The 56,780-nt window shown below is 64.1% G+C and carries 58 protein-coding genes (2 of these 58 cut by a window edge); 22 read left to right on the top strand and 36 right to left on the bottom strand.

All coding sequences use genetic code 11. From position 1 onward, the window contains the following. Positions 1-1,048, bottom strand: the 5' portion of a protein-coding gene (locus KVY23_RS03750) for an NAD(P)-binding domain-containing protein (protein ID WP_230555354.1). 302 nt of this gene lie to the left of the window's left edge; 1,048 of the gene's 1,350 nt are visible here — the first part of the coding sequence; it begins with the start codon at positions 1,046-1,048; its stop codon lies off the left edge, out of view. A 95-nt stretch (positions 1,049-1,143) separates the two neighbouring features. Between KVY23_RS03750 and KVY23_RS03745 the strand changes: the two genes are divergently transcribed. Further along, entirely contained in the window at positions 1,144-1,998 is an 855-nt protein-coding gene (locus tag KVY23_RS03745; RefSeq protein WP_230555353.1) for a metalloregulator ArsR/SmtB family transcription factor, read from the top strand. Between the two features lie 19 nt (positions 1,999-2,017). On the opposite strand, the gene KVY23_RS03740 is transcribed toward KVY23_RS03745, so the two are convergent. The 14 genes from KVY23_RS03740 to KVY23_RS03675 form a co-directional block, all read right to left on the bottom strand. Further along, positions 2,018-3,073 carry an ArsO family NAD(P)H-dependent flavin-containing monooxygenase gene (locus KVY23_RS03740; RefSeq protein WP_230555352.1) on the bottom strand — a complete coding sequence of 352 codons (1,056 nt, stop codon included), beginning with the start codon at positions 3,071-3,073 and terminating at the stop codon, positions 2,018-2,020. Positions 3,074-3,089: 16 nt separating this feature from the next. Continuing rightward, positions 3,090-3,500: a low molecular weight phosphatase family protein gene (locus tag KVY23_RS03735; protein ID WP_230555351.1), complete on the bottom strand. Its 411-nt coding sequence runs from the start codon at positions 3,498-3,500 to the stop codon at positions 3,090-3,092. Next, positions 3,497-3,919 carry an arsenate reductase ArsC gene (locus KVY23_RS03730; RefSeq protein ID WP_075838187.1) on the bottom strand — a complete coding sequence of 141 codons (423 nt, stop codon included), beginning with the start codon at positions 3,917-3,919 and terminating at the stop codon, positions 3,497-3,499. The genes KVY23_RS03735 and KVY23_RS03730 overlap by 4 nt, the downstream gene beginning before the upstream one ends. Before the next feature lie 27 nt (positions 3,920-3,946). Further along, positions 3,947-4,645: an arsenate reductase ArsC gene (locus KVY23_RS03725; RefSeq protein WP_230555350.1), complete on the bottom strand. Its 699-nt coding sequence runs from the start codon at positions 4,643-4,645 to the stop codon at positions 3,947-3,949. Next, complete coding sequence (gene arsB, locus KVY23_RS03720; protein WP_230555349.1) at positions 4,645-5,745, bottom strand: ACR3 family arsenite efflux transporter; 1,101 nt, start codon at positions 5,743-5,745, stop codon at positions 4,645-4,647. The genes KVY23_RS03725 and arsB overlap by 1 nt, the downstream gene beginning before the upstream one ends. Next, positions 5,742-6,149, bottom strand: a complete 408-nt coding sequence (locus KVY23_RS03715; RefSeq protein ID WP_230555348.1) for a helix-turn-helix transcriptional regulator — start codon at positions 6,147-6,149, stop codon at positions 5,742-5,744. The genes arsB and KVY23_RS03715 overlap by 4 nt, the downstream gene beginning before the upstream one ends. Positions 6,150-6,194: 45 nt before the next feature. Continuing rightward, positions 6,195-6,938: a response regulator transcription factor gene (locus KVY23_RS03710; RefSeq protein ID WP_230555347.1), complete on the bottom strand. Its 744-nt coding sequence runs from the start codon at positions 6,936-6,938 to the stop codon at positions 6,195-6,197. A gap of 89 nt (positions 6,939-7,027) precedes the next feature. Next, positions 7,028-7,804, bottom strand: coding sequence for a phosphate ABC transporter ATP-binding protein PstB (pstB, locus tag KVY23_RS03705; RefSeq protein WP_075838184.1), 777 nt, complete (start codon positions 7,802-7,804; stop codon positions 7,028-7,030). Between the two features lie 18 nt (positions 7,805-7,822). Continuing rightward, positions 7,823-8,722 (bottom strand): phosphate ABC transporter permease PstA, encoded by a 900-nt coding sequence (gene pstA, locus KVY23_RS03700; RefSeq protein ID WP_230555346.1) that lies wholly within the window; start codon positions 8,720-8,722, stop codon positions 7,823-7,825. Beyond that, positions 8,719-9,693, bottom strand: coding sequence for a phosphate ABC transporter permease subunit PstC (gene pstC, locus KVY23_RS03695; RefSeq protein WP_230555345.1), 975 nt, complete (start codon positions 9,691-9,693; stop codon positions 8,719-8,721). The genes pstA and pstC overlap by 4 nt, the downstream gene beginning before the upstream one ends. Before the next feature lie 100 nt (positions 9,694-9,793). Further along, complete coding sequence (gene pstS, locus KVY23_RS03690) at positions 9,794-10,915, bottom strand: phosphate ABC transporter substrate-binding protein PstS (RefSeq protein WP_230555344.1); 1,122 nt, start codon at positions 10,913-10,915, stop codon at positions 9,794-9,796. A 205-nt stretch (positions 10,916-11,120) separates the two neighbouring features. Then, the gene (locus tag KVY23_RS03685; protein ID WP_230555343.1) at positions 11,121-11,480 is read right to left on the bottom strand and encodes a hypothetical protein; all 360 of its coding nucleotides are present in this window, start codon (positions 11,478-11,480) and stop codon (positions 11,121-11,123) included. A gap of 128 nt (positions 11,481-11,608) precedes the next feature. Continuing rightward, positions 11,609-11,731: an ANTAR domain-containing protein gene (locus tag KVY23_RS03680; protein WP_269418567.1), complete on the bottom strand. Its 123-nt coding sequence runs from the start codon at positions 11,729-11,731 to the stop codon at positions 11,609-11,611. Positions 11,732-11,817: 86 nt separating this feature from the next. Then, positions 11,818-13,206 (bottom strand): serine/threonine-protein kinase, encoded by a 1,389-nt coding sequence (locus tag KVY23_RS03675; RefSeq protein ID WP_230555341.1) that lies wholly within the window; start codon positions 13,204-13,206, stop codon positions 11,818-11,820. A gap of 201 nt (positions 13,207-13,407) precedes the next feature. Here KVY23_RS03675 and KVY23_RS03670 point away from each other — a divergent pair, with 201 nt between their 5' ends. Both KVY23_RS03670 and KVY23_RS03665 read left to right on the top strand, forming a co-directional pair. Then, positions 13,408-14,700: an EAL domain-containing protein gene (locus KVY23_RS03670; protein WP_230555340.1), complete on the top strand. Its 1,293-nt coding sequence runs from the start codon at positions 13,408-13,410 to the stop codon at positions 14,698-14,700. A gap of 30 nt (positions 14,701-14,730) precedes the next feature. After that, a complete protein-coding gene (locus tag KVY23_RS03665; RefSeq protein ID WP_230555339.1) occupies positions 14,731-15,165 on the top strand; it encodes a hypothetical protein in 435 nt (144 codons plus the stop codon). 18 nt (positions 15,166-15,183) lie between these two features. On the opposite strand, the gene KVY23_RS03660 is transcribed toward KVY23_RS03665, so the two are convergent. The 3 genes from KVY23_RS03660 to KVY23_RS03650 all read right to left on the bottom strand — a co-directional run bounded on the left by KVY23_RS03660 (position 15,184) and on the right by KVY23_RS03650 (position 17,797). Continuing rightward, a complete protein-coding gene (locus KVY23_RS03660; RefSeq protein WP_230555338.1) occupies positions 15,184-15,489 on the bottom strand; it encodes a hypothetical protein in 306 nt (101 codons plus the stop codon). A 109-nt stretch (positions 15,490-15,598) separates the two neighbouring features. Beyond that, entirely contained in the window at positions 15,599-16,723 is a 1,125-nt protein-coding gene (locus KVY23_RS03655) for a hypothetical protein (protein WP_230555337.1), read from the bottom strand. Between the two features lie 81 nt (positions 16,724-16,804). Further along, entirely contained in the window at positions 16,805-17,797 is a 993-nt protein-coding gene (locus tag KVY23_RS03650) for an iron-containing redox enzyme family protein (RefSeq protein WP_230555336.1), read from the bottom strand. Positions 17,798-18,178: 381 nt separating this feature from the next. Here KVY23_RS03650 and KVY23_RS03645 point away from each other — a divergent pair, with 381 nt between their 5' ends. Continuing rightward, positions 18,179-18,856 carry a HemK2/MTQ2 family protein methyltransferase gene (locus tag KVY23_RS03645; RefSeq protein ID WP_230555335.1) on the top strand — a complete coding sequence of 226 codons (678 nt, stop codon included), beginning with the start codon at positions 18,179-18,181 and terminating at the stop codon, positions 18,854-18,856. 4 nt (positions 18,857-18,860) lie between these two features. Here the strand turns inward: KVY23_RS03645 and glsA are convergent, their stop codons facing one another. The 3 genes from glsA to KVY23_RS03630 all read right to left on the bottom strand — a co-directional run bounded on the left by glsA (position 18,861) and on the right by KVY23_RS03630 (position 21,482). After that, positions 18,861-20,051, bottom strand: a complete 1,191-nt coding sequence (gene glsA / locus KVY23_RS03640; protein ID WP_230555334.1) for a glutaminase A — start codon at positions 20,049-20,051, stop codon at positions 18,861-18,863. Further along, on the bottom strand, positions 20,048-20,302 hold the full coding sequence (locus KVY23_RS03635; RefSeq protein WP_230555333.1) for a hypothetical protein: 255 nt from the start codon (positions 20,300-20,302) through the stop codon (positions 20,048-20,050). The genes glsA and KVY23_RS03635 overlap by 4 nt, the downstream gene beginning before the upstream one ends. Positions 20,303-20,459: 157 nt before the next feature. After that, the gene (locus KVY23_RS03630; protein ID WP_230555332.1) at positions 20,460-21,482 is read right to left on the bottom strand and encodes an Rv1355c family protein; all 1,023 of its coding nucleotides are present in this window, start codon (positions 21,480-21,482) and stop codon (positions 20,460-20,462) included. Positions 21,483-21,730: 248 nt separating this feature from the next. Between KVY23_RS03630 and KVY23_RS03625 the strand changes: the two genes are divergently transcribed. Then, the gene (locus KVY23_RS03625; protein ID WP_230555331.1) at positions 21,731-22,540 is read left to right on the top strand and encodes a hypothetical protein; all 810 of its coding nucleotides are present in this window, start codon (positions 21,731-21,733) and stop codon (positions 22,538-22,540) included. Between the two features lie 10 nt (positions 22,541-22,550). On the opposite strand, the gene KVY23_RS03620 is transcribed toward KVY23_RS03625, so the two are convergent. Beyond that, positions 22,551-23,759 (bottom strand): GGDEF domain-containing protein, encoded by a 1,209-nt coding sequence (locus KVY23_RS03620; protein WP_230555330.1) that lies wholly within the window; start codon positions 23,757-23,759, stop codon positions 22,551-22,553. A gap of 183 nt (positions 23,760-23,942) precedes the next feature. Here KVY23_RS03620 and KVY23_RS03615 point away from each other — a divergent pair, with 183 nt between their 5' ends. The 7 genes from KVY23_RS03615 (at position 23,943) to KVY23_RS03585 (ending at position 31,981) form a co-directional block, all read left to right on the top strand. Next, entirely contained in the window at positions 23,943-24,707 is a 765-nt protein-coding gene (locus tag KVY23_RS03615) for an IclR family transcriptional regulator (RefSeq protein ID WP_230555329.1), read from the top strand. 46 nt (positions 24,708-24,753) lie between these two features. Further along, entirely contained in the window at positions 24,754-25,929 is a 1,176-nt protein-coding gene (locus tag KVY23_RS03610) for a 4-hydroxybenzoate 3-monooxygenase (RefSeq protein WP_230555328.1), read from the top strand. 115 nt (positions 25,930-26,044) lie between these two features. Then, entirely contained in the window at positions 26,045-26,953 is a 909-nt protein-coding gene (locus KVY23_RS03605; RefSeq protein ID WP_230555327.1) for a diiron oxygenase, read from the top strand. 63 nt (positions 26,954-27,016) lie between these two features. Then, positions 27,017-28,501: an FAD-dependent oxidoreductase gene (locus tag KVY23_RS03600; protein WP_230555326.1), complete on the top strand. Its 1,485-nt coding sequence runs from the start codon at positions 27,017-27,019 to the stop codon at positions 28,499-28,501. A 295-nt stretch (positions 28,502-28,796) separates the two neighbouring features. Continuing rightward, complete coding sequence (gene idi / locus KVY23_RS03595) at positions 28,797-29,399, top strand: isopentenyl-diphosphate Delta-isomerase (protein WP_230555325.1); 603 nt, start codon at positions 28,797-28,799, stop codon at positions 29,397-29,399. Between the two features lie 136 nt (positions 29,400-29,535). Beyond that, the gene (locus tag KVY23_RS03590; RefSeq protein WP_230555502.1) at positions 29,536-30,183 is read left to right on the top strand and encodes a ScbR family autoregulator-binding transcription factor; all 648 of its coding nucleotides are present in this window, start codon (positions 29,536-29,538) and stop codon (positions 30,181-30,183) included. A gap of 10 nt (positions 30,184-30,193) precedes the next feature. Further along, the gene (locus KVY23_RS03585; RefSeq protein WP_230555324.1) at positions 30,194-31,981 is read left to right on the top strand and encodes an acyl-CoA dehydrogenase; all 1,788 of its coding nucleotides are present in this window, start codon (positions 30,194-30,196) and stop codon (positions 31,979-31,981) included. A 4-nt stretch (positions 31,982-31,985) separates the two neighbouring features. Here the strand turns inward: KVY23_RS03585 and glgX are convergent, their stop codons facing one another. The 4 genes from glgX to KVY23_RS03565 all read right to left on the bottom strand — a co-directional run bounded on the left by glgX (position 31,986) and on the right by KVY23_RS03565 (position 36,613). Continuing rightward, positions 31,986-34,055 (bottom strand): glycogen debranching protein GlgX, encoded by a 2,070-nt coding sequence (gene glgX, locus KVY23_RS03580; RefSeq protein ID WP_230555323.1) that lies wholly within the window; start codon positions 34,053-34,055, stop codon positions 31,986-31,988. 85 nt (positions 34,056-34,140) lie between these two features. Continuing rightward, the gene (locus tag KVY23_RS03575; protein WP_206509592.1) at positions 34,141-34,620 is read right to left on the bottom strand and encodes a GNAT family N-acetyltransferase; all 480 of its coding nucleotides are present in this window, start codon (positions 34,618-34,620) and stop codon (positions 34,141-34,143) included. A 152-nt stretch (positions 34,621-34,772) separates the two neighbouring features. Then, positions 34,773-35,735: a DICT sensory domain-containing protein gene (locus KVY23_RS03570; RefSeq protein WP_230555322.1), complete on the bottom strand. Its 963-nt coding sequence runs from the start codon at positions 35,733-35,735 to the stop codon at positions 34,773-34,775. 305 nt (positions 35,736-36,040) lie between these two features. Further along, positions 36,041-36,613, bottom strand: a complete 573-nt coding sequence (locus KVY23_RS03565; protein ID WP_230555321.1) for a giguanylate cyclase — start codon at positions 36,611-36,613, stop codon at positions 36,041-36,043. A 170-nt stretch (positions 36,614-36,783) separates the two neighbouring features. Between KVY23_RS03565 and KVY23_RS03560 the strand changes: the two genes are divergently transcribed. Beyond that, positions 36,784-37,836, top strand: a complete 1,053-nt coding sequence (locus KVY23_RS03560) for a Gfo/Idh/MocA family protein (protein ID WP_230555320.1) — start codon at positions 36,784-36,786, stop codon at positions 37,834-37,836. Between the two features lie 82 nt (positions 37,837-37,918). Here KVY23_RS03560 and KVY23_RS03555 read toward each other — a convergent pair whose 3' ends face one another. From KVY23_RS03555 to KVY23_RS03530, 6 genes are all read right to left on the bottom strand, one after another. Then, on the bottom strand, positions 37,919-38,074 hold the full coding sequence (locus tag KVY23_RS03555) for a DUF6131 family protein (protein ID WP_230555501.1): 156 nt from the start codon (positions 38,072-38,074) through the stop codon (positions 37,919-37,921). Positions 38,075-38,307: 233 nt separating this feature from the next. Next, positions 38,308-38,856 carry a Dps family protein gene (locus tag KVY23_RS03550; protein ID WP_206509595.1) on the bottom strand — a complete coding sequence of 183 codons (549 nt, stop codon included), beginning with the start codon at positions 38,854-38,856 and terminating at the stop codon, positions 38,308-38,310. A gap of 52 nt (positions 38,857-38,908) precedes the next feature. Next, positions 38,909-39,910 (bottom strand): TerC family protein, encoded by a 1,002-nt coding sequence (locus KVY23_RS03545; protein ID WP_075839685.1) that lies wholly within the window; start codon positions 39,908-39,910, stop codon positions 38,909-38,911. Positions 39,911-40,079: 169 nt separating this feature from the next. Further along, entirely contained in the window at positions 40,080-41,276 is a 1,197-nt protein-coding gene (locus KVY23_RS03540) for a CdaR family transcriptional regulator (RefSeq protein ID WP_230555319.1), read from the bottom strand. Between the two features lie 115 nt (positions 41,277-41,391). Beyond that, positions 41,392-41,871 carry an Lrp/AsnC family transcriptional regulator gene (locus KVY23_RS03535; protein WP_075839686.1) on the bottom strand — a complete coding sequence of 160 codons (480 nt, stop codon included), beginning with the start codon at positions 41,869-41,871 and terminating at the stop codon, positions 41,392-41,394. Positions 41,872-41,901: 30 nt separating this feature from the next. Beyond that, positions 41,902-43,032, bottom strand: coding sequence for an FAD-binding oxidoreductase (locus KVY23_RS03530; RefSeq protein WP_230555318.1), 1,131 nt, complete (start codon positions 43,030-43,032; stop codon positions 41,902-41,904). Positions 43,033-43,084: 52 nt separating this feature from the next. On the opposite strand from KVY23_RS03530, the gene KVY23_RS03525 reads away from it, so the two are divergent. The 3 genes from KVY23_RS03525 to KVY23_RS03515 all read left to right on the top strand — a co-directional run bounded on the left by KVY23_RS03525 (position 43,085) and on the right by KVY23_RS03515 (position 45,786). Then, on the top strand, positions 43,085-43,882 hold the full coding sequence (locus tag KVY23_RS03525; protein ID WP_230555317.1) for a tyrosine-protein phosphatase: 798 nt from the start codon (positions 43,085-43,087) through the stop codon (positions 43,880-43,882). A gap of 17 nt (positions 43,883-43,899) precedes the next feature. Further along, positions 43,900-44,424 (top strand): peroxiredoxin, encoded by a 525-nt coding sequence (locus KVY23_RS03520; protein ID WP_230555316.1) that lies wholly within the window; start codon positions 43,900-43,902, stop codon positions 44,422-44,424. A gap of 240 nt (positions 44,425-44,664) precedes the next feature. Next, positions 44,665-45,786, top strand: coding sequence for a methyltransferase (locus tag KVY23_RS03515; protein WP_230555315.1), 1,122 nt, complete (start codon positions 44,665-44,667; stop codon positions 45,784-45,786). A gap of 3 nt (positions 45,787-45,789) precedes the next feature. On the opposite strand, the gene KVY23_RS03510 is transcribed toward KVY23_RS03515, so the two are convergent. Next, complete coding sequence (locus tag KVY23_RS03510; RefSeq protein ID WP_230555314.1) at positions 45,790-46,212, bottom strand: hypothetical protein; 423 nt, start codon at positions 46,210-46,212, stop codon at positions 45,790-45,792. A gap of 201 nt (positions 46,213-46,413) precedes the next feature. Between KVY23_RS03510 and KVY23_RS03505 the strand changes: the two genes are divergently transcribed. Then, the gene (locus KVY23_RS03505; RefSeq protein WP_230555313.1) at positions 46,414-47,262 is read left to right on the top strand and encodes a Bax inhibitor-1/YccA family protein; all 849 of its coding nucleotides are present in this window, start codon (positions 46,414-46,416) and stop codon (positions 47,260-47,262) included. A 145-nt stretch (positions 47,263-47,407) separates the two neighbouring features. Here the strand turns inward: KVY23_RS03505 and KVY23_RS03500 are convergent, their stop codons facing one another. Next, positions 47,408-48,628 (bottom strand): acetyl-CoA C-acetyltransferase, encoded by a 1,221-nt coding sequence (locus KVY23_RS03500; protein ID WP_230555312.1) that lies wholly within the window; start codon positions 48,626-48,628, stop codon positions 47,408-47,410. 93 nt (positions 48,629-48,721) lie between these two features. Further along, positions 48,722-49,690 (bottom strand): SGNH/GDSL hydrolase family protein, encoded by a 969-nt coding sequence (locus KVY23_RS03495; RefSeq protein ID WP_230555311.1) that lies wholly within the window; start codon positions 49,688-49,690, stop codon positions 48,722-48,724. 123 nt (positions 49,691-49,813) lie between these two features. Between KVY23_RS03495 and KVY23_RS03490 the strand changes: the two genes are divergently transcribed. After that, positions 49,814-51,199 carry a cystathionine beta-synthase gene (locus KVY23_RS03490; protein WP_230555310.1) on the top strand — a complete coding sequence of 462 codons (1,386 nt, stop codon included), beginning with the start codon at positions 49,814-49,816 and terminating at the stop codon, positions 51,197-51,199. Between the two features lie 61 nt (positions 51,200-51,260). Here the strand turns inward: KVY23_RS03490 and KVY23_RS03485 are convergent, their stop codons facing one another. Continuing rightward, complete coding sequence (locus KVY23_RS03485) at positions 51,261-52,448, bottom strand: acyl-CoA dehydrogenase family protein (RefSeq protein ID WP_206509601.1); 1,188 nt, start codon at positions 52,446-52,448, stop codon at positions 51,261-51,263. Between the two features lie 96 nt (positions 52,449-52,544). On the opposite strand from KVY23_RS03485, the gene KVY23_RS03480 reads away from it, so the two are divergent. The 4 genes in view from KVY23_RS03480 to KVY23_RS03465 are tightly spaced (at most 36 nt apart) and all read left to right on the top strand, a layout consistent with a single transcriptional unit that may run on beyond the window. After that, complete coding sequence (locus tag KVY23_RS03480) at positions 52,545-53,708, top strand: cystathionine gamma-synthase (RefSeq protein ID WP_230555309.1); 1,164 nt, start codon at positions 52,545-52,547, stop codon at positions 53,706-53,708. 4 nt (positions 53,709-53,712) lie between these two features. Continuing rightward, positions 53,713-54,489 (top strand): glutamate racemase, encoded by a 777-nt coding sequence (locus KVY23_RS03475; protein ID WP_230555500.1) that lies wholly within the window; start codon positions 53,713-53,715, stop codon positions 54,487-54,489. Between the two features lie 36 nt (positions 54,490-54,525). Then, on the top strand, positions 54,526-56,133 hold the full coding sequence (locus KVY23_RS03470) for an ABC transporter substrate-binding protein (RefSeq protein ID WP_230555308.1): 1,608 nt from the start codon (positions 54,526-54,528) through the stop codon (positions 56,131-56,133). Then, a protein-coding gene (locus KVY23_RS03465) for an ABC transporter permease (RefSeq protein ID WP_230555499.1) crosses the window boundary here: on the top strand, positions 56,088-56,780 show its 5' portion. It continues 384 nt past the right edge of the window; the window shows 693 of its 1,077 coding nt (coding positions 1-693); its start codon is at positions 56,088-56,090; its stop codon lies off the right edge, out of view. Before KVY23_RS03470 ends, KVY23_RS03465 begins: the two co-directional genes overlap by 46 nt.

Below are 56,780 nucleotides of genomic sequence, written 5' to 3'. Positions count from 1 at the left end.
CGCCGTGCGGGTAGACGGTGCCGCAGGAGTGCATGTTCGGGTCGATCAAGGTGGCCAGGAACCTCGGAGCTTCGAGCGTGGGATCGAGGTCGAGGCGGACCTCGGAAAGCCAGGACAGGTCCGGCCGAAAGCCGGTCAGCGCGACGACGCGGTCGACACCGGAGATTCGGGCGCCGGTGTCCCCGACGAGCACGAGCTGGTCGCCGTGGGCGAGGACCTCCTCGGTGCGGAACCCGGAGACGACCTCGAGGTAGCCGTCGTCGACGGCCTTCTTGGCCCGCATTCCGAGCGCGCCGCGTGCTGCCAGCTCGTCGGATTCCCCGCCGCCGAAGACCGAATCGGTCACGCCTCGTCGGACGGCCCAGGTCAGCTTGGTGCCGGGGTGTTGGGCGGCGAGTTCGGCGAAAGTGATGATCGCGGTGAGAGCGGAGTGACCACTACCGGCGATCACGATGTGGCGTCCGATGAATGCGGATCGAACGTCCTCGTCCGAGAGATCGGGGACCCGGTAGTCGATCTGCTGTGCGGCGGCGCGTTCACCGATGGCCGGTAGGCCTTCGCTGCCCAGGGGATTGGGGCTTCCCCAGGTTCCCGACGCGTCGATGACGGCGCGGGCCAGGATGCGTTCCTCGCTGCCGTCGCTGTGGCGGACGTGGACCGAGAGGGGTTCGGTGTCGCGTCCGGCGTCGACGACGCGATCACGACCGCGTCGAGCGACGCCGACGACCTCGGAGTCGAATCGCACTGAATCGCCGAGTGCGGCAGCCAGTGGCGCGAGATAGCTCTCGACCCATTCGCGACCGGTTGCGTAGCTGTCGCCATCAGGGGCCGTCCACCCGCTCGGCGCGAGCAGTTTTGCCGCGGCGGGGTCAACGACCTCGGACCACGGGGAGAACAAGCGCACGTGATTCCACTGCGCAACTGCCGATCCTGCGCTCGCTCCGCGTTCGAGAACGATGTTCGCGGAACCGGTTTCGGTGAGGTGCGCGGACGCGGCGAGACCGATGGGTCCTGCGCCGACCACAACTACGGGGTATTCGGAGTTCATGTCGAACCCTTTCATCGATGATGATCAATATTTGTGAACTGTATCGATATCCATCGATGTTCGCAAGCATCGACGCGTATCGATATACTTCGTGCATGACCGCATCCGGGTACCGCACCGACATCTCCGCGATAGGTGGGCCCCTCGCGGCGGGTGACGCCGAGACGTTCGCGCAGTGGTTCTCGTGCCTTGCCGAACCGATGCGGGTGAGAATTCTGCACCTGGTTGCCGATTCGGGATCCGGAATCGCTGTCGGCAAGCTCGCCGACGCACTCGAGATCGGTCAGCCCACGGTGTCGCACCACATTCGCAAACTGGCCGATATCGGATTCGTGACGTTGGGAAAGAAGGGTACGACGACGGTCGTGTCGGTGAACCCAACGTGTTGCACCGGGCTTCCGCATGCCGCGGATGCCGTCATGGGGGTACTGACGCCTCGGCCCTGTTGTCCCGTCGACCTCCCGGCCGACGTGATCGTGCGAGAAATGGCCGAGTCGGACTGGGACGATGTGCGGCGCATCCACGCTGAAGGCATCGCCACCGGTAATGCAACATTCGAGACCGCGGTCCCCTCCGCACAAGCACTGGCCGAGGAGTGGATGGAAGGACATCGCTGGGTTGCCGAAGCGGACGGCGTGGTCGCCGGGTGGGCGGCATTGTCGATCGTGTCCACGCGCGCCTGCTACCGAGGCGTCGCCGAGAACTCGGTGTACGTCGGTGACGGGTACCGAGGCCGGGGGATCGGTAAGGCGCTGATGCACCGGCAAGTGACCGAAGCCGATACAGCCGGGCTGTGGATGCTCCAGGCGTCGGTCTTCCCCGAGAACCGCGTCAGTATCGCGCTGCATCATGCTTCGGGATTTCGCACCGTCGGTGTGCGAGAGCGCATAGCGGAGCTGCACGGCGTGTGGCGCGATACCGTCTTGCTCGAGCGACGACGCGCAGAGTGAACCGAGCGGGACAGAATGCTCAATTCAGAGCCTCGATCAGGGCAGCGACAGCTGCCCGTGCAGTGCGACCGACACCGATGATTGTCGCCGAACCCGGGCCGGTCCAGTCGCCGTAGCCCAAGAACTGCAACGTCGGTTCGCCCGTCGGGTGTGTGCCGTTCAGTTCGATTGCCGAGTGATCATCGGACCGAAGATGCAGCGGGCGTAGATGCCGCAGGGCCGGCCGAAACCCGGTGCACCACAGCAACGCGTCCAGGTTCTCGGTGCTGCGGCCGTCGGTCACGCCGCTCGGCACTACGGCGTCGAACATCGATCGACTGTGTAGAACACCGCGCTCACGCGCCTCCTTCACGGGCGGGACCATGACGATGTCGCCCAGTCCGGCGACTCCTCCGGAATCGTCACCACCCGCGTCGAGCACACGCGCACGGTCACTCGCAACATCGAAGAGGACCCTGCCGTCGACGTCGTCGGGCAGAAAACGCGGTTCACGGGTGGTGAACCACAGTGTTTCGGCGACAGTGGAGACTTCGGCGAGAATCTGCGCGGCCGAGTTGCCTCCACCGACGATCCCGACTCGCTGTCCCTCGAATCGCTCGGGAGTGCGGTAGTGCGCGGCGTGGAGTTGCCTTCCGGCGAAGGTGCGCATTCCGGGGTAGCTCGGCCAGAATGGTCGTGACCACGTGCCGGTCGCGTTGATCACGGCCGCAGCGGAGAACGTGCCGGCATCGGTGTCGACGCGATATCCGCTGATTCCGCGGTGTACCAGTTGCACTCGGACGGGCCGCCGTACCGGCAGATCGTACTTCGACTCGTAGCTGGTGAGGTAGTCCACGACGTGCGAGGCCGGTGGAAATCCGCTCGGCCACGGCGGCATCGGCCATCCAGGCAGCCGTGAGTACTCCGCGGGGGAGAACAGGTGTAGCGAAGGCCAGTAGTCCTGCCAGGAACCTCCGGGACCGTCCTGGTCGTCGAGGATTACGAAGTCGAGTCCGGAGCGGCGCAAGTAATATCCGGCCGCAAGACCTGCCTGGCCACCACCGATGACCACCACGTCGGTCGACGTGGTGGTCATCGGTGTTTCAGCGGAACTAGCGATCACGCAGGCGCTTGACGAGATCGTCGACGCGGGAGGCGATGTCGTCGCGCACCAACCGCATACGTTCGATTCCTTCGATTCCTCGTTCCGACGGTTCGTCGGTGTCCCAGTTTTCGAACATCGGCCCGTCCACCGTGCCCACCTGGGCTTCGCTGCCGAGGGTGACGACGTAGTCCATGCGAGCGAGCAGTGCCGGGTCGATCGGTTTCGGCTGCTCGCCGGTCAGGTCCACGCCGACCTCGAGCAACGATTGCGCCGACAGCGGGTTCACCGTGCTGCCGGGCTTCGTGCCGGCCGAGTGCACCTCGACGTCGGTTCCGGCCGCCTTGCGCATCAGCCCGGCGGCCATCTGAGACTTGCCACCGTTCTTCACACACACGAACAGCACGCTAGGAGTGCTCACAGCGAAGAACCGGTTTGCACCGGAACGAGTTCGGCGATCAGGTCTTCGACGAGAACTTTGATCCGATCGCGGATGGGGCGCACAGCTTCGACGCCTTTGCCGGCCGGGTCCGGCAGTGCCCAGTCGCGGTAGCTCACTCCGGGAAATACCGGGCACGCATCTCCGCAACCCATGGTGATGACAACGTCCGAGGTCTCGACGGCGTCAGGGGTCAGGATTTTCGGTGACTGTGCCGAAATGTCGATGCCGAGTTCGGCCATGGCTTCGACGGCAGCAGAGTTGATGCTGTCCGCCGGTGCGCTACCAGCGGAGCGGACCTCGACGGTGTCACCTGCCAGATGGCTGAGGAAACCAGCAGCCATCTGCGATCGACCGGCGTTGTGGACACAGACGAACAAAACGGTGGGAGTGCGAGTCACGGCAGCCTTTCCAAGGGAGTTCGGGTTTCAGGTGGATACTGTTGTAGGGGTTTCGAGTTCGGCGAGTAGATCGCGGACTCGTTCGTCGATGGCGTCGCGGATTCGACGAACAGTTTCGATCGGTTCGCCTTGGGGATCGTCGACGGTCCAGTCGATGTAGCGCTTGCCTGGATAGATTGCGCAAGCGTCACCGCAGCCCATCGACACCACGACGTCGGCGGCGGCGACGACGTCGTCGGTGAGCGGCTTGGGGAATTCACTGCCGAGATCGACGCCGACCTCGGACATGACCGCGACAACTGCTGGATTGATCTCGTTGCCCGGCGACGACCCCGCGGACCGCACGTGGACACGACCGTTGCCATGATGATTGAGCAGGGCTGCAGCCATCTGTGATCGGCCGGCGTTGTGGACGCAGATGAAGAGCACCTCGGGAACGTCCTTGGCGAGCGTTCCCTCGGCCTGCGCAAGTGCGGTCAGTCGGTCGGCAGCGAAATGCTCTGCCAGGGCCGACAGGTGCACCTGGATCTTCGCGGTGCGCCGCAGGGCGGCATAGGACTCGAAGACATACCGCTCGACGGTCTGAGGCGAAAACACGCCCTCGTATTTCTTGGACAGCTGCGCTGCCGACCGTGCCAGTGCAGCGCGGGGCATGAGCAACTCGGGTTGGCGGCGATCGCGATCGCGGGTGGGGCTGTCGCTGTCGTGATTCGTGGTGTCGGACATCAGGACTCCTTTGTCGCTGTGTTCACGGAAGAGCTGGAGGCGAATCGTTTGCGGAGGGCGAGTGAGACGTAGACGAGGCCCACGAGTACGGGCACCTCGATCAGCGGTCCGACAACCCCGGCCAGGGCCTGCCCGGAACTGGCGCCGTAGGTGGCGATGGCGACGGCGATGGCGAGCTCGAAGTTGTTTCCTGCTGCAGTGAACGCAAGAGTGGTGGTGCGCTCGTAGCCCAGGCCGATCGCTGCTCCGAGCGCGTAGCCGCCACCCCACATGACTGCGAAGTAGACCAGCAACGGGAGGGCGATACGGACCACGTCGAGCGGTTGCGAGGTGATCTGATCACCCTGCAGGGCGAAGAGAATGACAATGGTGAACAGCAGACCGTAGAGCGCCCAGGGGCCGATCTTCGGAATGAAGGTCTCTTCGTACCATTCGCGGCCCTTGGCACGTTCACCGAAGTAGCGCGAGGCGAACCCGGCTACCAGCGGGATTCCGAGGAAGATGAGCACCGATTTGGCTATCTGCCAGGGCGATGCATCGATCGATGACTGCTCGAGCCCAAGCCAACCGGGCAGTACCGACAGATAGAACCAGCCGAGGATGGCGAACATGAAGACCTGGAAGACGGAGTTGATCGCCACCAGCACTGCGGCCGCTTCTCGATCGCCACAGGCGAGATCGTTCCAGATGATGACCATGGCGATGCATCGTGCGAGTCCGACGATGATCAGGCCTGTGCGGTATTCGGGTAGATCCGGCAGGAACAGCCATGCGAGCGCAAACATCAGCGCCGGGCCGAGGATCCAATTCAGAACCAATGATCCGATCAGCAGACGCTTGTCGCCGGTGACGGAATCGAGGCGGTCGTAGCGGACCTTGGCCAGGACCGGATACATCATGATGAGCAAACCGATGGCGATGGGCAGCGAGACCCCGTCGATCGAGATGGTCGAGAGGGCGTCGTCCATGCCCGGTATCAGTCGGCCCAAGCCAAGGCCGACGACCATTGCGACGCCGATCCAGACGGGCAGGAATCGGTCCAGCGTGGAGAGCTTGCCGACGACGGCGGGTTCGGGGGAGGTGTCCACGGTGCCACTCATTTCGATACCTCGGCAAGCCTCGATACCTCAGCGACAGGGCCCACCTGATCGACGGCGAGTGGTTCGGAGTCCACGAGAACCGCCGATAGCTGGTGAAGTGCAGAAGGAACAACGCGGTAGTAGACCCAGGTTCCGCGGCGCTCGCAGTCGAGGATCCCGGCGTTCCGCAGCACCTTCAGGTGGTGGGAGATGGTCGGCTGCGATAGGTCGAAGGTGTCGGAGATATCGCAGACACAGGCTTCGCCGCTTTCGTGGCTCGCAACCAGCGACAACAGGCGTAGGCGGACCGGATCGCCGAGAGCTTTGAACATGCGGGAAAGGTCGCCTGCCCAGTCCTCGGTGAGCGGTTCACGCGAGAGAGGGGAGCAACATGAGTTGGAAGTTGTGTCCTCGTGGATCGACATTCGTCTATATTGACAGGCGTCGAATCAAACCGCAACCGTCGGGAATCACGGCTGGATCGGGACCTCCGGCTGATACAACGATGGGGCCAAGCCGTAGCCCAGGCCTCGAATGGTGCGGATTATCTGTCCGTGCTGGGGATCGGTGCCCAGTTTTTCCCGCAACCGCTTCACGTGCACGGCAACGGTATTCGTTTCTGTGCTGTGGCCCCATACGGCCTGACTTATCATCTCTTGACCGACGATTCGTCCGTTTTGTTCGAGTAGATACGCCAGCAGCTCGAACTCACGGTGACTCAGAGCCAGTTCGCGGCCGTGCAGCCAGACCGCGTGAGCGAGGCGGTCTACTCGCAGGGGGCCGGCCGCGAGAACGAAATCAGGTGCATCGGCGGGCGAACTCAGGCCCGCGAACGCGGCGATCGTGGCAATGTCGTACGGGCGCTTGACCACCGCGGTTGCTCCCGCCGCGAGGGCCCGCCGTTCATTCGTCGAATCGGACGCGAAAGCTCCGACCAGAATCGGAATGGTGGACCTGGCCCGGATCGCTGCTACAACGATTTCGGAAGATACGGCAGCCGTTTTGGCCGCGAGAACGACGAGAGTGGGCAGTTCTGCGCCGACGGCCAGCAGCGCTGCTGCGCCATCGTGATACCAATGCACATCTATGCCTCGTGCTGCTGCGTCATCGATGAGTGGCTTCGCGACGGCGGGTTCGTGCTCGGTGAGCAACAGCGTGTGCAGAGCGACGTGAGGACCGGGGTTCGGTAGTTCGTCCGAACTCCCGATCCTCACGCATCTTCCTTTCGAAACCGACCGCACAGAATTGACCTTGCTCTCGTCTCGAGATCCCTGCCTTGTGCGCGGATCAGATCCAACGAGGACTACCCGAAGCGACCGGAAATGTAATCCTCGGTGGACTTCTCGTCAGGATTGGAGAAGATCTTCTCGGTGTCGCCGACCTCGATGAGACGGCCCGGCTGGCCGACGCCCTTGAGGTTGAAGAACGCCGTCTGATCACTCACACGTGCAGCCTGCTGCATGTTGTGCGTGACGATAACGATCGTGTAATCCTTCTTGAGCTCGCCGATCAGGTCCTCGATGGCGAGGGTGGAGATCGGATCGAGAGCAGAGCACGGCTCGTCCATCAACAGCACGTCCGGGGAGATAGCGATTGCGCGGGCGATGCACAGACGCTGCTGCTGGCCGCCCGAGAGGCCGCCGCCGGGCTTGTCGAGGCGGTCCTTGACCTCGTTCCACAAGTTTGCTCCGCGCAGTGAGCGCTCGGCTACCTCGTCGAGCTTCTTGCCTCCCCGCACTCCCGACAGCTTCAACCCAGCAACCACGTTGTCCTTGATGGACATGGTGGGGAACGGGTTGGGGCGCTGGAAGACCATGCCGATGGTGCGTCGAACGCTGACCGGGTCGACGTTGGAGGCGTAGATATCCGCCCCGTCGAGAAGGACGGATCCTTCGACCCGCGCACCGGGGGTGACTTCGTGCATTCGGTTCAGGGTGCGAAGCACCGTGGACTTACCGCAACCGGAAGGACCGATCAGGGCAGTCACGCTGCGCGGGGGAACCGACAGGGTTACCGAGTCGACGGCATGAAAGGAACCGTAATAGATGTCGAGATCTTTGATGTCGAGGCGCTTTGCCATGGTGTCTCCTGGGACGTTCTAGCCTTGTTTGGCAGAGAGGAACCGGCTCGCGAGCGTCGCGAGGAGGCTGAGGAATGCAACCAGCAGAATCAGTGTCAACGCGGCGCCCCAGACACGTAGCTGCCCGGCATCCGTTGGGTTGATCAACTCGGTGAAAATCAGCAGTGGCAACGATGCCATGTTTCCTTCGAAGGCATCGAAGTTGATCGACCGGCTGTAGCCGACCAGGATGAGGACGGGGGCTGTCTCACCGATCACACGGGCCACCGAGAGCAGAATGCCGCTGATGATTCCAGGTAGCGCAGTAGGAATGACAACCTTGGCGATCGTCCTCCATTTGGAAATGCCGAGCGCGTAGGACGCCTCACGAAGCTCGTCCGGCACCAGCTTGAGCATCTCTTCGGTAGAACGCACCACCACGGGCAGCATCAGTAGCACGAGCGCAAGCGAAACGGCGAAAGCGCTCTGTTCGAAACCGAAGGTGGTGATCCACAGGCTGAACACGAACAGGGCTGCGACGATGGAGGGCACACCGGCCAGCACATCGACCATGAAGGTGGTCAACTTGGCAAAGCGGCCTTGTCCGTACTCCACCAGGTAGATGCCCGCCATCAGTCCCATCGGGATGGAAATCACGGCGGCGAACAATGCCTGAATGATGGTGCCGTACAGGGCGTGGTAGATACCACCGGCGAACTGCTCGGGCAGCACTCCGGAGAGGGATTGCGTCCACCAACCCGTTGAAACGATTGCCTCGGCGCCGCGCGAGAGCACGGTGTACAGAAGCCAGATGAGCGGAATGAGTGCAATCACGAACGCGCTGGTGAAGATGACCGTCGCGATCGAATTCTGGACCTTCCGGTTTCCGCTGACTTTCTGAAAGGTGGGGGCTTTGACTGGTGCATCTATGGTGCTCATCCGTTGACCTTTCCACCGGCAATCGAGCGAGCGATGGCGTTGACCACGAAGGTCAGTGCGAACAGTACGAAACCGGCTGCAATGTAGGCGCCGGTGGAGAGTGGGACGCTGAATTCGGAAGCAGCAGATGCGATCTTGGAAGCGAAGGTGTATCCGCCGTCGAAGAGGGACCAGCTACCGGCGGTCGCTGCCGCGCGCAGAATGATGAGGATGGCCACGGTCTCGCCGAGCGCGCGACCGAGTCCGAGCATCGATGCAGCGATGATGCCACTGCGTCCGAAGGGCAGCACAGTCATCCGCACGACTTCCCAGCGCGTCGCACCGAGAGCCAATGCCGCTTCGATCTGCGCCTTGGGGGTCTGACGGAGCACCTCGCGGCTGACCGAGGTGATAATCGGCAGAATCATCACTGCCAGAACGATTCCCGCGGTGAAAATCGTGCCGCCACCGGCGAACGAAACGTTTCCGTCGCTGAACAGGAAGAACCAGCCCAGGTTGCTGTTGAGGAACCGAGCTACCGGTTCGAGCTGCGGGGCGAGAACGAAGATGCCCCACAGCCCGAACACGATAGAGGGAACCGCGGCGAGCAGGTCGACGATGGAACCGAAGGTCCTCGACAACCTGGGTGGTGCGTACTGGGTCAGGTACACCGCGATGCCCACCGAGACGGGCACCGCGAGCGCCAGCGCGAACAACGAGCTGAGCACGGTGACCATGAACAAATCGCGAATACCGAACGCAAGATTGTCGACGTCGGTAGTCGAGAACTCGGTGCTGGTAAAGAAGTTGACCGTATTGGCCTGCAAGGACGGGATGGCCCGCACGAGAAGGAAAAAGGCGATCAATGCGATGAAGATCACGATGGTCGCGCCGGAGGCGACGGCGATCGCCTTGAAGATCGCATCACCGCGTTGGCGGGACTGACCGCCTATGGCGCGGACCTCGTGAGCTTCATCGTTGGTGTCATTCATGTTCGTCATCTTCCCGCCCGAACCCGGGTTCGGCGACTCCGAGGTCGCCGAATCCGAGTCGCGAGTGACTTCCGGTCTCACAGCCATGTTTCTCTACCGATCAGGAGATGGCGTTAACAGCTTCGGACAGCTTTGCCTGGAAAGCCTCAGGCAGCGGAATGTATCCGTTCTCGTCGAGTCCATCCTGGCCTGCGCCGATGGTGGACTGGAGGAATGCCTTGACGGCAGTTCCGACCTCGGGATCCGGGTACTCCGAGCACACGATCTCGTACGCTGCGAGAACGATCGGGTAGGCGCCCGGCTCCGAGGGGGTGTAGAACGACGTGGTGTCGAGGACCAAATCGTTGCCCTCGCCCTTGATCACGGCACCGTCGATGGTCTTGCCTGCGGTTTCGACCGTGATCTCGACGGGGTCCGGCCCGGCCGAGGTGATGATGCTGGCGATGTCGAGGCCCTGAGCCTCTGCGAACGACCACTCGTTGTACGTGATCGCGCCTTCGGTGCTGGCGACGGCGGCGCTGGTTCCTTCGTTGCCGCGTGCGCCCTCGCCGGTTCCACCGACGAAGGACTTGCCTGCCCCGGTGGTCCAAGCGCCCTCGGATGCAGCCTCGAGGTACTGCTGGAAGTTGTCGGTGGTGCCCGACTCGTCACTTCGGAAGATGACGTTGATGGGCTCGTCAGGCAGCGTCACACCGTCGTTGAGTGCGGCGATGGCGGGGTCGTTCCACCGGGTCACCGTGCCGTTGAAGATGTTGGCGGCGGTGGGGCCGTCGAGGGCGAGCTCGTCGACGCCCTGGACGTTGTAGGTGATTGCCAACGGGCCGAAGACGGCGGGGAGGTTCCACGCGTCTGCACCCTCGCAGCGCTCTGCAGCACGTGCGTACTCGTCTTTTGCCTCGCTGAGCGGGGAGTCGGAGCCGCCGATATCGGTCTGGCCACCGATGAACTCGCTGACGCCGGCACCCGAACCGTTGGAGGTGTAGTTCAGCGTCTGGCCCTCGCAGGCCTGCTCGAACGCGTTGACGAAGCGCACCATCGCGTTGGCCTGTGCGCTGGAACCACTCGCCTTGAGCGCATCCACGCCGCCACAATCGACGTTCGAGGTGTCTTCGGCGCCCACGTTGCCGGTTTCTGCTGAGTTGTCGTCACTGCCGCAGGCGGACAGCAGGAGTGCACTGGCGGCCACAAGGCTCACGGCTGCACCTGATCGCTTGAGCTTCACGTAGCTCCTTCTGGAGAATTGGGGCGACCCGCACGAATGTTGCCGGCCGCCGATCTGCATGCATCGGTCTGCTCGCAAAGCGGGCTGTTTCCCCGCTCCGCGAAGAAACCTAGAGGGAGTCCGTGAACGGATCGGCGTACGAAGATGAACGGATCATGAACGATGTCGCCGCAGGGGGTAACCGAAAACCCACGAAGCTTCGCTGTCAACCAGCGAGAACCCCAGCCGAGGCGGTGAGGTACACGAGCATGAGCACGAACAGCGCCCATCCGGCACCCTGCCAGATCGGCCACACGCCGCCGGATCGCCACACTCGGTAGGTCTTGAGGAACGCGCCCAGCCCGCCCAGAAGTAATATAGTCGGCGGTCCGACCAGAAAGATGATCCGTTCAGGGTTTCGGCAGACGAAGAAATCTGCGTCAGCGCACTGCTCGGCATTGGTGTTCGCCCACAGTAGGGCGCCGACGACGACCACTGCCGCGGCTGCGATCACCGCCCCGACGTACTTGGTCGCTGCTCGTAGACTCTGCGGATCGTTCCACCGCTTCTCGACGTCGTTGCTCACGTCCGGCTGCCCTCCCTCGATGTTTCGTCATGTGTCGGGTTTGCATGAAGGGGTAGCCCGAAACGGGTCTGGCAAACTTCGCGGTCACCTGCTGGGAGGTTAGGTTTCTCGGACTCCGTCTGCGTCGGTCAATCGGACCGGTTGGCGATGGTGCGGGCGAGCTCAGCAGCCGTGATGTTCCAATCCTGGGACAGCTTTCTGATCATGTCGAAGGCTCGGATGGCCGATACGTCGTACCGTTCCATGACGATTCCCCTGGCCTGCCACCGAGATTCCTCCGTCCTCGGGGTTTCCCCTGGTCACCCTGATCTCCTCCGTTGCGGGCGGTTCCGATCGATCAGCGACCGTTGCCGTTGCCGTTGCTACCCGGATTCCCGTTGTTGCCCGGATTCCCGTTGTTGCCCGGATTCCCGCTGTTGCCCGGATTCCCGTTGTTGCCGTTGTTGCCGTTGTTGCCGTTGGCGTTGCCCGTCTCCGGGGCGGGCGCGATGGGTTCGATATAGGCGGGTTGCGAGGGGGCCGGCGCCGGTTCGTCATACGTCGGCGCGGGTTCTGCTGGAGCCTGTGTCGCTGCTGGAGCCTGGATCGTCGCCGCTACGGGAGGGACGAATACCGCCGAGGTCGACGGTGCGGCGGGCTCGGAGATAGGGGTTCCCGATGTCGATGGGCCCCACAGGGTGACGGCAGCTGCGATCGCCGCCGCGCCAGACAGTAGGGCGACGATCGCCCACGCCGCGACAGGTATGCGAGCACGCCGCGACGGGCTCTGCGGTGCTGCGGTAGGAACCACCGCCGTCAGGGCAGGTGTGGTGGGCGGGCCCTGCACCGATGCGACCGAGGTAGGAAAATCGGACTCGGCGAGTGAGCGCAGCGCGATCGCGACCTGATCCGCGGCGGGGCGGTCCTGCGGGCTTCGCGCCGTCATCCCGCTCAGCAGCGACACCCAGTCCGATCCCAGATCTGGCGGTACCGACGGGTCGTGATGCAACCTGGCTACCGCGGCGGCGATGGCGCTGCCTTCGAATACCATTCTTCCGCTCAGACATTCGATAAGGACCAGTCCGAGCGAGTACACGTCTGCCGGAGGCCCTGTCGCAGTCCCGGTCGCCTGTTCCGGGCTCAGGTAGTGCGCGGTCCCGACGGCGGTGCCGTGCTCGGTCAGCGGATCTGCGTCGAGAACGCGGGCGATCCCGAAATCGGTGAGCTTGGTGGAACGACCCCGACCATCCGGCGTGCCGGTGAGCAGAATGTTCGCGGGCTTGATGTCGCGGTGGACTACTCCGACCGAATGGATGTAGGCGAGCGCTTCGGCGAGCTCGACTCCGATGCGGGCGACCACCGAGGGGGAGAGTGCAGCTCCTGATCGGAACGTGTTCAGTGTTGGGCCGTCGACCAATTCCATCACGAGATAGGGCGCAATCATGCCTTCGGCGTTCGGGGCCGTTCCGGCTGGGGCGTCGAGCGCCGTGCCGGCGTCGAACAGAGTGACCAGACCCGGATGCGTCAGGGACGCCAACGTTCGCATCTCCGACTCGATACGGCGAGTATCGGTCACGATCGGTTCGGTTGGACGAAAGATCTTGACAGCGACCGCGCGGCCGAGCAAGACGTCCTCGGCGCGATACACATCCGCCATACCGCCCCGCCCGAGGACGGCTCCCAGCGCGTACCGATCGGCGAACAGGCGGCGGCGGTCGGTCGTCGGAGAACCCGTCCTGTCCGCCATGATTGCCTGCTCCAGTCCGTATCGCCGGTCATCTCGGCCCGACTCTATAACCCTCGGGTGTCGATCGTTACCTCCGTGCGTTCGGTGAACAACCGCGCGGCAGGGCAGAATGCTCAGTCGGGTGGGGCCGATTGCAGTACCGAGTCACGATTGCAGCGCCGAGTCACGGTTGCAGTTCTGAGCCACGGAAGGGGAGTCGACGTGTACCCACTCACGCCTCATCCCGACTTGTCGCCGATGTCGATTGCCATCGCGTCGGCCTACCAGCCGATCGTTGCGCTCGATACTCGCCGGGTCGTGGGCTTCGAAGCGCTGACCCGCGCGCCTGCCGGAAGTCCCTGGGAACGTCCTCAGGACATGTTCGCCGCGGCCTACCGACGCCGTGAGACGGCCGAGTTCGACTGGAAATGCAGGCTGACCGCGGTCCGAGGCGCACTCGCCGTGAACTTTCCCGTGGAACTGGCCCTGTTCGTCAATGCCGAACCGTCGGCCCTGAACACGGCGCCGCCGCCCGGATCTGGTGCGTTGCTCACCGATGCCCTGCGGCTGTCGGTCGTCGTCGAGATCACCGAGCGCAATCTCATGCGAGATCCCGCAGGTCTGCTGCGCGCCGTCGAACACGCCCGACATCAAGGGTGGCGCATAGCCGTCGACGACGTCGGTTCGGACTCGTCTTCCCTCGCGCTGCTCGCCCTGCTGCGGCCCGACGTCATCAAACTCGACATGCGCCTGGTGCAGCAACAATCCACGGCCCAGACTGCCTCGATCCTCGCCGCCGTCACCTCGGAATCCGAACGCACCGGCGCGATCGTCCTCGCCGAAGGCATCGAAACCGAAGCCCACGAACGGTGGGCACAGGACGTGGGCGCGGCGTGGGGGCAGGGCTGGTTGTACGGAGAGCCGGGTCCGTTGCCCGTCTTCGGACCCAAGCGGGAGCCGGCTCGGCAGTCGCACGTGCGGCCGGCTGTCACCGTCCGAGCGCCGGCCGCAGTCACCCCCTACGGACTCACCCACAGCGTCGGTGCACCCAGACGCGCCGATGGCAGGCTGCTCGAAACCATGGAGGACGACTTGCTCCGCCGGGCTGCGTGGATGGCGTCGACCGCTTTGGTGTTGGTCACTATGCCGGTATCGATCGAGTTGACCGACACCCGACGCCGGTTGATGGCACAGCTAGGGTCGCGGTGCGCCTTGACTGCGGTGTTCTCACCGCACCCGGACGGCGCCGCGTACATCGGTACCGGTCATCACGCGGACGAACACCGGGCTGCAGACGGCGGACATTGCGTCCTCGTCGACCCGAACGAACCGCTGGCGTTGGAGCGATCGGTGATCGTCGTCGACCCCGGTTTCACCGGGGCGCTCATCTCGGTGGACCGCGGACGACGACCGGACGGGACTCACCTGTTCGACTATCGACTCTCCTTCGATCGCGAACTGGTTCTCGACGCGGCGACGGTGTTGCTGCGCCGCATTCCGGCCCGGGCGGTTTGAGCGAAAGCGTCCGCGGCCATACAAGCTGACATGACCGAATCCGATCGGCCCGGCCCGGAGCATCTCAGGCCCGGACACGTCGATGACGACACCATCGCTGCCGTGGGGAAACTGTCCGAGGCGCTCGAGTGTGTCGAGCGCGCGCGGGGGCATCTGTACGACATGCATCAACTGATCGGACACGCCGACCGTCTGCTCGGTGAGGCCGCCGACAAGCTCCGGGCCAGCGGCCACGGGGAACACTCGAGACGACTCGAGGACGAGTTGGTGGGTCGCAACGTCATCACCGGTCGCTGGACATTCCAGATCGTCGAGGAGTTCGATGACAACTACTGGTCTGTTTTTCGCGCGGAGGAAAAGCGTGTCCGAGACGCTCTCCAAGACGGAAAGCGGCACGTGTTCGAGTCCGAGATGAAGGAGCGCCGTCGTACTCACGGCAAACCGGGGCACAGTTCACGGCCGTGAACGCTCTAGCCGCCGATCTCAGTGGCCGCTGGGGTCGGTGAGGTTCTTTCCTTCCGCCGCCATCACGCGCTTGTGCTCGAGCAGGACGACCGTCAGGCCGATGGCGAAAAGAACGATACACACGGGGGCGCCGATCCACACCCACCCCGCGAAGCCGTATCCCGCCGCCGTCAGCGTCAAGGCCAGCGCGACAAAGGCCGCGCCGATGAAGACGTATCCCGGCCAGTTCCGTGAGTCGGTGAGGGCCTCGCCCGCGTGGCTCCTGGCCGTCCTGTCGTCGTCCTGCGGATGTTCGTTCTCGTTGCGTGTATCCGGTGACATCATTTTCGACCTTTCCAACCCTCGTATGGTTCGTCGACCTCTAATTCTGGCTGTATTCCACCCCTGGAGGGGTCCAAACCGGCCAATGGCCTTGCGTGCTGAACCCGCGCACCTAGGACAAGTCGGCTGCGCGACGACGCATCAGCTCACGGTGGCCGTAGGTTGCGTTCAGGATCTCGTCGCGATCCGCGACAGAGGAGCCCACAGCTCCGGCGACGATGCCGAGCGAGGCCGCCAGCCAGGAAAGCGCCAGATAGTCCCCGAGCGATGCCCGCCGGCCGATCTGTTCGGACAGAAAGTCGGGAGGGATGATAACGGCAGACGAAGCCAATACCACGGCGAACAGCACCGCGTACATGCAGAGCACTCCGGTCAGAACAGTCCCGACCGTGGCTGCGTTGTACATCGATCGATCGGTCATCGAAGCCCGGAACGTGCGGTGCTCCCACAGTCCGTGCGGAAATATGAGCCAGATCGTCATGGCAACCACGGCCAGCGCGCCGATCACCGTCAGGCGCGCCAGGGTCATCGATGACGCCATTTGCCAGATGCTGGCGTAGAAGACACCGAAGGCCGATGCCGCGCTCGCCGCGGCCAACGCGCCCGACAGTGTCGGCACGAGGCGCCACGGCCGATTGCAGCGAATCATGCCCGAGATCAGACGCAGGCGACCGAAGGCGCCGGACGCCAGCAACACCCGATCGTCGCTCCCGTCGGCTTCACCATCTTCGTGGTTGGGCGAGCTCGGCTGCCACCGTGTCTCGAACTGCGTCAACGGCGGCCGCGAGTCCGAGTCGGTGCCGAGCAGCTCGTGCAACACCGTGATTGCGGACCTGATTGCGCGACGCCGCACGGCGATGGTGCCCAAGGACGGGACGTACAGCGCGCCCGTCGAATTGTCGTGCAATTCGGCGACAACCGGCCGTGATCGTAGCCGGCGAGGTACCTCCGACACGCACAGCACGATGTCGTAGGACTCGGTCGCCTGCACGGACTCGAGCCATTGACCGAGCTGAGCGGCTCCTGTCGGGGTGGGAGGCAAAGTGACCGAAGCGCGAGCGACCTCGAGCCCTATGGCGGTGCCGTCGACGCGTACGTGATCGGGGAGGGCATCGATGATCGCCGAGGCGATGGTCGAAGCGAAACCTTCGTCACTGACGACGCCCACACGCAGTATCCGTTGGGAATGCCCTGTGTTTGCCTCGTCGGGTCGTGGGTGCTCTTCGTTGTACGACATGTGCCTCGCGTACCCGTCTGCGCCGACGGACACACCGACCTCGAGAAGGGGTTCTGCCGGCAGTGTGCGGGAGGTTGATCCTCAGTTGGACAGAAGTGAGCTCTCGTCCGCGTTCCATGCCGACAGGATGTGATCACCCAGCGCGCCCTCGATGAGGTCGAAGGCACGCATTCCGAAGACGACGTCCGCTTCGAGGTCGGGCTCGCCGCGCACCAGATCTCCGACGACGTCGTGGCGCAGAATCTGCTCGTGCACGGCGTCGGCCTCGACGTGTTCGCGGTAGAACGCGACACACGGCTCCGGCGCGCCGAGCCGTTGCAGCGCCGCGACGAATCTGCGCGAACCGGGTGAGGAGGTGATCTCGGTTGCCGCGAAATGGCCTACCGTCGCTCCGCGTGAACCACGGTGCAGCCCGAACAGCGACATGAGATTGACCGAGGCCAGCGACTGCGCCGGAACCTGGTCCACGTAGCCGAGGTAAGACGAGTCCAGTCCTGCCGAGTCCATCAAGTCGGCCCACAGTTGCTGGTGCACCCGTTCACCGCGGCCACCGCCGTACTCGTCGAACTCGACGGTCACGAACGAGGCCTTGGCCTGACCTTGCAGCCGGGGGATGGCCCAGGCGTGCGGATCCGCTTCTTTGAGGTGGTAGATCGATCGATGCGTGAAGTACTCCCGCATCTGATCCCACGTGCCACTGTCCTGCAAGAACCACGACGGACCGGTTCCTGTAGTCGGCTCGATCGACAGGGCGTCCATTTCGGCCACCACGTCGCCTCCGGTTTCGATGTTGTCGCGGAGATAGTCCATGAAGGCCGTCTCGAGCATCCGGCGCAGGCGCAGAACATCGGGATCCCACTCCACCTCGTCGTCGACTCCCTCGAACCCCCGATAGTGCAGCTCATAGCACATCGTCAACGCCAGGTGCAGATCGCGCGACATCGGATCGGGCGTGTGCACAGAGGTGGGTAGCGCTCCGGTGTCACCGCTCGACAGCGCTCTGCTCACGCTTTCGGACAGGATCCCGCAGGGCGCCGGGAGGGGCGGCGCGGAGCGCAGAGAAGCAACAGTCATGTTGTATGACTACCCGAGCCTGAGGGGATCAATCCTCCTTGCCTGCACACTGGTGTGTCGTGAGTCATGCGCGGAAGGTGCGGTGTGTTCTCCCGCTTCTGGTTTCGTGCTCTGTTGCAGTGGGTATCGGACCGTGCGGCGCGGACTTGCTGCGAATCTAGCCTCGGACAACAGTTTCGACGTCATCCACAACCACAACCACAGTCTGCACTATCTGCAGGTCGCCTCGGTCATATCGCGGGTGGGACCGCGTCGCCACCTCAGCGCCGCAGACGGTCTAGTTCGGCAGGGATAAACGACGTTCACGGTTGCTCGCCACCCGTGGTGGGTTTATATCGCCCCCGCCCGGGGCAACCTCAGCTATCGACTACGGAGGATGCTGTGACCACTGCTGGTGAACGTACATACCCGTCCATCTTCGTCGACGATGGAGTATACGCACCGCAGGAGGATTCGTTCTTGCTGTGCAACGAGATTGCGCGGCGCAGCGCGTTCTCGGGGGCGCGAGTACTCGATATGTGCACCGGTAGCGGAATCGCGGCGATCGAAGCGGCGCGAAACGGTGCGCGAGAAGTGTTCGCATACGATATCTCCGAGCGCGCCGTGGCCTGCGCGGGTGCCAACGCAGCCACCAATGGTGTGGATGTCGATGTCCGTGTGGGAACGTTGCGCGACGCGGTCGACGAAGGCCCGTTCGACGTGATCGTTTCCAATCCGCCCTACGTTCCGTCTCCGCACGACCCGTCCGGGGCGGGTTTGCATCGCGCCTGGGACGCAGGCGACCGTGGCCGCATAGTGTTGGACCTGCTGTGCAGTAGCGCATTTCGGCTTCTCTCACGCGGGGGTGTGCTGCTGATGGTGCAGTCGGAATTCTCGGACACGGAAGAGTCGCTCCGGCAGCTACGCCTGAGCGGTCTGCGAGCCGGTGTGGTGCGAAGGCAGACCGTAGAGTTCGGGCCTGTCATGTACCAGCGCGCGTCGTGGCTCGAAGCGATGGGAAAGCTCGAAATCGATTGTCGACAAGAAGAATTGGTAGTCATCGAGGGATACTTTCCCTAGTTCGCTACAAGAGTGCATTCGGGTCGATCACGTCGACTTCGTAGCCGTCTTCGCGAAGCCGGAACAGGCTCTCGTTCAGCAGTCCGCGCGCGGCTTCGTCCACTTCGCGTACATGCCGGAAGTCCACTTCGATCATTCGTCGACCGGGGAAGCCTTCGGTGAACCGAGCGACTACGGTTTCTGCACCGGCGAAACGGAGGTCGCCCTGCAATTCCACTCGGTACGACTCTTCGCGATCGTGCATCGCCCTTATCGCGGATTGGCCGGTGGAGGACACGTGCATCATGTGCAGTTCCAGATCCCGCGACAGACGCTCGAACACAGCGACACCGCGCACGCTGTTGCCGTGTGCGTTCAATCGTGGTGACACAACGGCCACCCCTACCTGACCGGGAAGAACGCCGATGATCGCGCCCGCCACCCCGCTCTTGGCCGGAATTCCCACTGTGAAGATCCAACTGCCGGAACCGTCGTACATTCCGCAAGTGGCCATCGTGGCGAGTACGCGCCGATCGGTGGCGGCGTCGAGCAGTCGCTCTCCGGTGGTGGGAGAGATTCCGCCGTTGGCCATCACCGACGCGATGGTCGCGAGATCGCGGCAACTGACCGAGATGGAGCATTGTCCGGCGTAGCCCTCGACGACATCTGCGGGTTCGGCGCCGAGTACCCCGACCGCCTTCAATAGGTGCGCTATACCGGTATTGCGATCGTCGGCAGCGAGCTCGGCTTCGTGAACTGCCCTGTCCACCGACAGTTCACGCCCCGCCAGCGCACTGTGCAGTGCGCGAATGCGTTCGACACGATGCTCGACCGAATCCGCCTTCACCATCGCGTGCACGGCGAGCGCGCCTGCGTTGATCAGTGCATTGCGCGGGCGCCCCGTCTCCGGCTCCAACGAGATCTCGTTGAACGAGTCACCGGAGGGCTCTGTGTCGACCACGCGCAGCATCGCTTCGATGCCGTTGTCGTCGAGGGCAAGTGCGTAGGTGAGCGTCTTGGAGATGGACTGGATGGAGAACAGATCGTCGACGTCGCCGGCGGTGTAGATCGACCCGCCGACACTCGACAGAGCAACACCGAAGAAATCGGGATCGGCTTTGGCGAGCTCGCTGTTGCCCTCGGGAATGGTCCCGCCGTCGAGATCGCGGCACTCGAGCAGGATTCGTTCCAGATACTCGGGTATCGGTGACTTCACGATGTGGGACTACCCCCGACGCGGATCGTGCGTAGGAATCGAGCTGCGACCACGAGAAGTGCCACCGTCAGAGTCACCGTGACCGCGTCGCGAACGGAAAGGGCAATCGCTGCGGTGGCAAACAGCGCGATTGCGCCGAGCACATCGAGCAGCAACCGAACCAGCGGCTCATCCAAAAGAATCGGCATTCCGGCCGGCAACGTGTGTGAGCGAAGACTTGCCGCGTGGTCGACGGCCCCGGTGGTGGTCATCGTTGTCCGCGCCGGGGGTGCACGGTGCAGCTCGAATTCATGATCGAAAGAACTCCTCAGGTCGTTGCTACCGCGAATACCCCTGTTTCGCCGTGATCAACCTGAAACGCGTTTGTTTTTCGACGCCCGAGCTGTGAGGTCCGTCATGCGCGATGGTCTAGTCCGGTGGGTGCACTTCGGCGATCTCGGCGACATAGGCGTCGAGGTTCACACGCACTCGCCCCGACCTCGGCGGAGACCCGATTCCGAAAGCGCGTACGACCGCCGCGACGGACGCCCCGCCCAGCGCGACATCGCTGCCGAGTTGAGGCCACGTCGAGAGGGTCGTGCCGATTTCCGGTAGCGAAGCCAGCATGCGGACGGTCAGTTTTCGCGGGTCCAGTATGCGTGCGGCCAGCGGCGCTTTTTCCGCATTGGTGAGCCCTACCAGGGCGGACGCGTCGACGTCACCGAGCAGTCCGTGTAGCAACGGCCGGTCCGGTTCGAGATCGAATCGCTCCACGTCGAGAATTCCGCCATCGCTCGTTTCCATCACCACCGGGATTCCGCGTCGACGAGCATGCTCACGCAGAACGAGCTTCGCATCGAGTGAATCGCATTCGTCGACCACGATGTCGAGGCCGTCCATGAACGAATCCACTGTGGTCTCGGTCAACCCTTGTGGAAACGTCAGGACGGACAAGTAGGGATCCACCTCGGCGATGCGGCGCGCTGCGACGACCGACTTGTTGACACCGAGATCGAACACCGTGGCCGGGACACGGTTGAGGTTGGACAGGTCGAGTTCGTCGAAATCCGCCAGGCGGAGCTCGCCGCACAGGCCTTCGATCGCGAGTGTGTGAGCAACGGCATGTCCGACACTGAGTCCGACAACTCCGACAGTCAGGTCGGCCATACGTGCCTGCTCGTCGGCGGTGATCTTGTTTCGATTGCGGTCCAGCCGCAGGCGGCGGTAGCCGAGCGGGCCGAGCACACGCACGAGAGCTCCTCGCCACGGGTAGTGGATCCAGCGAGGATCCTCGTCCAACACATCCGCTTGCGGCATCGGCAGCAGCTCACGCAATGAATCAAGTTGGGTTGCCGTGGTATCCAGAATCCGAGTGCCGGCGACCGCGGCCAGGTCGTCGATCCTGGCCTTGTCGACACTGCTGACTGCATTCAACACCTGATGCTCGGCCACGCCGCCCTCGTTCCCGTGAGTTCATCGATCACCGGTGCGGTTTCCGGCGACTACTTACTGCGCTGCGGTCAAAGTATCCGACGGTTGGCGTCCGAGAAGGTGTTGACGCACCGAGTGCAGGAAGAAACGGCAAGAATGGACCAGGCTGCCGTTCGGCAGAAGGATCGTCGGCTGCAATTTACTCGAGTCGGCAGTTGTTTCGTTGGTTCCGACCGGAATCTTCGACTTTCTATGTCAAGGAGTGCTCGATGCCCGCACACACCCCTCAAACCGTTGTCGCCGAAACCGTTGTCCCCGGGACCGGCCGATACCAGAGCAGAGAAGCACGCACGGTGCGTGGCAGATACGCCGTGCGCCGGGGCTATCTCGGCTCCTCGTTCGGTCCGAGTTCGAGTTGGAGCGTCGACGGCGCGATGTCCCTCATCGTGGCAACACCCGCCGCCGCCCCTGATCTGTGGTCGCGGTACGTCGACGGCGCCTGGGAGTCCTACTCTCGACACGGCGTGACGGTCGCGCTGGATATGGACGAGGTCGCCTCCGGGGCGACGACAACCTTGTTCTACGTCGTGCAGGATCGCGATGGTCACATGCTCGGCGGGGTTCGCGCCCAGGGTCCGTACACGTTCATCGAGCAGTCGCACGTGTTGACCGAATGGCAGAATTCACCCGGCCTCGACGCTGTCACGGCGGGTCTTCGAGCGAGACTGCCCTACGGGATAGTCGAGATGAAGAGCGCCTGGGTCGGCACCGGCGGCCCCGCCCGGGCCGTCTCGTCGATGTTGGCCCGCACCGCCTTGCCGACTCTGAATCTGACCGGTAGCAGGTATCTGCTCGCGAGCGCAGCCGATCATGTCCTGCGGCAATGGGAGTCCTCAGGTGGACGGATCGACGTGCAGGTGCCTGCCGCCGCTTATCCGAGTGCCGAGTACCGCACGAGAATGATGTGGTGGGATCGCGAGAGCATCGGTCGGGAGGCGCAGCCAGCCGTGTGGGAAGCGATGACTACACACGCTCGCGAACTGACCGGCCGCGAAGTCACTTCGGCCGCCGTTGCGTGAACGGGCGCTGTTACAGCGCCGTGCGCCGGGTCTGTTCGGACGGGCGGTGCCGATGATCGGCGCCGCGCGGAGCCCAGGTGACCAGGATGGTGCCAGCATGTGACGCGCGGTCACGTCCGTTGGCTTTCGCGTCGTAGAGAGCTTTGTCGGCAGCATGCATGATGGTGTCGATGACATGTTCGACGTGTGGATGGTCGACGTGCTCGACATTCAAGTTTTCGGAGCTTCCGGAATTGTCGAAGTCGCCGAAAGTGAGGCGAGGATCGAGCGGTCCCCGGACGTCGACGGTGACCGAACCGACGCTGACGGTGACATCGCAGTCACGTCGGACCTGTTCGAGTATCGCTGTATCGAGCGGGTTTTTCGGCGTCCCCTCGGTGAGAACGAGAAACTCTTCGCCGCCGATTCGGGACACGATGGAGCCTACCGAACCCAGTTCGTCGGTCGCATGACCTAGCGCTTGGGCGATGGTCACCAGGACGCGGTCACCTGCTGCATGTCCCAGGCTGTCGTTGACGATTTTGAAATGATCGATGTCGATCACGAACGCGCAGATCTGGCCCCGGCGGTCTCGTGTCTTCTCCAGGAGCGCCTCCACCTGGGAGAGCATTCCGCGGCGATTGAGCAACCTGGTCAATGGGTCGGTGTTGGCAAGGATGTTGAGTCGTCCGTTGACGGCGAGCAGCGAACGGCGCAGTGCGCCGATCAAGATCACGGGGACGAGCACCGTGGTGGCTGCCGCACCGACTGCCACGAAGGTGATCGCCAAACCCGAGGACGACAGGGTGATGACCGAGAGCCATGTTGCCAACGCGACCGAGGCGGTGGTGAGTGCAGTGGTGACTCGTAGGGCGGATCCGGAGGCCGCAATGGCAGGAACGACGGCGAGCATCGAACTGACAGCACGGGTTCCTGCAGGATCGGCGATGAGATACGCCGATAGAGCCACACCGAGCATTCCGCCCGCACCGAGAACCGCGAATTGCACGTCGTTCAGTCGGCCCACCTTGGCGGCGACCAGAACGGTGGCTGCGGTGAACGTCACGATCGCGGCGAGCGTCGGAAAAGCGCCGGGGCGCAGGAACGATGGCGACAGCAATGCGATGGCCAGTAGCGGAAGCGCCCCTGACGCACTCACGATGACCATCGCGGTACGGGTATCGAAGCGCGAGAAGAAGCGATGCGGTTCTGCACTGGTGTTGCGCAGGATCGCGCTCATATGTCGGTGGCCTCGGGTCGCGGACGGTTGTCGACGTCAGCATAGCCACGTTTCGGCTCACAGCATCGCGGACGTGCCGCTGCTGTTGCTGACGCCTCGGCGCGCCCCCTCGCCGAGATCGAAGTTGTGCACCATTTCGGTGCAATTTCGAGACGCAACCTCGATCTCGGCGAAGATGGGGGCGTGGCGGGAAATACGAGGAACGCGGGGCAGTCGGTAGCGAGCCGATTGCTCGCCATCCTTGCGGTATTCGATGAGCAGCATTCGTCGCTGACGCTGACCGAGCTCTCCGCCGGTTCCGGTCTCGCGGTGGCGACCACCCATCGGCTGGTGCGCGAACTCGTCGAATGGGGCGCGTTGGTGCGTACAGACTCGGGGGCCTACGTCGTCGGACGGCGTCTGTGGAAGCTGGGAATGCTGGCGTCCGATCAATCCGACATACGCGATATCGCATCACCGTTTCTGCACGACATCTACGGTGCGACGAAGGCCACGGTTCACCTGGCCATCAGGGAAGGCGACGAGGTGCTCTATCTCGACCGACTCGCCGGACACGCTTCGGTGCCCGCGGTCAGTCGCGTCGGATCGCGCCTGCCGCTGCATGCCACCGGGGTCGGCAAGATCCTGCTGGCGTTCGCGCCGGCGGAAGTGCAATCGCGCGTTATGGGTTCGCTGACGCGGATCACCCCGTACACCGTCACCAGTCCCGGCCAGCTGGGCCGTGAGCTCGCCCGTGTCCAGCGCGACGGGTATGCGCAGACCGTCGAGGAGATGACACTCGGGGCATGCTCGGTCGCGGTGCCGGTACGCCGCGGTGACGGCGAGGTGGCCGCCGCAGTGGGAGTCGTCGTGCCTCGGTTGGGTCGCGAGCGAGTCGCATTGATCGCCTCGCTGCAGGTTGCCGCGCGTGGCATCGGACGCAGTTTGAGGGAGAGTTCCGCTCAGTGAAAGTGAATGCTGGTAGTGATGGCGGTCACGATGTGTACTTCTCGCCATGCGTACCGAAGTCGCCATCATCGGAGCCGGCCCTGCCGGCCTCCTTCTGTCCCACCTGCTGGCCGATCAGGGCATCGATTCGATACTGATCGAGACCAGAAGCCAGCAGTACGTCCTGTCGCGGATCCGCGCCGGCATCCTCGCGCACTCGACCGTCGAGTTGCTCGACGCCATCGGACTCGGGACGAGGCTGCACGCCGAAGGGCAGGAACATCGCGGCATCTACTTGCAGTGGCCGCAGGAACGTCACCACATCGACTTCGTCGATCTGGTGGGGCGCAGCGTGTGGGTGTACGGGCAGACCGAGGTCACCAAGGACCTCGTTTCCGCTCGCGAAACTGCAGGGCAAGCGATGTTCTACGAGGTATCCGATACGGCGTTGCACGATGTCGACACCGAAGCGCCCTACGTGACCTTCACCGACTCCTCGGGTGCGGCGGTACGTATCGACGCGGCGGTCATCGCTGGCTGTGACGGGTCCTTCGGCCCCAGCCGGGCCGCGATGCCCGAGTCGGTGCGGCAGACGTGGGAGCGCACCTACCCGTATTCCTGGCTCGGCGTCCTCGCAGATGTGGCGCCGTCGACGGACGAGCTCATCTACGCCTGGCACCCGGACGGCTTCGCCATGCATTCGATGCGTTCGCCGAAGGTGAGCAGGTTGTACTTGCAGGTGCCCAACGGCACCGACGTCGGAACCTGGTCCGATGACCGTATCTGGGACGCGTTGGCCGAGCGGCTCGGTCACGGTCAGGACGGCTGGAGTCTCGAACGCGGCCCGATCACGGACAAGAGCGTTCTCCCGATGCGCAGCTACGTGCAGACTCCGATGCGCCACGGACGACTGTTCCTTGCGGGCGACGCGGCGCACATCGTTCCGCCGACGGGCGCGAAAGGGCTCAATCTCGCGGTCGCCGACGTGGCACTGCTGGCGCCTGCCCTGGCAGCGTTGCTGCGCAAGGGCGAGGAGCGCCTGGCGGACTCCTACAGCGAGGACGCGCTTCGTCGGGTCTGGCGGTGCACTCACTTCTCCTGGTGGATGACGACGATGCTGCACACGAGCGCCGACCCCTTCGGCGCGCAACTGCAGCTCTCGCAGCTGCGGTGGGTCGCGAGCAGTGAAGCCGGAGCGATGGGCCTGGCCGAGAATTACGCGGGTCTACCGATCGGTTTCTGACGCCCCGGCCTGGGCCTGTTCTTCCCTTGCGCTCGCGAGGAGGTATCTATAAATCCAAGTACCTGCTATTCTGGGTAACAGAAAAGATCATCGTCGCCAGAGGGAAGAAGGCACCATGACCAGCACGCTCAACGCACCGACTGCGGTTCCCGCAACCGAGGACGTTTCAGCTCGGCTGCTCGATTCGGCTGCACTGCTCTCCTATGACCCTGCCGACGAGGTGGACTGGGACGCAGATCTCGATCCGAAGCTGTACGGACTCAACCCGCAGTGGAGCACCCTGTACGGGACCGACATGTGGAACGAGATGACCGAGGACCAGCGCATCCTGCTGACGCGCCACGAGGTCTGCTCGATCATGAGCACCGGAATCTGGTTCGAAATGATCCTCCAGCAGATGGTGCTGCGCGATCAGTACTGCAAGGATTCCTCGGCATCGGACTTCCAGTTCGCTCTCACCGAAATCGCCGACGAGTGCCGCCACTCGATCATGTTCGCTCGTGCGTGCACGAAGATGGGCATCAAGGCATACGTGCCTGGTCGCATCTCACGTGAACTAGGTCGCGGGTTCAAGGCCATTGCCTCGGCTGAAACCGCCTACGGCGGCATTCTCGTCGCCGAGGAGGTCCTGGACGTGATGCAGCGCGACTGGATGCGCGGCGAAGATGTACTGCCCCTGGTCCGGACGACGAGCAAGATCCACGTCGTCGAGGAGTCGCGCCACATGACGTTCGCTCGTCAGCAGATGCGCGAGCGAATCGAAGGCAAGAGCGCCGCGCGTCGCAAGGCCAGCGCGTTGGTGGTTGCCATCGCAGCCCGCATGATCGTGTCCAACATGGTCAGCAAGGACGTGTACGTCAACGCCGGACTCGACGCTGATCGCGCGGTTCGTGAAGCAAAGAACAACGCGCACCATCACATGATGATGCGCACCAGCAGCGAGCACCTCATGGCGTTCTTGCACGATTGCGGCTTGGTGACCAAGCCTGCCGAGGTAATTTACAAGCGCCTGCATATGTTGTGACGGTGTTTTGTACGGTGCTGGCAGGGGCGTGATGGTCTTGCCGAGGACGAGAAGAGAACTGACATGGCCTTTGCCATCACCCAAAATTGCTGCAACGACGCGTCCTGCCTGTCGGTGTGTCCTGTCAACTGCATCCACCCGACGCCTGATGAACCCGATTTCGGCCACACCGAATCGCTCTACATAGATCCACGCACGTGCATCGACTGCGGCGCGTGCGCGGATGCATGCCCGGTCGACGCGATCACCCGCGTGTCGAGGCTGCCCGCGGACCAGGCCATCTACGCGGAGATCAACGCCGACTACTACCGTGACCGTCCCGTGGTCGCGGAGTGGGCGACACCGAAGTTCCCTCCTGCCGCCATCAACACGATGCCTCGGTTCGACGTCGCCATCGTCGGCACCGGTCCCGCAGCCTGCTACGCCGCACAGGCTCTGCTTCGTGTTCCCAGCAGCCGCATCACCTTCTATGACAGGCTTCGCGTTCCCGGAGGCCTGGCGCGGTTCGGGGTTGCGCCCGATCACACCGGCACACGCCGGATCGGTGAGCACTTCCGCAGCATGTTCACGCATCCTCGAGTGACGATGAAACTCGGAGTCGACGTCGGTGTGGACGTCTCGCACGCGACACTGAGCGAGCGTCACGACTACGTCGTCTACGCCGTGGGCGCCGATACCGACCGCCATCTGGACATCCCCGGCATCGACCTGCCTGGTTCGATGAGCGCTCGAACCGTGGTCGGGTGGTACACCGGGCACCCGGATGTGCCGGCCGACGCAATCGATCTGACCGGCGTCCGACGGGTCACCATCATCGGGAACGGGAACGTCGCACTCGACGCGGCACGCATCCTCACCGCCGATCCCGAGAATCTCGTCGGCACCGACATCTCACCGCACGCGCTCGCCGCGCTGCGCGCGAGCACTGTGTCAGAGGTTGTCATCGCCGCCCGGCGCGGCCCGGAACACGCCGCGTTCACGCGTTCGGAGTGCCAGGCGCTCGTCACCCGGCGGGGAGTCGAGGTGGCTGTTTCAGGCCCCGAGGGGACGAAACAGTCGATCGAGGAACTGCCGATGTCGGCACCGGCGTCGGCGCTGCAGAACGCTGCCGTCGTGGATCTGAACGACAACGACGTCGTCCCCGCGCTCGGGTCGGCCCGCCGAATCGTCTTCGGCTTCGGCCGAGCCCCCATTGGTGTGAGCGGTAGCCAACGAGTTGACGGCGTCGAGTTCGAGGACGGCACAGTCGTGGCGTCGGATCTGGTTCTGCTTGCCATCGGGTACCGCGGTCGGCCTTCACCCGGGCTGCCTTTCGACACCGCCAAAGGTGCGATCCGCAACGTCGGCGGGCGCATCGTGGACGACAATGACGCGCGAGTGCCGGGACGCTATGTCGTAGGTTGGGCCAAGCGTGGCGCGACCGGCGGAATCGGCGACAACAAGGTCGACTCCGAGGAAACTGTCGAGGCCCTGCTCGAGGACATCGCGGACGCTCCGCCTAGCGAACGCCGACGGCTCGGTCGAGTGAAACTGCGTTCGGGGCGCTAAGCCGATCTTCACGCCTGGAAACACATTCGGGGGGCTGTGGTCTCAACCCACCCGAACATGTCGGCGACAACCCGAGCAAGTCGGAGCGTGCCGTTCATGGCTCTACCCGCAGACCCGTCGATGCAAAACACTGTCATCACGATCGGCACGGTATGGGTCTGAGCGCGGAGCAGGACCTTTTGCGACGACGACACCGAGTTTCGACGGCTGAGGACGCTCTCACGGCACTGCAATCGCAAGGCCCGTGAAGTCGTGGAGGAGATGGTGCACAATTTCGCCCGATAGTGTGGATTCCATGCCCACGACTCGAACTCGCGTGCCCGAAGAGGTGGTCCTCGTCGACGACGAGGGACACGCCGTTGGAACACAACCGAAGTCGACCGTCCACACCACCGACACACCCCTGCACCTGGCCTTCTCGTGCTACGTGTTCAACTCGAACAATGAGGTGTTGGTCACGCGGCGCGCAGGCCACAAGAAGACCTGGCCCGATGTGACCACCAACAGCTGCTGCGGACACCCGGCACCCGGTGAGGATCTCGGCGGCGCTGTGATCCGCCGGCTCGGACAGGAGTTGGGGATCGTCGTCGCGGATCCTTGGCTGCTTCTGCCCGATTTTCGGTACCGGGCGGTTATGGCCGACGGAACCGTCGAGAACGAGCTGTGCCCGGTGTATGGCGTCCTCTACGACGGCCCGGACCCGCAGCCGGACCCAGAGGAAGTCTCGCGCGCCGAGTGGATCCCGTGGGCGGAGTTCTCTCGGTTCGTCGACGAGGGTGGCGCGGTTTCGCCGTGGTGTGCCGAACAGATGCCGCGCTTGCGTGCCTTGGGTGACGATCCCGCACTGTGGCCGCCTGGAAGCGCATCGGATCTACCGCCGGCTGCTCGTCACCCTTGAGGAGGTCGTCGACCTCGGACGACGTCAGCTCGTGTCATTCGAACGAATGACGCTGAAAACTGTATAGTCCGGTCGGTGTCTTCCGAGTGCTTTCCGCCAACAGCGTCCGTAGAGGCGCGCGAACGGGTCGGTGACGATGCAGCAGCGCGCTGAGAACACACGCCAGGCTGTGCTGATGGGCGCGGCCGTGAGCTTCGAGAAGTTCGGCTACGGGACAGCCAGCCTGTCGACCATCCTGGCGCACGCTGGAGTCACCAAAGGGGCGATGTACTTCCACTTCTCCTCCAAGGAGGAGCTCGCTCATGCCGTGATCGACGCGCAGCACCACATGGCAATGGATGGTTTGCGGGCCATCATCGACGATGTTCCCGTCGCCTTGGATGCGTTGATTCTGGCCAGCCAGGAAATGGCGCGCCAGCTGGTCGTCGAACCCATCGCGCGCGGTGGTATGCGGCTGACTCTGGAAATCGGGAGCATCCGCGGGCCCGTCCAACGGCCGTATCTCGACTGGATCGAATCCATCCGAGTTCTGGCCGAGCGGGCAGCGCGCGAGGGTGACCTCATCGAGGGCGTCGATGTCGATGCGCTCGCGAGGTTCGTCGTCGGTGCCTTCACCGGAGTTCAGACTCTCTCCGACGTCCTCTACAGTCGGTCCGATCTCTACGCGCGCCTGACGGAGATGTGGCGGTTGTTGCTGCCGGCGATCGCGGCGCCACACGCGCTCGATCGCGTCCGCGCGCTTGCCGACGGCGAACCCCGCAAAGGGACAGAACCCGTAACCTAGTGTGGACTGCATGACCGATGTACTCTCCCGGCGCGATCTCGACTTCCTTCTCTACGAATGGCTGGACGTCGAGTCGCTCACCTCGGCCAAGCGTTTCGCCGAGCATTCGAAGGACACGTTCGACGCAGTGCTCGACCTGTGTGCGGACATCGCGCACAAGCATTTCGAGCCGCACAACAAGCTCTCCGACGCCGTCGAACCCCGGATGCGGCCAGACGGCACCGTGGAGATGATCGAGGACGTCAAAGCTGCTCTCGACGTCTACTCGGCCGCCGGGCTCATCGCCGGCCAGTTCGACGAGGCCCTGGGCGGTATGCAGCTGCCGACGACCGTGGCCCGTGCCGCGATGGCATGGTTCCAAGCCGCGAACGCCTCGACCTCGGCGTATCCGTTCCTCACGATGGCCAATGCCAATCTCATTGCGACCTACGGTACGGCCGAACAGATCGACCACTATGTTCGTCCGATGCTCGAGGGCAAGTACTTCGGCACGATGTGTCTGTCGGAGCCGCAGGCCGGATCATCGCTTGCCGATATCACCACGCGCGCGGTGAAGCAGGACGATGACAGCTACCGGATCACCGGAACCAAGATGTGGATCTCCGGGGGAGACCACGAACTCACCGAGAACATCGTTCATCTCGTCCTCGCCAAAGCAGCAGGCGGTGGCCCGGGAGTCAAGGGAATCTCATTGTTCGTGGTTCCGAAGTACCTGCCCGACGGGGTCCGCAACGACGTCACCCTCGTGGGCCTCAATCACAAGATGGGCAATCGCGGTACCACGAACACCCTGCTGAACTTCGGCGACGGAACCAATGCCGTCGCCGGCAACGATGCAGCGGGTGCGGTCGGATTTCTGGTCGGTGAAGAGCATCGCGGACTGTCCTACATGTTCCACATGATGAACGAGGCTCGCATCGGTGTCGGATTCCTTGCGATCTCGCTCGGGTACGTCGGATACCTGAAATCACTCGACTACGCGAAAGTACGAACGCAGGGACGGCCGCTGGGCGCGAAGGACCCGTCGTCCCCGCCCGTCGCGTTGATCGAACACGCAGACGTCCGGCGCATGCTGCTGGCCCAGAAATCGTACGTCGAAGGAGCGCTGGCACTGGGGCTCTACTGCTCGAGGCTGGTGGACGAGCAGGACTCCACCGACAACGACCGGATCAAGAGCGAATCGACTCTGCTGCTCGATGTGCTCACCCCCATCGCGAAGAGCTGGCCGTCGCACTGGTGCCTCGAAGCGAACTCCCTCGCCATCCAGATCCACGGCGGCTACGGCTACACCCGCGACTACGACGTCGAGCAGTACTACCGGGACAACCGACTCAATCCGATCCACGAGGGCACCACCGGCATTCAGGGACTCGACCTACTCGGCCGCAAGGTCACGATGCAGGGTGGCGCCGGCCTGCTACTGCTGGGATCGCGACTGACCGAGACCGTCGAACGAGCCCGCGGGGCCAGCGGTGACACCGTCGAATTCGCGGCCAGGCTCGAGTCCTCGTGGAACGACATCGTCACCGTCACAGCCACCCTGTGGTCCACCGGTGATCCGGCTGTGGCGCTGGCGAACTCAACGGTGTATCTCGAGGCGATGGGGCACATCGTCATCGCCTGGATGTGGCTCGAGCAACTCACCGCCGTCGAGGGCAAGAGTGGGGACTTCTACGACGGCAAGCGCCGAGCCGCCCGATACTTCTTCGTGTACGAGTTGCCCAAGGTCGCACCGCAACTCGCTCTGTTGTCGAGCCTGGACCGGACGACGCTGGACATGAAACCCGAGTGGTTCTGACTCTTCAGCGCATCAACAGCGTGAACGAGTGCTCGCGAATCAGAATGCTCGGGCCCGCGGACTCGTACGCCTGATCTGGGTCGCTGGAGAGGCTCTGCTTCCAGTTCCCGGTCGGTAGCGTGAACTCCACCGGCGAGGAGGAGGCATTGACCAGCCACGCGAACACGGCATCGTCTCCCTCGGATGCCATGGCCACCAACATGGACAGCGCGGAATCGTCGGCCCAGTCCTCCTCGCCGAACTGTTGGCCGTCGGCTCGGTGGAAGTCGACGTAGGTCTTCTCGTCGGACTCGCTCGCGTGCCGGAACCAGATCGGTCGTAGCGCGGGATGGTCCCTGCGAAGACGGATCAAATCGGTGGTGAACTGCTGCAGATCGCGATCGCCGCCGGCCCAGTCGAACCAGGACAGCTCGTTGTCCTGGCAGTAGGCGTTGTTGTTGCCGTTCTGGGTCCGTCCGATCTCGTCCCCGCCGAGAATCATCGGCACGCCAGCCGAGAGCAGCAGGGTGGCAAGATGATTGCGTTGTTGACGAGCGCGCAGGGCGAGGATGCCCTCGTCCTCGGTCGGTCCTTCGGCTCCGCAACCCCAGGACCGGTTGTCGGATTCACCGTCCGTGTTGTCCTCACCGTTGGCATCGTTGTGTTTGTCGTCGTAGCTGTTGAGGTCGGCCAGCGTGAATCCATCGTGCGCTGTCACGAAGTTCACACTCGCGAGCGTCGGACGACGGGTGTCCTCGTACACGTCGGGGCTACCGGTGATGCGTTGAGCCAACGCACCGAGCGAGCCCTCCACCCCGCGCCAGAAATCGCGGACGTCGTCGCGGAACTTGCCGTTCCACTCCGACCACCTGGCGGGGAACCCGCCGACCTGATACCCGTGCGTGTCCCAGGGTTCCGCGATTAGCTTCACCGATGCGAGAGTGGGGTCCTGATGCACGAGGCTGAGGAAGGCGCTGTGCATGTCCAGAGCCGAGTCCTGACGGGTCAACGTACTCGCCAGATCGAATCGGAAACCGTCGACGTGCATTTCGGTGACCCAGTAGCGCAGCGAATCCATGATCAACGCGAGCGCGGCGGGATGCCCCACGTTGAGACTGTTTCCGGTACCTGTGGTGTCGAAGTACGAACTGCGATCGGAATCGACCAGCCGGTAGTAGGACCGATTGTCAATTCCCTTCAGCGACAACGTGGGCCCGAGGTGATTGCCCTCTGCGGTGTGGTTGTAGACCACGTCGAGTATGACTTCGATGCCAGCCTCGTGAAGTGCTTTGACCATCGTCTTGAACTCGTCGACCTGGCCTCCCTCGTCGCCCGCACTGCTGTACTCGTTGTGGGGCGCGAAGAAGCCGATGGAGTTGTACCCCCAGTAGTTTCGGCGGCCGTCCTCGAGGAGATGAGAGTCCTGCACGAACTGATGAACGGGGAGTAACTCGACCGCCGTGACTCCGAGGTCTACGAGAGCCGCGATCGCTGCGGGATGGGTCAGACCGGCGTAGGTGCCGCGGAGCGACTCGTCGACATCGGGATGCCGCGCAGTGAAGCCCTTGACGTGCACCTCGTAGACGACGCTGGCATCGAGTGGGATCCGGGGCGGAGTATCGGTGCCCCAGTCGAAATCAGAGTGCGAGACCACCGACACAGGCATGAACGGAGCGGAGTCGACCTCGTTGAGTGTTGCGGGCTCCTCGTGATGGTGAGAGAAGACGGCCTCGTCCCACTCGACCGAACCGGCGACCGCCCGCGCGTAGGGGTCGAGCAGAAGCTTGTCGACGTTGTGCCGCAGACCCTCCGGTGGATCCCAGGGCCCGTCGACGCGCAAGCCGTACCGGGTTCCGTGGTCCAGGCCGTCGACGAATCCGTGGAAGACGTGTCCGGTCCTGCTACCGAGATCGGTGCTGGAGACCTCGTTGTTCGACTCGTCCACGATGACTACCGTGACCGAATCGGCCGTTTCGGAGTAGACGGCGACATCGGCCTTCCCATCGGGCCGCAGCGAGACGCCGAGTGGATACGGCACGGATGTAGACGTACTCGCGGTGGAGGTGCTTTCGGCGGTGGTCTTCGCTGCGGTCATCGCCCCGATCTACCCAGTTCGGTGCCGATGCACACTTGTGGGCACGGCTCGTCTCGGGTCGAATCGCTGAGTCCCACCTCGCCTGTCAGGCGCGCACGTCCCGGACCAGGGGGTTCAGCGGTACACCGTTGTCGATACGCTCGTCGCCATCGCGGGCGAAGCCGTGTCGGGTGTACATCTCGACGAGATAGCTCGGTGAGTCGATTCGGCATCGCGCCTCCCCGACGTCGGCCAGGGCGGCCTGCAACAGTCGTGTGGTGTGTCCGAGTCCACGTTCGGAGCGGCGCGTGCACAGGTGACCGAGCCGGAATTCCTTCTCGCCGCCCACGTTCTCCTCCAGCAGCCGGACCGTTCCGATGACCTCGCCGTCACGTTCGAGCCAGAAGTGCCTGGTGCGAGGCAACAGATCGAATCCGTCGAGCTCCGGGTAGAAGTACGCCTGCTCGACGACGAACACCTCCACGCGCAGTTTCAAGATCGCGTAGAGGCGGTCGGTGTCGAGGTCGGGTGCCCACGACCGGATGAGGGTGGGCGGTCGGCTGGCAACGGTGCCTGTGCTGATCATCGTTATCTTCCCGTGTTCATCGTTCGTGTATCCGTACGTTCCATCAGGCATACCCGCCGTTGCGTAGTTCATGCGTCGCTCGATCAACCCTCGGGCCTCGAAGGCGGCGAGCCAGCCCTCCATTGGAACCGTGGTTGTCCTGGTGAGGCGCGCTACCCGTCGAACCGAGAGAGAATCGCACGCGCGCATCGGATGACGGTCCCGCGGTCATGTGAGACGACGTAGTCGAATCGGCGATCGGACTCGCAACGCCCGCTGCGCAGATCGCGGGCCGACAGCACGCAGCAGTAGAACTGCCCGAGCACCACGATGTTCCATTCCTCGATCAGCGGGTCGGCCGGGTCGAGGTCCGAGTGCGTGATGCCGGGATCGGTCATCCCGCGCATGTCGACGCCGTACACACCGGTGTAGGCGATTCGCGCTGCCATCGCCCGCCATCGCCGACGCGTTGTGGGACCGAACTGACGCGCATGCTGAAAGGTGCCGAGTGTCAGGGTGTCCGGGCCCGAGAGAGCGGCCTGGCATTCGATGTGCGTGCTCATCTCGATCAGTAGTCTCTTGGTACTCGAGGTGGCGAGGTGTTCGGCAGAGGTGATGTCGAAGGGAGATGCAGCCTCGGCGGGCGGGGTGCTCCACGTGGGCGGAAGCCCGGCTGCGACCGGATCCCGGTGTTTCGTGCTGTCGGCCTCGGCCGGTGAGTACAACTCGCCGATACCGAAAGTGGCTCCCATTGCCAGCGCTCTTCTCCGATGCATCTCGGTGTCGATACCGCTGGCAACGATGACGGCGCCCGTGCGTTCGGCCTGTGCTGCCAGGACGTGCAGCGCATGCGCTGCCGCGGTGGTCGGCGCGTCGTTCGCCAACTCTGGCGCAAGGACGATGATGTCCGGTTCGATCAGGGGAAGCAGTGACAACGAATCCGGACGTATACCCACGGAGTCGACGGCCACCACCCTCTGCTGCTCGCGAGCGTTTTCGACCGAACAGAGAGTTTGGGCCGGACTGTCGACGAGAGACTTGGTGTCGACAACCAACGCATCGGACAACAGATCGAATCGGTGTCGCTGTCTGCCGCGTGATTCGAGCTCGACTGCGGGCGTGTGTGCGGTGGTCATGGGCACCGACTCGTTCGGTCACCCGAGTTCGCACACTGCACGCGGACTCTCACGCGGGCACAGCGCCAGCCAGAGTCATCACACTCGTCCGTTCGGTCAGTCCACTGTGGGATCGAATTCTCCTGCCAACAGAAGCTTTGCTCAGCGAAGTTTCTTTGCCGATGCCCGATGGGTAACGAGTGGATAACGGAAATCACGAAGCGGTAACGACGACTCGTGGCAGACTCGGCTTCATGGCGGGCTGGCGTCGAGTCCGTCGAGAATGCCGAGTTAGTTTTGCAGTAGGGGCCGGGCCTCGCCCGGTGTTACTCGAACTCGAGGCGCATGGACCGTGCGGCGAAGTGCAGCAGCAGCACGAAACCGCCGATCGAAACGACGACCGGGGACCACACCACGACCGCCTGCAGTACTGCGACGTCTTCGAACACGACCACGTATGCCGCGATGAATGTCGTAGCAGCGATACAGAAGACGATGTGGAACGCGAGCATCCAGCGTTCGAAGAAGAACCCGACGAACATGCCGATCTCGATGAAGAATGCTGTCTTCGCCAGGGTGATCTCGGGTGGGAAGTCCGCGACGAACGTGGCCCCGAAAATTGCGATGTTCGCGATCACGACGAACGCGAACGCTTCGGTGAGCGTCGGCCAGGGCCCGAAGAGCCAGAACAACCCCATGATGTAGGCCGCGATCATCGACGTCCACTGCACCGCGATTGCGATCGGTGTGGTTGCGCCGTATCCGAACGCCATCTCGAGCGTCACCACGACGGCCATGCTCAGCGTGGCAAGCGCGATCACCTTCTTGACGATGCCGCTCACTGCCAGTGAGGACATCAGGGCCAAACCCCACTCGTAGTGCTCCGTGGACGAATTCACTGACGATCTCGCAGCGGTGGCCATCATTACCCCTTGTGTCCGTACCGGTAGCCGATTGAAACACATGGTTGCTGGCTGCAACCCCATATTCGACGACCGAATGGAACACTCGAACGCGCGATAATCCCCGTGTAATGTGTGCGAATGTCTTTACAAAGTTAGGGGTCGCTATGCGTTTGGGTGTGGTTGGTTACGGAATGGGTGGGCGGTACTTTCACACCCCGTTCATCCAGGCCGCGAACGGGATCGAACTGGTAGGGATCGTCACTCGGTCGACCGAACGCGCCGCGCAGGTCGAGCTCGACGCGCCAGGAACGCCCGTCTACTCGAGCCTGGGGGAACTGATCGACGCAGGAGTCGACGCCGTCACCATTGCGACGCCGCCGGCGACGAGACGCGAACTCGTCCTCGAAGCCCTCTCGCGCGGTGTGCACGTTGTGGCCGACAAGCCGTTCGCTCCCGACCCTGCGGGCGGAGTCGAACTGGTACGCGCCGCAGAGCGCGCCGGGCTGATGCTCAGCGTCTTCCAGAATCGACGGTGGGACGCCGACATCAGGACGTTGAAGGCGGTGCTAGACGGCGGCCGACTCGGACGGGTATGGCGGATCGAGTCGCGATTCGACCTCGACGAGCCGTCGACCCTGTATTACGGACCCGCCGGTGGCCTGCTGCGAGATCTCGGTGCCCACCTCGTCGACCAGGTCCTATGGCTTTTCGGCCCAGCCGCATCGGTGTATGCGCGGATGGATTGGCGCGGGAAGGGAGACGACCGAACCGACAGTGCATTCGTTATCGACATCGACCACGAGAGCGGCGTGCACTCGACTGTCTCTGCGACCAAAGCGAACCACTTTCAGGCCCGGCAACTGCGTGTCTACGGCATCGATGGCAGCTACTACTCGGACGGCACCGACGTCCAGGCGGGTGCAGTGTTCGCGGGACGTCGCCCCAGCGAGAATCCGGCCGAATGGGGATACGAGCTGGAAGAGCGATGGGGAACACTGCGCTCGGTCCACGGCGTGGAAAAGGTTCCCTCCGAACAGGGCAGCTACCAGAGCTTCTACAGTGAATTCGCGGCGGCTGCCAGCGGTGACTTGCCTCAGCCCGTTCCGGGTGCGCAGGTCATTCACACCCTTGAAGTGCTGGACGCTGCGCGCCGCGCTGCTGTCAGCGGTGAGGTCGTCCGCGTGAACTCGACCACGCCGCCGTTCGGATGTGAGTGACCTCGTCGGTGTAGGCCCACGACAGAAAAAGCTCCGCACCTTCGAACACGGTGCGGAGCTTTCACTGGTTACTGCGTGTAGATCAATAGAAGGTCTTGCGGCCACCGATTGCATTGCCTGTGGCGCCGAGGATGGTCAGGACGGCTCCGACGACCACGAGGATGATGCCGATCGTGGTCAGAATGCTGATCGACGCGAAATAGCCGATCAGGGCGAGGATGATTCCCAGGATGATCACTGTTGTGCCTACTTTCGATTCGATGCCGCTGGCCGAGACAACCGCTCTTCGACTGTCGAGCGGTTGCAACTGCACGCCGACAGTGGCCACATGTGGACGCTGACGGCTTGACGGAAGTTCAGTCCGACGCTCCGGGTGGAGAGTCGGACATTTAGGGCTACCCTGCGGCGGAAACGTTCAAACACCGCAGCCTACGATCGCCCTGGGTGGGCGGTCATCGACTGCTCGGCGAATCAGTTTGCTGCTTTTGCAGCGGCCTTCTCGCTCGAAGCGCCGGAGGTGGACAACTGTCCGCCCGAGTTCTCGAGGTGTGCTCGGACGAACCAGTGGAAGAGCTCCAACTGCCCGCTCTGACCGATGAGCAGATCCTCGGTGACGGGATCGATGTCGCCGATCTCGGCAATGGCCTTGCGAGTGTCACCGATGACGCCGGCATAGACGAGGTCCAAGGCGCCCAGATGCTCGATTGCAGTGGCGCGGCCGATGGAGTAGTCGTCCCAGGAACGTCCGTCGACGATCGTTCCGGGAGTGCCCTTCGCTGACGAACCCAAGGTGGCGATGCGCTCGGCCACCTCGTCGGCGAACCCTCGCACCGTCTCGACCTGTGGGTCGAGCATCTCGTGTACGGAGATGAAGTTGGGGCCCACGACATTCCAGTGGATGTGCTTGAGAGTCAGGTGCAGGTCGTTGTACGCGTTCAGGCGGTCCTGCAGCAGAGCAGCGACCCGTGCGCCTTGATCGTTGCTCAATCCGGGAACTGTGTACGAATTCGAATTGGTCATGGTCGGGGGCTACCCAGGGTGCTCGTCTGCGAAACACCCCGGGTAGCAGACATCATTTCTGTTCTGGGTCCTTCGTCGCACCCGGGACGTCCGCGTCGGCGGCGACTTCTTCGAGTTCTTCCTTCTGTGGCCGCTTCAGGCTCAGAACTATCGAGCCGGCAAGCACGATCACGATCACCGCGAGACTGACCAGCGATGGGATCTCCGGGATAGAGGTGCTGATGACCTTGTGGCCGGCCTGCAGGATCAGCTTGACGCCGATGAACCCGAGGATGATGGCAAGGCCCTTGGACAGGTAGTGGAACTTGTCGAGAAGACCCGAAAGCAGGAAGTACAGCGCGCGAAGACCGAGGATGGCAAAGGCGTTCGACGAGTAGACGATGAACGGGTCGTCGCTGACCGCCAGCACTGCGGGCACGCTGTCGACGGCGAAGACGAGGTCTGCCGCCTCGATCGCGACCACGACCGCGAGCAGCGGGGTCGCGACGCGCTTACCGGCTTCCTTGACGAAGAACTTCGTCCCGTCGTACTCGTCGCGAACCGGAATGATCTTGCGGAGCAAACGGACCGCAATCGAGGTGCTCGGATCGTACGAATCGTCCTCGTCCTTCATCAACTTCCACGCGCTGTAGAGCAGAATTGCGGCGAAGACGAAGAGAACGGCGGCGAACTTGCTGACGATGGCCACGCCCGCGGCAAGGAAAATCCCTCGGAAGACCAGCGCGCCGATAACACCGAAGAACAGCACGCGGTGCTGATACTCGCGCGGCACCTTGAAGTATCCGAAGATCAAGGCGAACACGAAGAGGTTGTCGACGGACAGACTCTTCTCGAGCAACCAGGCCGTTGTGTATTCGACACCAGCCGTCGTACCGAGCGTGGCGAAGACGACTCCGCCGAAGATGATGGCGACGCCGACCCATAGAGCGCTCCACCATGCCGCTTCTTTGAAGCCGATGATGTGCGCCCCGCGGTGCGCGAGCAGGTCGATGGCGAGAAGTATGACGATGGTGGCGGCGAACGCCGCCCACGCCCATAGCGGGACGACGTTCATCGGCGGGTGTCCTTACTGGTCGAGATCGTGGAGTCCATCTTCTGGTGCTCCTTCTTTCGGTGGCCGTGATACGGCAGTAGTTCGGCCGCGTTCTTACAAGTGTGCCTGTTCTGATTGCGGCAGTCATCGTCGGAACTTGGACACCTTTGATGGTGGTTTGTTGCCGTAATCAAGCAAGCTGGTGTCTCGACTGGGGCCAGTCGAGAAGACGCGCCGCGTAGACAGCGGTCTGCAGAGTGAAACGCTCGCTCGGATCGGTGACGTCGTGGCCGGTCAATTCGGCGACGCGGGCGAGACGGTAGGTCACCGCGCGAACTGAAAGATGCATCGAGCGAGCCGTCGACGCCGAGTTTCCGCCGGATGCGAAATACGCCAGGAGGGTGGCAAGGAGCGGCTCGGCGCCCCCGCGGGCTGTAGTCAGCGGTGCAAGAACCGTCTCTACCAGGTCGATGATCGCGCTCCGGTCATCGAGCAGAACGCGGTAGACGAGCAGTTCGCGCGCATCGACCACGCGGGCCTCCAGTTCGAGCTTCGTGGCCAGATCCAACGAGTCGAGCGCCTCACGGTACGAGGATGCGACGCCGGCAACGTTCGGGCCGGTGCGTCCGACGCCGATCCGCCGCCACCTACTGCTTGCGTCGTGGTCGGATACGACGGCATCGCGAACGGCGGCGATGACGAATTCCACGGCGCGGTTGTCCGGTGCCGCGAACACCACCACCAGCCGGCCCTCCTTGCTGGCGACCAGGACGTCGGAGTCCCCCTTGGTGCCCTGGACGGCGCGCTCGACCTCGGCGAGCACGGTTGCACCGTCGGTGAACGGCGTGGTGGCGTCGACCACAACGACTGCGTGGGGCCCGGTGAGGTCGATGCCGAAGCTCTCGGCGCGGCCCAGCACCCCGGCGACGTCCGCGCTGCCGGAGAGCAGATCGTCGACGAACTCGCGTCGAGCGGACACCTCGGCTCGCACGACGGTGCGTTTCGCGAGCTGAAAGCCTTCGGCGAGTTCGGCCACAGCGTCGTCGACGGCGTGGAGCATGACCTCGCCGGCCATCACCACGGCGCTCGGGTCCTGCTCGGCGCCCATGACCGCGGGCAGCGTCCGCCACAGTCGCCACGCGGATGACAAGTAGAGGTCGAGGAGAGCGCGTAGAGCTACGCCCTGTCTCGCTGCAGCGCCCCCGTGGGTGCGCAGCGTGCGCAGTTGACGACGCGTCAGCGGTCTCCCGTCGGACACGGCAGAGGACAGCACGTCGAGGAAGTCACCGAGCAGCTCGGTGGGTAGACCGCCTGCATCCTCGGCAGCCAGATCGGCCACGCGTTGTTGACTTGCTTCGCTCGTCGCTGCCGGAAAGTCGCTCGCCATCGGCTTCATCGTATGCGGCCTTGCGGACGCAATCGGCTACCGTTCGAACAAGATCGGCGCCGCGTCGGGGGCGGCGCCGATCCTTCACACCCCAACTGGGGGAGCTGCGCGAGAGTCACTTCGATCGGGCGCCCGCGGCCCGGTCGAGCAGCGGTGTCGTTCGGTACGGAATGAGCTCGCTCATCGCGATGGACATGTTGGTCCGCTCGACCCCGGGGATCTTGAGAATCAGACCGGCGACGCGATAGAGATCGTCGGCGTCGACTGCCGCGATGCGGATGTGCATGTCCGAGGCGCCGGACAACCCGAACACCTCCAACACCTCCGGAATCGTCCGCAGATGATCGGTGACCTCGGAGAGCTTGTGCTGATCCACTCGCGTCGTGACGAAAGCCTGAAGTGCATAGCCGAGGCTGCGCGGGCGAACCCGATGGTCGATGGGAGTGAGAGTGTCCTTCTCTTCCCACCGCGTCAACCGAGCCTGCACGGTGTTGCGGGACATCCCCAGGATGTTTGCCAGTTCCACCCCGGTGGCACGTGGTCGCTCGCACAGAGCCAGCAACAGGCGGGCGTCGGTTCTGTCGAAATCGGTCATCGGTTCAGATTGCCACGAAAGTGGACCACATCATCGACGCGCCGGAGAAAGATCGTCTACGGCCAGGCCTCGGGCCAGAACGTCCTGGGGTATCGGCTCGCCGCGCACAAGTGCAGCGCCGACACGAGCGAGGGCCGCACACGTCTGAATTCCGTAGCCGCCCTGACCTGCGCACCAGAAGAATCCCTCGACGGTTGCGTCGAACCCGACCACCGGCGTCCGGTCCGCGACGAAGCTGCGAAGGCCGGCCCACGAGGAACGAACATGGCGGGTGGTCAGCGTCGTTGCCTCACCGATGGCGTCCAGCGCTCGCGCGATCTCCAGGTCGTCCGGACGCGCATCACAGGGCTCGGTCGGCGTCTCGTCCGCAGGCGAACACAACATCTGGTTGCCCTCGGGCTTGAGATAGAACGACTCGTCGATGTCGCTGAGCGTCGGGAGCCGTGCCAAATCGGCCCCCTCGGGCAGGCCGAGCATGAAAATGGTGCGCCGCAAGGGCTGCAACCCCACCCGCGCAGCACCGGCGAGGTCGGCGACCGAATCCGCCCACGCACCGGCAGCGTTCACCACAACCGGCGCCCGACGTATCGAACCGTCCGAGGACGTCACCTGCCATACCTCACCGAGGCGCTCGAGTGCTACGACACCGCCGGAGGTGACGACGAATCCACCACGAGCCCGCAGGCCCCGCACATACCCCTGATGGAGCGCGTGCACGTCGACCTCCATGGCCTCGGGATCGAACAACGCAGCGTCGATGTGCTCGGCCCGCAGCAGCGGAAACAGTGCGTGGGCCTCCGTGGGTGAGACGAGCTGAGCGCTCGGCGCCAGTTCGTGTACCTGGTGAAAGAGGGATTCGAGCGCGTCGCCACGTCCGCGTACCGCGAACTGCAGCAGCGAGCGGGGTGAGAGCAATGCGCTGTCCCAGAACTCGGGCGGGTCGGTGAGGAACTCCCGACTAGCCGAGGTCAGTGCCCGAATCGGAGCGTTTCCGTACGTCTCGAGGAATAGTGCCGCCGAACGCCCCGTCGTGTGGAAGGCGAGAGCCGCCTCCTGTTCGAGCAAGCACACTGCCCGATCCCGCGACAGTTCACAGGCGATCGACACACCCGCGATGCCGCCGCCCACGACGATGACATCGAACTCGTGCCGTGCATTCATTGACGCAGACTATCGCCCGTCCGTTAGGCGGGAGGTTCGTTACTGTCAGGTCATGCCAGAGAGCTATGTCCCCGTTTCGGATTCGCCGGTCGGTCAGTTTCGGTTGTCCGGGGCTTGGAATTTTCGTGATGTCGGTGGCGCACGCACGGTCGACGGTCGGGCCGTTCGTGGCGGCGTCCTGTACCGCTCGTCCGAGCTCAGTCGTCTCGACGACGCCGGCGGCGCCGAGCTGACGCGGTTGGGGATCGTTCGCGTGTTCGACCTGCGCGGCGCGCCTGAGATCGAACGAAGTGGTCGAGATCGAGTCCCGCACGGCGTCGCCGTGCACAACCTGCCGTTCGACGATCGCCGGCGCACACATACCCCGCACGAGGTCGACGTGTCCGTCGAGCAGGCGCAGAGGCAATACATGATGCGCGCGTACACCTCGTTTCCGTCGCTCGACGGCGCCAAGCGTGCGATCAACGGCGTTGCCTCTGCCCTGGCCCGCGGCGACGGGCCCGCGCTGGTGCACTGTGCAGCGGGCAAGGACCGAGCCGGGTGGACCGTCGCGACCATTCTGCGGGCGGTCGGCGTCACCGAGGAGGACGTGCTGGCCGACTATCTGGCCAGCAACGACGCGATCGAACCGCTACGTGCGCATGTGCAAGCCGTCTGGGAAAGAGGCGCGGACGGGGCTCCCGTGGAGCTGTCCGATGCCGTACTCGGCGTCACCGAGGAGTACTACCGCAGGGGCTTCGAGACTGTGGACTCGATGTACGGGTCGTTCGACGGATATCTCGACGCACTCGGGTTCGACGGTGACTCGGTCAGCGCATTGAACGCAGTATTACTGGACGCGAGAGCCTGACGCGTACCCTGTCCACCATGCGTACTGGCGATATCGCGCCGGATTTTCGACTTCCGGATCACGAAGGGAACATCCGGTCGCTCGGTGACATGGTGGCCGATGGCCCTGTGGTTCTGTTCTTCTATCCCGCCGCCTCGAGTCCGGTCTGCACGGCCCAGGCTTGTCACTTTCGTGATCTGGGGGCATCCTTCGCGGCCTTGGGCGCTCAGCGCGTCGGGATAAGCACCGACACCGCAGACAGACAAAGCCATTTCGCAATGCAGCGCGCCTTCGACTACCCGTTGCTTTCGGACTCGGACGCAACGGTCGCGGAACAGTTCGGTGTGCGCCGGGGTAATTGGATGACGAGATTCCGGCGTCGCCGAGATCTGGAGAGGCGCAGATCGCATGCGGCGAAGCGGGGGATTGTCAGAAGACTGCTTTCGGTGAAGCGGACTACCTTCGTCATCGACCGACATCGAGTGGTGCGACTGAAGGTGACGAGCGAGCGCGCGCACGTCCACGCGGACAGGGCGCTGGACTTTTTACGCTATCTGGCCTGAAGTGTTTTCGCCGCTGAAGAGGGCTGTGTACACGGCAGGCTTCTTGTTTTCCGCAGGTGAATCGGCAGAGGTATCGTCAATGTGGCTGAACAAAGCCTCGTTCTTCTTGGATGGTTCCATCCCACGAGCATGCTCTCCGTTCGAAGAAAACGCCACCCGGACGCGCGCAGCGGTCGCCTGCAAAATTATCGAAGATCAACGTGTTTGAAACGCAATCTGCCGGGGTGCAACACTGACGCCGTGCTCGATGCAGAAACCGTCCTTGGTGGAATACGCCGCTATCCCGATGCCGAGGCCCCGAATTTGTTCGCCGTCGATGCGGCGGATCGGCTGGTGCTCGACACCGTGGCCGAGCGAGACGCCGAATTGGTCGACCGCACGATCGCGGTCATCAACGACCGTTACGGTGCGCTGACGCTCGGTGTCGCGGCACGGCACGGCATCACGGGCATTCGGGTGCACCAGGACTCCGTTACGGGCGAGCTCGCGCTCGCGCGCAACGCCGCAGATGCAGGGCTAACAGGTGTTTTCAGCCATCACGACCTCGGCGAGGATCTTCTGGACGGTGTCGATGTGGTGCTGATGCAGCTGCCCCGCAGCCTGGCCGAGCTCACTGAGATCGCCGAGACGATCGCCCGCTTCGCCGCACCCGAGGTGCAGGTCTACGCGGGCGGTCGAGACAAGCACATGACTCCGGCGATGAATGCGGTGTTGGGCGCGTCGTTCGAATCTGTCAGCGCAGGTCGTGGGCGGCAGAAGGCACGCGTGCTGAGCGCCTCGCGCCCGATCCGACCGTCGGCGTTGTCCTATCCGGTCAGCGAGTTCATTGGTGACATAGATCTCACCGTTCTCGCGCACGGTGCGGTGTTCGCGGGCGCAAAGTTGGACATCGGGACGAGATTCCTGGGATCGTTCGCCGCTCGCATGAAGCCGGATGCATCCGTCGTCGTCGACCTCGGTTGCGGTACCGGGATTCTCGCGTGTCTGCTTGCCCGGACCCACGACACCGCGCGTGTCATGGCCACCGACAGATCGGCCGCGGCAGTGGCGTCTGCGCGGGCCACGGCGTCGGCGAACGGTGTCGTCATCGATGTGTTCCGCGACGACGCCATGGCGACGCTGCCCTCTTCGTCGGTCGATCTGGTGGTGTGCAACCCCCCGTTTCACGAGGGCGCGTCGCTGCACACGGGCAGCGCGGAGAAACTGTTCGCGGCGGCGGGGCGGGTGCTGCGTCCCGGCGGCGAGATGTGGACGGTCTACAACACCCATCTCGGGTACCGGCAGGCGCTGTCCAATGCAGTCGGGCCGACCGAGGTGGCGGGGAAGAACAAGAAGTTCACCGTCACCCGGTCGGTACGTTGACCGCTATTCGACCGGTCCGCCGTCCTCCGGTGTCCCGCTGATCTGGCCGCGATCCATACCGCGGTCTTCCACCAGGGTCCCTTCGACGATCTCGGCTTGACGCTGCCCTTCGGCATAGTCGATATCGGGATTCTCGTCCGATTCGACGAGCTCGTGGTCGACGAGCTCCTCGGTCAGTTCCTCGTCGGGGATCTCGTTGACCGAACGCTCTTCCTCCTCCGCTGCGGTATCGGGTTCTTCCTCGGCGAGCTTCGCGTCGAGGCTTTCACCTTCGCGGGCCTCCTCGAGGGTGGTCCCGAACTTGTCCGCCTCGCTCCAGCGATCCGGCGCGTCGACCACGGTGTCACCGTCGTCGTTGCGCACTTCGTCCGAGTCGAGGCTTTCGCTCTGATCGAGTGTCTGGTCCGGTCCGTCTTCGATACTCATGTACCGAATCATGCCCCCAATTCGCGCAGGAGAAACTCTTCCGCTCGCGGACGCGTTCCGCTGGGCGGCGCGGTAGAGTCCGAATTGTCGTAAAACGGTCGTAGTCCGGCTGGGAACTTTCGTCCGTATATGAAACGTTCTACTTACGACTGTCGAGGAACTCCTCGAGCACGGCCTGAATCCATGAAGGGAAGAAACACGGTGCGCACCTCAAGCAACCCGGTGTTCCGCAACCTGCCCAAGCAGGGAGGCGGCGGATACGCCACTTTCGGCACTGCGACGGCAGGCGCCTCGCAGGCTGCACAGCAATTCGGCCAGCCGGCCACGGCTGCCGACCCGTATCGGACCGGACCCACGTCGCGGTCCATGACCATCGACGATGTCGTCACCAAGACGGGCATCACGCTCGGTGTCTTGGCTATCACGGCAATCGTGTCCTACCTGTTGGTCGACAACAACGGAGATCTTGCGGTCCCATTCGTCGTCGGCGGCGGACTCATCGGCCTCGTACTCGTACTGGTCGCGGTGTTCGGCAAGAAAATGGACAACAAGGCCCTCGTTCTCGCCTACGCCGTCGCGGAGGGCTTCTTCCTCGGTGCGCTGTCGTTCATGTTCACCGATATCAGCTTCGGTGGCGCAGGTGGTAGCACCCTCATCGCGCAGGCAGTGCTCGGAACGTTCGGTGTGTTCTTCGGCATGCTGGTCGTCTACAAGACCGGCGCCATCCGGGTCACCCCTCGCCTGACTCGAATGATCGTCGGCGCACTCATCGGTGTCGTCGTCCTCGCACTCGGCAACCTCGTCGCGGGCTTCTTCATGGACGGTGGCCTCGGCCTTCGCGACGGCGGCCCGGTCGCCATCATCTTCAGCCTCGTCTGCATCGGCATCGCGGCCTTCAGCTTCCTGCTGGACTTCGATCAGGCCGACCAGCTGATCCGTGCTCAGGCGCCGGAGAAGGCAGCCTGGGGCGTCGCACTCGGACTGACGATCACCCTCGTGTGGCTGTACGTCGAAATCCTGCGTCTGCTCAGCTACTTCAACAGCGACTAGTTACTCGCACGAAAAGGCCCCGCACTCCGATGAGTGCGGGGCCTTTTTCGTTGCGTGTTCGGTGTGCCTGGTTGCACACAAGTCGCGTCCAGCAGTCACATTCGACCCTCGCGCAGCGATTTGTGTGCACCTAGGACTCGAGCGCTCAGCTCAGGCGTTCGAGCACCATTGCCATACCCATGCCGCCGCCGACGCACATGGTTTCGACACCGAACGTCTTGTCCTGCGTCTGCAGGTTGTTCAGCAGCGTGGTGGTGATGCGAGCACCGGTCATTCCGAACGGGTGACCGACGGCGATGGCGCCACCGGAGACATTCAACTTGTCGTGATCGATGCCCAGGTCGCGGGCCGAGCCGAGAACCTGCACGGCGAAGGCCTCGTTGATCTCGAACAGGTCGATGTCGGAGATCGACATTCCGGCGATGGCCAGCGCCCGGCGGGTGGCCTCGATCGGGCCGAGTCCCATGATCTCGGGTGAGGTGCCCGTGACGCCGGTGGAGACGATCCGGGCGAGCGGGGTCAGTCCCAGCGCCTTCGCCTTGGTGTCGCTCATGATGACGAGCGCCGCTGCGCCGTCGTTGAGTGGGCACGCGTTGCCCGCGGTGATCGTGCCGTTCGGCCGGAATACCGGCTTGAGCTGGCTGATCTTGTCGTAGGTGGTGCCGGCGCGGGGACCGTCGTCGGTGCTGACGACGGTGCCGTCGGGCAACGTGACAGGAGTGATCTCACGTTCGAAGAAGCCGGAGGCGATTGCTTCCTCGGCGCGGTTCTGGCTGCGTACGCCCCAGTGGTCCTGCTCCTCGCGGCCGATTCCGGTCAGCAGGGCGACGTTCTCGGCGGTCTGCCCCATCGCGATGTATGCATCGGGAAGCTCTCCGCTTTCACGCGGATCGGTCCAGCTGTCGGCGCCTTCTTCCTGGGCCTTCTTGGTGCGTGCTTCGGCGTCGGCGAAGTGCGGGTTGTGGCTGGCGGGCAGCGAGTCGGAGTTGCCGTGCACGAAACTCGAGACGCTCTCGACGCCGGCGGAGATGAAGACGTCACCCTCGCCTGCCTTGATGGCGTGCAGCGCCATGCGGGTGGTCTGCAGCGACGAGGAGCAGTAGCGCGTGATCGTGGTGCCGGGGAGCGAGTCGTAACCGAGGAGGACGGCGACGATGCGTGCGAGGTTGTTGCCCTGCATGCCTCCGGGAAGACCACACCCGAGAAGCAGGTCGTCGATGTCCAGAGGATCGAGCTCGGGGACCTTCGCGAGCGCTGCGGCCACCATCTGCACGGTCAGATCGTCGGGACGAATGTCCTTGAGCGATCCCTTCATCGCGCGGCCGATCGGTGAACGAGCGGTACTGACGATCACTGCCTCTGGCATGAACTCTCCTTCGTTGGATGCTGCATTGCGTACGGCGGAAGCTATCGCTACTGCGCAAGTCGACGCCGAGTAGGCGTGGCCCGTTGTTCGAACTTATCGCTCCTCGGTCTGCGCTCGGATCTCGGCACCTCGTCTGCGCAGGAACCGATCTACCGACGCCGCAGCTCGCGGAATGAACCGGCGTGATTCTGCCGCTGCGGAAACCTCGGGCAAGTCGGGGAGCGGGCCTCCGTGCCACTCGCCCAGCGCGGCGGCCAGCACCGGGAGAAGCTGCCTCGCCGCGAGCTCGTAGCCCGCTGCAGAAGGATGGAACCGGTCTGCGGAGAACATGGTGTCCGGCGCCGCAAGAAACTCCGGTGCCAGCAGATCGGCCAGCGCCACCGGGTATCCGCCCGCCTTGATCGTCTGCTCGGCCTGAGCCTTGGCCAGGCGCAGACCCCAATTGCGCACGAGCGTTCGCAGGGGCTGCGGGATGGCCGTCACGACGCCGAGGTCGGGGCAGGTGCCGACGGCGACGACCGTTCCCTTCGCCGTCAGCCGTTCCACCGCGTTGCCGAGCCGCGTCGCGGAACCGGCGACCGAGAACTTCTTGGTGACGTCGTTGGCGCCGATGAGGATGATCGCCGCGTCCGGCGCCGGGCCGGCGACGAACATGGCGTCGACCTGACCTTCCAAGCCCTTGGATGTGGCGCCGCCGATGGCTTTGGTACTCAGCCGTACTCGTTTTCCGGTCTCGTCGGCGAGGCCGCGAGCGACGAGCACGCCGGGAACCTCGTCGGCGACCGTGCAGCCGACCCCAGCTGCTGTGGAATCACCGAAGACCATCAGGTGAATATCTGCCGAACTGTCGAAGCGCCACCGCTCGGGGGTGAGGTCCCCGGGGCCGTAGACACCGTCGGCCTCGGGTGGCCGAGCAGTGTTGCGACCGATGACGCCCCGGGCCGACGTCGCCTGCGACATCAGATGCCGGTACGCGGCCCAGGACACAGTTCCCGCCGAAGAGCCCGCGACCACCGTTGCGGCACCGGCCTTGGCCGCGGTTCGCCACTTCTTCAACGGCACTGCTTGTCTCCTTCGATACGGGCCACCACACCATCGTATTCATCCGGGCGATGCGTCAGAGCCGTACCGCTCGACGCACGGCGCGGCGTGTGTGGAAAAGACGGCATCTGGGAAGATGAAGGCATGCGCATTGCTCAGCACATCACCGAACTCATCGGCAACACCCCGTTGGTCAAGCTTTCCTCCGTTGTCGGCGACGACGCGGGGACGGTTGCAGCCAAGATCGAATACCTCAACCCGGGCGGTTCGTCGAAGGACCGCATCGCGGTGAAGATGATCGACGCGGCCGAGGCGGCCGGCGAGTTGAAGCCGGGCGGCACCATCGTCGAACCCACGTCGGGCAACACCGGTGTCGGGCTGGCCCTCGTCGCGCAGCAGCGCGGCTACAAGTGTGTGTTCGTCTGCCCGGACAAGGTCGGCGAGGACAAGCGCAATGTCCTGCGGGCGTACGGAGCCGAGGTCGTGGTGTGCCCTACAGCGGTGGCCCCGGAGGATCCGAACAGCTACTACAGCGTGTCCGATCGCCTCGTGCGTGAGATCGACGGCGCGTGGAAGCCCAACCAGTACGCCAATCCCGCCGGTCCGCAGAGCCACTACGAGACCACCGGCCCCGAGATCTGGGCCGACACCGACGGCAAGATCACCCACTTCGTCGCGGGCGTCGGTACCGGCGGCACGATCTCCGGCACCGGCAAGTACCTGAAGGAGGTCTCGGGGGGCAAGGTCAAGGTCGTCGGCGTAGACCCCGAAGGCTCCGTCTACTCCGGCGGCACCGGGCGGCCGTACCTCGTCGAGGGCGTCGGCGAGGACTTCTGGCCCACCGCCTACGACCCCTCGATCCCCGACGAGATCATCGCTGTCTCCGACGCCGACTCGTTCGACATGACGCGCCGGCTCGCCCGCGAGGAAGGCCTGCTGGTCGGCGGATCTTGCGGGATGGCTGCGGTCGCGGCGATTCAGGTCGCCGAGCGCGAGGGCCCCGACGCTCTCGTCGTGGTGCTGCTGCCCGACGGTGGTCGCGGATACCTCGCCAAGATCTTCAACGACTCCTGGATGTCCTCGTACGGTTTCCTTCGTACGCGTCTGGACGGCACAACCGAGGAGACCTCCGTCGGAGAGGTGCTGCGCGGGAAGTCGGGGGCAATCCCGGACCTGGTGCACACGCACCCGTCGGAAACCGTTCGCGATGCCATCGAGATCCTGCGTGAGTACGGCGTCTCGCAGATGCCGGTCGTCGGCGCCGAGCCGCCCGTCATGGCCGGTGAGGTGGCGGGCAGCGTCACCGAACGCGACCTGCTCAGCGCGGTCTTCGAAGGCCGTGCTGCGCTCGCCGATTCGGTGGCTCAGCACATGAGCGATCCGTTTCCGCTGATCGGTGCAGGCGAGACTGTCTCCGACGCGACGAAGGCGCTCGGCGAATCCGATGCACTGATGGTCGTCGAAGAGGGCAAGCCCGTCGGCGTCATCACCCGGCACGACCTGCTCGGATTCCTGAGCAAAGGCGCCTAGCGGCGCATGTGCGCGGAAATACATAGTCCGCTATGTATTTCCGCGCACATGCGTGAAGCGCCTACCGGAACGCGCTCGACCCGGTCAGCGCCTGCCCGATCACCAATTGATGAACCTCTGACGTGCCCTCGTAGGTGAGGACCGATTCGAGGTTGTTGGCGTGCCGGAGCACCGGGTATTCCAGAGTGATGCCGTTGGCGCCGAGGATGGTGCGGCACTCCCGGGCGATTGCGATCGCTTCCCGGACGTTGTTGAGCTTGCCGAGGGAGACCTGCTCGCCGCTCAGTTCGCCCTTGTCCTTGAGCCGCCCGAGGTGCAGGGCCAGTAGCTCTCCCTTGCCGAGCTCGAGGGCCATGTTGGCGAGCTTGGCCTGGGTCAGCTGGTATCCAGCGAGGGGCTTGTCGAAGACCTCACGGGTCTTGGAGTATTCGACGGCGGACTCGATGCAGTCGCGGGCCGCGCCCATCGCCCCGAAAACGATGCCGAAGCGGGCCTCGTTCAGGCAGCTCAACGGGCCACGGAGACCCTCGGCCTCGGGCAGCATCGCGTCGGCGGGGAGTCGGACGTCTTCGAAGACGAGCTCGCCGGTGATGGACGCGCGTAGTGAGAGTTTCTTCTTCACCGTGTTCGCGGTGAACCCCGGCGTGTCGGTTGGGACGATGAAGCCCCGCACTTTGTGGTCCGTCTGGGCCCACACGATCGCGACGTCCGCGACGGGACCGTTGGTGATCCACATCTTGCTGCCGTTGAGGATCCAGTCGTCGCCGTCCTTCTTGGCGCGGGTGAGCATGCCGCCGGGATTGGAGCCGAAGTCCGCTTCGGTCAGACCGAAGCAGCCGATGAGTGATCCCTCGGCCATCCCGGGCAGCCACTGCTGTTTCTGGTCCTCCGATCCGAACTTCCAGATCGCGAACATCGCGAGCGAGCCCTGAACCGACACCAGGCTGCGGATGCCGGAGTCCATCGCTTCGAGCTCGAGGCAGGCCAGCCCGTACGCGGTCGCCGAGGTGCCGGCACACCCGTATCCCTCGAGGTGCATGCCGAGGAGTCCGAGCGCGCCCAGTTCCTTGGCCAGCTCGCGCGCGGGGACGGTGCCCTCCTCGAACCAATCTGCCAGGTGTGGCCGGATCCGCTCGTTGCCGAGTTTGCGGACCGTGTCCCGAATCTGCCGTTCCTCGGTGTCGAGGAGAGAGTCGATCGCGAATAGTTCATCGACGCTCTGTGAGCGGAGGGATGTCTTCTCGGTCACGGTGCCTCTTTCTGATCAGGGATGTCTTCGCAGGCTACCCACGCGAGCGGCGGACGCGATAGAGAATGCGCGCGGTCGCCCACTAGGCTGAAAGCCATGAGTGAGCAGCGCAGCAAGGCAGAGCAGGGATTCTCCACCAAGGCCGTTCATGCCGGTTACGAACCGGATCCGCTGACCGGTGCCGTGAACGTTCCGATCTACGCCAGCTCGACGTTCGCTCAGGACGGCGTCGGCGGCATGCGCAACGGCTTCGAGTACGCCCGCACCGGAAATCCGACGCGTCGGCCACTCGAAGCCAACCTGGCTGCCATCGAGTCCGGGAACTACGGGCGCGCGTTCTCCTCGGGCATGGCCGCGACGGACGCGCTGCTCCGGGCAGCGTTGCGGCCCGGCGATCACCTCGTCATCCCCAACGACGCCTACGGTGGCACCTTCCGGCTGATCGACAAGGTCTTCACTCAGTGGGGCATCGAGTACTCGGTGGCCGCGGTGTCGGATGTGGACGCGGTCCGCGACGCGATCCGCCCCAACACGAAGCTGGTGTGGGTCGAGACACCGACCAACCCGCTGCTCAATATCGGTGACATCGCCGCGCTCGCCGAGGTCGCGCACGAGAAGAATGCCAAGCTCGTCGTGGACAACACGTTCGCCTCGCCCTACCTGCAGCAGCCGTTGCAGCTGGGTGCCGACGTGGTGTTGCATTCGACCACCAAGTACATCGGGGGCCACTCCGATGTGGTCGGCGGCGCGCTGATCACCGACGACGAAGAACTCGATGCGGCGTTCGCCTTCCTGCAGAACGGTGCCGGCGGAGTCCCGGGCCCGTTCGACGCGTTCCTGACGCTGCGTGGCATCAAGACGCTCGCGCTGCGGATGGAGCGTCACAGCGACAACGCGGAGAAGCTCGTCGACCTGCTCGACGGCCATCCCGCGATCTCCACGGTCATCTATCCCGGTCTCGCATCGCATCCCTCGCATGTGGTCGCGGCCAAGCAGATGCGACGGTTCGGCGGCATGATCTCGGTGCGGCTGGCAGGCGGCAAGCAGGCGGCGTTGGACTTCTGCTCGCGTACCGAGGTGTTCACGCTCGCGGAATCGCTCGGTGGTGTCGAGTCGCTCATCGAGCACCCCGGGGCCATGACGCACGCGTCGACGGCCGGGTCGCTGCTCGAGGTGCCGGACGATCTGGTGCGGCTGTCGGTCGGTATCGAGGACGCGGCCGATCTCGTCGGTGACATCGAGCAGGCTCTGGGTCGGTAGGGGAATGATCGTCGCCTTGATCGACTCGGGGCTCGGGTTGCTGCCGACGGCGGCGCGACTGAGAACGCTACGTCCGAGGCTGGATCTGATTCTGCTGATGGATCCGGACGAGGCGCCCTGGGGACCCAAGCCCGACGCCTGGGTGGTTGGTCGAGTGCTCGCCGCGGTCGATCGGGCGGTCGCTGCAGGCGCTGAGGTGATCGTGTTGCCGTGCAACACCGCCAGTGTGACTGCGTTGGCGCACGTGCGCGCCCATCTGGGCGCGGGTGTTCCGGTGGTGGGTACGGTTCCCGCCATCAAGCCTGCGGCGGCAGAGAGCGAGCGCATCGCGATCTGGGCGACTGCGGCGACGACGGCGAGTTCCTATCAGGCTCGGTTGGTCGAGGAGTTCGCGGCCGGCCGGACGGTGACGCCTGTGGCCTGTCATGGGCTCGCGGATGCGATCGATCGTGGCGACACGGACGGTGTGTCGGCGGCGATCCGGGCGGCCGCGGCATCGACACCCGAGGACGTGGAGTCCGTCGTGTTGGGTTGTACGCACTATCCGCTGGTGGTGGACGAGATCCTCGCGTCGCTGCCCGCCGGCACTCGGCTCTACGACAGTGCCGAGGCCGTGGCCCGGCAAACCCTGCGACGTATAGACGAGCTCGGCGGTCCTGACGAAGGGTCCGGATCGGTGACGGTCTCGCTGAGCGGACGAGCCGGTGACTTACCGGCCAGTGCGCTCGCGCACCGAGAGGGCGCCTTGCTGACCAACCACCGCTGTGGGATCATTCGTTGATCTGAACAATTGCTCAGATGAACGTCTGGAGAGTCGATGGTGCGACGTGCGTGGGTCGTCGCGGCTGCAGTCGGCGCACTCGCACTCACCTCGTGCAGCGCCCCGACCGATCCGGCCGCAGCTTCGGCCGACGCCGGCATCGTGCTCGCCGACGGGCACGAGCTCGGTGGATACAACCCGGTCGCCGGATTCGGCTCCGCGGGTGAGGCGAAGATGTACGACGGTTTGTTGCGCCTCGACGGTGCCCCGGGGTTGCCGGGCTTCGAGCCCGCCCTCGCCGCCGAATTGCCGACCCCCAACGCCGACGCGACGGTGTGGACGGTCCCATTGCGCGAGGGCGTCACCTTCTCCGACGGCTCGACCTTCGAGGCCGCGGATGTGGTGGCCACCTACGAGGCCATCGAAGACCCGGCCTCGGCGTCGGAGGTGCGATCCTCGTTCGACATGATCACCTCCGTCGTCGAGCTCGATCCGCACACCGTCGAATTTCGACTGGCCCATCCGTACGCGGCCTTCGAGACCAAGCTGCTCATCGGGATCGCTGCCTCGGAGGCGCTGGCGGAACCGGGCCTGGCCGCCGAGTCGGAGCTGAACACCGCGCCTGTCGGAACCGGGCCGTACAAGCTCGTCGATCTCACACCCGACCGCGCTGTCTTCGAGGCCAACGAGGACTACTGGGACGGGGCACCGGAGGTGAAGAAGCTGACGCTGCTCTACGTTCCGGACGACAACACTCGCGCTCAGCGAATGGCCTCCGGCGAGATCGACGGGACGACTCTACCTCCGGTGCTCGCGCGAACCTTCGACGACCGGGAAGCGATGACGGTGTCCGCCAACACTTCCGCCGATTGGCGTGGGGTGTCGATGCCCACCGACAATCCGGTCTCCGGTGACCCGGCGGTGCGGATGGCGCTCAATCTCGCTGCCGACCGAGCGTCCATGGTCGACAACGTGCTCGCCGGATACGGTCGAGAAGCCGCCACTCCCATGCCCGACGCGTACGGCGACGCGTACGAGCCCGAGGCCGTATTCGCCTACGACCCCGCTGAAGCAGAACGGTTACTGAGCGAGGCCGGCTGGATCGACGGTTCCGACGGGATCCGCTCCCGGGACGGCATCCGCGCCGAGTTCACCGTGATGTACAACTCCGCCGACACCGTACGCCGAGATCTGGCTCAGGCCTTCGCATCCGACGCACTTGCGGTAGGCATCGAAGTGAATCTCGAGGCGCTTTCGTGGGATCGGATCGACCCGCGGATCTCCTACGATTCGACCCTCATGGGCGGTGGCTCCGAACCGTACGACCCGGACACGCAGGCATACAACGCGCTGCACTCGGTGTTCCTCGAACCCGGAGTGGGCAGCATCTACGACAACGCGAGCGACTATTCCAATCCTGCGGTCGACTCGGCTCTCGAAACGGGACGCCGAAGCCTGGACCCAGCTCAGCGCAGTGCCGCCTACCGAGACATGCAGCGGGCGTATGTCGCCGATCCCGGCTCGATCTTCCTGGTCTTCCTCGATCACACCTACGTGTCGAAGACTTCCGACTGGACGATGTCCGGGCCCATCCTCGAACCGCATTCGCACGGCGTCACCTGGGGGCCGTGGTGGTCGTTGCAGACGTGGACACCGCAATCATGACGGCAACCATCACCCCGGCCCCGGTATCGGCGACGGCCCGCCGCGACCGACACAGCAGACGCCGCCGAATTCTCGGGATGATCGGACGACGGCTACTGTTCGTCGTCCCCGTCTGCGCGGGCGTGTCCGCAGGGTTGTTCGCAGCCGCCGCGGCCTCGCCCTTCGACCCGTTGGTCTCCTACCTCGGCGCGCGATACACCAGCACGTCCGAAGCGGACAAGGCGATTCTCGCTGAACAACTCGGCTTCCACCAGCCCTGGTACTCGACCTATCTGCAGTGGCTGCAGGGTGTGTTCACCGGCGATCTCGGCACATCGAGAACGTTCGGCCAGCCGGTCGCCCAGGTTCTCACCGAGCGCCTTCCGTGGACGCTGTTGCTCGCCGGCACCGGACTGTTGCTCGCTGCGGCGGTGGCGCTGGTACTCGGTGTCGCCGCCGGAATGCGCCGAGGCGGAATGCTCGATCGTGTACTCACCGGCCTCTGCATCACTGTGCAGGGGCTGCCGCCATTCGTGCTGTCGTTGGGGGCCATCGCGCTGTTCGCCCTCGGGCTCGGGTGGTTGCCGGTAGCGGGCCTGTCCGACGGGGGAGCAGACCCGACCGTCGCAGGAGTAGCCGAACACATGGTGCTGCCCGTTGCAGTGCTC

It is taken from the genome of Rhodococcus sp. I2R (assembly GCF_020889545.1).
Lineage (GTDB): Bacteria > Actinomycetota > Actinomycetes > Mycobacteriales > Mycobacteriaceae > Rhodococcoides.
Note: the sequence above shows the minus strand (reverse complement) of the source record. Positions and strands in the feature narration are given on the sequence as shown.

Excerpts from the sequence above, each read along its gene's own strand:
- KVY23_RS03745 (WP_230555353.1), top strand. The coding sequence starts at position 1,144 with ATGACCGCATCCGGGTACCGCACCGACATCTCCGCGATAGGTGGGCCC.
- KVY23_RS03740 (WP_230555352.1), bottom strand. The coding sequence starts at position 3,073 with ATGACCACCACGTCGACCGACGTGGTGGTCATCGGTGGTGGCCAGGCA.
- KVY23_RS03725 (WP_230555350.1), bottom strand. The coding sequence starts at position 4,645 with ATGTCCGACACCACGAATCACGACAGCGACAGCCCCACCCGCGATCGC.
- arsB (WP_230555349.1), bottom strand. The coding sequence starts at position 5,745 with ATGAGTGGCACCGTGGACACCTCCCCCGAACCCGCCGTCGTCGGCAAG.
- KVY23_RS03715 (WP_230555348.1), bottom strand. The coding sequence starts at position 6,149 with ATGTCGATCCACGAGGACACAACTTCCAACTCATGTTGCTCCCCTCTC.
- pstB (WP_075838184.1), bottom strand. The coding sequence starts at position 7,804 with ATGGCAAAGCGCCTCGACATCAAAGATCTCGACATCTATTACGGTTCC.
- pstA (WP_230555346.1), bottom strand. The coding sequence starts at position 8,722 with ATGAGCACCATAGATGCACCAGTCAAAGCCCCCACCTTTCAGAAAGTC.
- pstC (WP_230555345.1), bottom strand. The coding sequence starts at position 9,693 with ATGAATGACACCAACGATGAAGCTCACGAGGTCCGCGCCATAGGCGGT.
- KVY23_RS03675 (WP_230555341.1), bottom strand. The coding sequence starts at position 13,206 with ATGGCGGACAGGACGGGTTCTCCGACGACCGACCGCCGCCGCCTGTTC.
- KVY23_RS03665 (WP_230555339.1), top strand. The coding sequence starts at position 14,731 with ATGACCGAATCCGATCGGCCCGGCCCGGAGCATCTCAGGCCCGGACAC.
- KVY23_RS03660 (WP_230555338.1), bottom strand. The coding sequence starts at position 15,489 with ATGATGTCACCGGATACACGCAACGAGAACGAACATCCGCAGGACGAC.
- KVY23_RS03655 (WP_230555337.1), bottom strand. The coding sequence starts at position 16,723 with ATGTCGTACAACGAAGAGCACCCACGACCCGACGAGGCAAACACAGGG.
- KVY23_RS03650 (WP_230555336.1), bottom strand. The coding sequence starts at position 17,797 with ATGACTGTTGCTTCTCTGCGCTCCGCGCCGCCCCTCCCGGCGCCCTGC.
- KVY23_RS03635 (WP_230555333.1), bottom strand. The coding sequence starts at position 20,302 with ATGACCACCACCGGGGCCGTCGACCACGCGGCAAGTCTTCGCTCACAC.
- KVY23_RS03625 (WP_230555331.1), top strand. The coding sequence starts at position 21,731 with ATGCCCGCACACACCCCTCAAACCGTTGTCGCCGAAACCGTTGTCCCC.
- KVY23_RS03620 (WP_230555330.1), bottom strand. The coding sequence starts at position 23,759 with ATGAGCGCGATCCTGCGCAACACCAGTGCAGAACCGCATCGCTTCTTC.
- KVY23_RS03610 (WP_230555328.1), top strand. The coding sequence starts at position 24,754 with ATGCGTACCGAAGTCGCCATCATCGGAGCCGGCCCTGCCGGCCTCCTT.
- KVY23_RS03605 (WP_230555327.1), top strand. The coding sequence starts at position 26,045 with ATGACCAGCACGCTCAACGCACCGACTGCGGTTCCCGCAACCGAGGAC.
- KVY23_RS03600 (WP_230555326.1), top strand. The coding sequence starts at position 27,017 with ATGGCCTTTGCCATCACCCAAAATTGCTGCAACGACGCGTCCTGCCTG.
- idi (WP_230555325.1), top strand. The coding sequence starts at position 28,797 with ATGCCCACGACTCGAACTCGCGTGCCCGAAGAGGTGGTCCTCGTCGAC.
- KVY23_RS03590 (WP_230555502.1), top strand. The coding sequence starts at position 29,536 with ATGCAGCAGCGCGCTGAGAACACACGCCAGGCTGTGCTGATGGGCGCG.
- KVY23_RS03585 (WP_230555324.1), top strand. The coding sequence starts at position 30,194 with ATGACCGATGTACTCTCCCGGCGCGATCTCGACTTCCTTCTCTACGAA.
- glgX (WP_230555323.1), bottom strand. The coding sequence starts at position 34,055 with ATGACCGCAGCGAAGACCACCGCCGAAAGCACCTCCACCGCGAGTACG.
- KVY23_RS03575 (WP_206509592.1), bottom strand. The coding sequence starts at position 34,620 with ATGATCAGCACAGGCACCGTTGCCAGCCGACCGCCCACCCTCATCCGG.
- KVY23_RS03570 (WP_230555322.1), bottom strand. The coding sequence starts at position 35,735 with ATGACCACCGCACACACGCCCGCAGTCGAGCTCGAATCACGCGGCAGA.
- KVY23_RS03560 (WP_230555320.1), top strand. The coding sequence starts at position 36,784 with ATGCGTTTGGGTGTGGTTGGTTACGGAATGGGTGGGCGGTACTTTCAC.
- KVY23_RS03550 (WP_206509595.1), bottom strand. The coding sequence starts at position 38,856 with ATGACCAATTCGAATTCGTACACAGTTCCCGGATTGAGCAACGATCAA.
- KVY23_RS03545 (WP_075839685.1), bottom strand. The coding sequence starts at position 39,910 with ATGAACGTCGTCCCGCTATGGGCGTGGGCGGCGTTCGCCGCCACCATC.
- KVY23_RS03540 (WP_230555319.1), bottom strand. The coding sequence starts at position 41,276 with ATGGCGAGCGACTTTCCGGCAGCGACGAGCGAAGCAAGTCAACAACGC.
- KVY23_RS03535 (WP_075839686.1), bottom strand. The coding sequence starts at position 41,871 with ATGACCGATTTCGACAGAACCGACGCCCGCCTGTTGCTGGCTCTGTGC.
- KVY23_RS03530 (WP_230555318.1), bottom strand. The coding sequence starts at position 43,032 with ATGAATGCACGGCACGAGTTCGATGTCATCGTCGTGGGCGGCGGCATC.
- KVY23_RS03525 (WP_230555317.1), top strand. The coding sequence starts at position 43,085 with ATGCCAGAGAGCTATGTCCCCGTTTCGGATTCGCCGGTCGGTCAGTTT.
- KVY23_RS03520 (WP_230555316.1), top strand. The coding sequence starts at position 43,900 with ATGCGTACTGGCGATATCGCGCCGGATTTTCGACTTCCGGATCACGAA.
- KVY23_RS03510 (WP_230555314.1), bottom strand. The coding sequence starts at position 46,212 with ATGAGTATCGAAGACGGACCGGACCAGACACTCGATCAGAGCGAAAGC.
- KVY23_RS03500 (WP_230555312.1), bottom strand. The coding sequence starts at position 48,628 with ATGCCAGAGGCAGTGATCGTCAGTACCGCTCGTTCACCGATCGGCCGC.
- KVY23_RS03490 (WP_230555310.1), top strand. The coding sequence starts at position 49,814 with ATGCGCATTGCTCAGCACATCACCGAACTCATCGGCAACACCCCGTTG.
- KVY23_RS03480 (WP_230555309.1), top strand. The coding sequence starts at position 52,545 with ATGAGTGAGCAGCGCAGCAAGGCAGAGCAGGGATTCTCCACCAAGGCC.
- KVY23_RS03475 (WP_230555500.1), top strand. The coding sequence starts at position 53,713 with ATGATCGTCGCCTTGATCGACTCGGGGCTCGGGTTGCTGCCGACGGCG.
- KVY23_RS03470 (WP_230555308.1), top strand. The coding sequence starts at position 54,526 with ATGGTGCGACGTGCGTGGGTCGTCGCGGCTGCAGTCGGCGCACTCGCA.